This is a genomic window from Lentzea sp. NPDC102401 (assembly GCF_044765805.1).
Classification (GTDB): domain Bacteria; phylum Actinomycetota; class Actinomycetes; order Mycobacteriales; family Pseudonocardiaceae; genus Lentzea; species Lentzea sokolovensis.
In genome coordinates this window covers 377,923-434,837 of the sequence record NZ_JBIWKS010000006.1, presented here as the reverse complement: position 1 = coordinate 434,837, position 56,915 = coordinate 377,923, and the positions used below count along the sequence as shown (strand labels likewise).

Genomic DNA, 56,915 nt, shown 5'->3' with positions numbered 1-56,915 from the left:
TGGAGAGACGTTGAAGGAGTAGTACTCCTTCGTCGACTCCGAACGGTTGCCCGGCTCGGGCGGGAAGATCGCGTCGATGAACAGCCCGCCGCCGCAGTTGGGCTCGGAGAACATGTTCAGCACCGAGTTCTTCGTCCTGTTGGCCAGGTAGGTGGCCTTCTCCCCGAGCAGGCCGTGCACGTTGTAGCACTTGCGCGGTTTCAGGTTGTGGATGGTCACGGGCACCGGCACGCTCGGCGCGGACCACACGGCGCGGTCACCGGGCGGGCAGTCGGCCGCCGCCACGCCAGAGGTGGCCAGCACGAGTGCGATGGACGCGCCGAACACGCCGGCGCCAGACAGGATCTTCATCAGCGAATCCCCCAACAGTTTCTGCCGATCTCGGTTCGGATGCTGCCAGAACGGCTGTCGCAGGGTGGGCGAAATCAGTTGACCGGGAACTTTCGCACCCGCCTTGGCCACGGCTCGGCACCTGCGGTTCGCGCGGGTCTGGGCCACGTTCTCGTCGGCGGCCACACCGGCGGGCGCAGCCAGGCACGAGGTGGTCGACACCTTCCGCGACGCCGTCAGACCCGCTCAGCGAGCACTCCGAGCAGGTCGGCGTCAACCCCGCCGACGTTCGTTCCGGTACGCGTCGACCTTCGCGGGATCACTCGATCCAGCTATTTCACGCCCTGCCAGGCGCGTCGACTCGTCCGATGTGGACACAACCGGCAGGTTGGCACAGCGTTGCGACCGAAACACGGGGAAGGAACGACGAGCGGATGATTCGAATCGTGCCCGCCAAGGACCAGCAGGTGCGGGTGACCTGGGCGCTGCCCCGGCACGAGCCGCCAGGGCCGGTGAGCGTGGTCGGTGATTTCAACGGCTGGACACCGGGAGCGACCGAACTCCGCGCCCGCTCGAACGGCAACCGCACCGCGGTGGTCGTCGTTCCGCGCGGCACGACGCTGCGCTTCCGCTACCTCGGCTCGAACGGCCACTGGTTCGACGACTCTGACGCGGCGGCACAGGACGACCACGGCTGCGTGATCACCGTCTGACGGCGCCCCAGGTCAGCCGGCGAGCGCCGGCGACCCCGGTTCAGCACGTCGTGTTGTCGCTCTTCGCCTCAGCGTCGCGGCGATCGGGCTCACCGCATGGTCATCTCGGCCCGTGTGGACGACGCCACATCCGGACCTGGCAGCGCGGTCCTGTGTGGACAGCATCGTCGTCGCCGGCGTGAACCCGCTGCTACACCTCCTTTTCCCGGACAGTGGTCAGCGAGGTGAGCCCGGACATCTCGAGGATCGGCGCGAGCAACGGGTTCGCGATCAGCTCGGCCCGTTCGGCGTGCGTGAACAGCACGCTCATCCCGGCGCTGTCGATGTACTGCACCTCGGTCAGGTCGACGACCAGGGGACCGGTCGTGTCCGCGAACGCGGCCGCGAAGGCCTCGGCGTTGCTCAGGTCGATCTCACCGACCGCCTTGATGGCCGAGCGGCCCTGCGGATCGACGGTCTTGGTCAGCGTCAGCGGCGTCGTCATCGAGAATCCTCACCTGCATCGTCACTGTGGTGCCGGATGGATCGGGAAGAATGGTGACCTCGTCCATCATCGTCCTCATGATCGAGGTACCCCGGCCACGCTGGGCCGCGGGGTCGCTGGCCTGTGGTTTCCAGGTGCCGGTGTCGGCCACGGTCGCGAGCAACCCGGAGTCACCCGCCGTCTCCACCCTGACCCGGACGTCCTTGCGGGCGGTGTCCAGGTAGGCGTGTTCGACGGCGTTGGTGCACGCCTCCCCGACGGCCAGCAGGACGCTCTGGGCGCGTTTCGCGGAGAGCCCGCACTGCCGCAGCCAGGTGCGCAGCGCGTGACGGGCGCCGCCGAGCTGGCCGGGCTCCGCGGGGAAGGTCATGTCCAGCGGCGCCGGATGCCGGTACAGGAGCATGGCCACGTCGTCGTCGTAGCCTCCCTCCGGTGCCAGCGCGGCCATGATCTGGCCGGCGAGGTCCTCCAGCTCGCTCGCACGGCCCTCTTGGACGGCACGCGCGGCCTTGTCCATGCCCTCGGTCAGCGAGGTGCGACGGCGTTCCACGAGTCCGTCGGTGTAGGTGAGCAGGGTGGAACGGGGCGGCAGGTGGCACTCGGCCTCCGTGCGCGGCACGCCCACCTTGACCGCGAGCGGGATGGACCGCCCGCCTTCGAGCAGGTGCGTGGTGCCGTCTGCCAGCGCCAGGATCGCGGGCGGGTGCCCGGCGCTCGAGTAGACGAGCCGTCCGGTGGAGGGGTCGAGGACTCCGCAGAACACCGTGGTGCACAAGGCGCCGGGTACGCCGTCGGCGAAGTGGTCGAGCGCCATGAGGGCGCGTGCGGGCCCGGTCTCCTGCAGCATCAGCGCACGGCAGGCGCTGCGCAGCTGACCCATCACGGCCGCGGCGCTGAGCCCGCGGCCGACGCAGTCCCCGACGACGATGCCGATGCGCTTGTCCGGCAACGGGAACGTGTCGTACCAGTCACCGCCGACCTCGAGCGGCCGCGCCGCCGGTTCGTAGCGCACGACGAACCCGCCGGGCAGGTGCGACGGACCCAGGATGGCCCGTTGCAGCGCCAGCGCCGTCTCCCGCTGCTGGTCGATCTGGCGTGCCCGGGACAGGCCCTGCGTGAGATGACCGGCCAGCAACGACAGCAGCAGCTCGTCCTGCTCGGTGAAGCCGTGGTGCGAGTGGAGGCGCAGCCACAGCACCATCGGCCCGTCGGGGTGCTCGACGGTGACGGCGGCGCTGCCCTGCTCCGGGGAGGCGGGGGTGAGCGCCCGGTGGTCCTTCACCTCGTCGAGCGTCGAGCGCAGGTCCGCAGGGAGGTCGTCCCAGGCGAGGTGCCCGGCGACGGTGGTGACCCGCGGCGTCTCGTGGCGACCGAAGACGACGGCCAGCACCTGCTCGGCCCGCCACAGGGTCTCCAGGTGCTCGAGCGCGCCGGACAGCGCCTCGGTCGCGCTCGTCGCCCGCGACAACCGCACGCTGAGCTCCGCGAGTGCGGCCTCACGCCTGCGCGCGTGGTGCTCGGCGGTGACGTCGCGGAAGGTGCCGACCGTCATCGTCCGGCCGCTGTCCGGGTCGCGGGCGGGGTTCATGAGGGCGCTGACCCACAGCCTCCTGCCGTCGCGATGGGTGACCGGGACGGTGTGGCTGCGCTGGTCGCGCCCGGACCTGGCCGCGAACGCGCCGGCGAACTGGTTGTGCGCCTCGGGATCGGTCCGCTCGGCCGGCCACCACGGGTGCGGGACGGCGTAGGGCAGGCCCTCCGGTCCGTAGCCGAGGATGTCGGTGAACGCGGCGTTGACCTCGACGACGGTGCCGTCGTCGTCGCAGACGAAGAACGCCTCCTGCAGGGAGTCGATCAGCGCGTCACGCCAGCGCGCGTGCCGGCCGCGCAGACGGGAGAGGTCCACGTTCGCCCGCACTCGCGCCAGGAGGTCCGCGGCGGCGAACGGCTTGACGAGGTAGTCGTCCGCGCCGGCCAGCAGCCCCTCACCGGACGCCTCCTGCCCGGCCCTGGCGGACAGCAGCAGCACCGGCACGGCCATGGTCCTCGGGTCCGCCCGCAGGGCCGCGACGAGCGAAAGACCGTCCATGCGCGGCATCATCACGTCGCTGACCACCAGGTCCGGCGGATGAGCGCGCGCGGTCTCCAGCGCCGCCTGGCCGTCGTTCACGGCACGGACCTCGTACCCCGCCCTGAACAGCAACCGGGTGAGGTACTCCCTCATGTCCGCGTTGTCGTCGACGACCAGCACGGTCGCGGGCACCTGCGGCGCGGCGCCGGCCGCCGGGCTGGGCAACAGCTCCTCGACGGCGGGACCGGAATCCGGCAGCCACCGCAACGCCTCCTGCACGTAGGGGGCGGCGATGTCCGACACCGTCGGCGGCACGGGCTCCCGCGACACCGCCTCGGCGGGCAGGTGGTCCGTGCCGAACGGCAGCTCGACGGTGAAGCTGGTGCCCTCTCCCTCGACGCTGTCGGCGCGGACGGTGCCGCCGTGCAGATGGACGAGTTCCTGCACGAGCGCGAGCCCGATACCGCTGCCCTCTCTCGACCGCGACCAGCTGTTCTCGATGCGGTGGAAGCGTTCGAACAGCCTGGGGATCTCGTGCCGCGGCACACCGACCCCGGTGTCGCTGACCGTCACGACCGCGTTGCCCGCCCCGGCTCGCACGGTGATGCCGACCGAGCCCTCGACGGTGAACTTGAGCGCGTTGCTCAGCAGGTTGAGCACGACCTTCTCCCACAGGCCCAGGTCGACGTGCACCGGCTCGGGCAAGGGGGAGCAGTCGATCTCGAAGTCCAGCCCCGCCTTCTCCACGGCCGAGCGGAAGACGCCGGCCAGTTCCGCGGTGATCGTCGCGAGCTCGACGGGCTGGAAGCGCGCCTGCATGCGGCCCGCTTCGAGCCGGGAGACGTCCAGCAGCGTGTTGACCAGCTTGCCGAGCCGCAGGCCGTTGCGGTGAATGAACTCCAGCTCCTGACCTGACTGCGGGTCCGCCTCCGCCAGCCGGTTCCGCAGGTCCTGCACCGGGCCCATGATGAGCGTGAGCGGGGTGCGGAACTCGTGGCTGATGTTGGAGAAGAACGTGGTCTTGGCGCGGTCGAGCTCGGCGAGTTCCTCGGCACGTCGTTGCTGTGCCTGGAAGTCGTGGGCTCCCGCGATGCCGGAGGCGATGTGTCCCGCGACCAGGTCGACGAACCCGCGGTAGCCGTCGTCGAGCGGCCGGTGCCTGTTCAGACCGGCGACCAGGAACCCGTGCGGTGCGCCGCCCGGCCGTTGCAACGGCACCACCAGGGCGCTGGCGGGCGGTCTGTGCCAGTCGCCGCTGGGAAGATCGGTGAACCGTTCGAGCTCGACCTCGACGGAGCCTCCGCCCATCGCGGTCGCCACCGGCCACGGCGGTGACTCGTCCGAGGGCGTGAGGATCACCGGAGCGACCGGATGCCCCGGCGTGATCCCCGTTGCCCCGGCCAGCCGGGCGCGGCCGTGGTCGGCGAGGTAGATCAGGGTGAACGGCAGGTCCCGCCGGTTCCGCTCGAGCTGCGCGCAGTCGAACGCCAGCACCTCTCCTTCCGCCCGCGCGACGGTGGGGTCCGAGCCGAGGTCCCGCAGCGTCGCCATCCGCCGCTCACCGATGACGCGCTCGGTCTCCTCGCTGACCACGCACAACATTCCCGCCACTGCACCGTGGTCATCACGCAGCGGGCTGTAGGAGAAGGTGTGGTAGGTCTCCTCCGAATACCCGGAGCGCTCCAGGAACAACAACAACGCCTCGTCCCAGGTCGCATGCCCGGTGCTGAGCACGCTGTCCACCCTGGTCTCGAGGTCCTCCCAGATCTCCGCCCACACCTCGGCGGCCGGCTTGCCCAACGCCCACGGGTACTTGCGTCCCAGCGTGTTGCGCCGATAGGCGTTGTTGCAGAAGAAGGTCAGCTCCGGTCCCCACGCCAGCCACATCGAGAACCGGGACGACAGCAGGACGCTGACAGCGGTCAGCAAACTCTGCGGCCAGCCGGACGGCGGACCGAGCGAGGTGGCGGCCCAGTTCACCGCGGCGAGGTCGCGGCCGATCTCCGGGTCCTCGGCGAACACGTCGGTGAGCGCGGAACGGCCGTGTTCGTGTCCGACGTCGTCAAAGCGCCCCACCGACCGTTCCCTTCGCCTCACCTCGACTGGCTTGTCCGTCCAGGGTGCGGACACCCGGCCGAGGGTGCACGACGAGTGGCGGCGAATGTGCGGTGGACCACTCGGCGTTGATCACCCGGACCGTGCCTGGCCGGTTCCGTTCACGGCCTGACCGACTCTCCTGATCACCTGGCGCAGCCACGCGTGTCCCGCGTCCTGGGCGTGCACGGGATGCCACCACATGGCCTCCTGGAGCGGCACGGACGGAAACGGGGAGGGCAGCACGCGGATGCCAGGGGTCGTGGAGAGTCCGACCAGCCGTTTCTGCACGAGGGCGACGCGCCTGGTGCCGGCGACCAGCATCGGCAGCAGGTGGAACGAGGGAACCGAGACGTCCACGCGGGGGCTGATGCCGAGCATGCTCAGCTGCCGGGTCACGGGTGCGTCGTAGGCGCGTTGGTAGACCGCCCACGGCATGTCCGCGAGCTGGTCCAGGGTGAGTTCGTCGCCGACCTCGGGATTGTCGTCGGCGACGAGGCACACCCACTGGTCGCTGAACAGTTCCACCGCGGGGTAGCCGTCGATGACGCCGTGCGGGAGCAGGAGACCGTCCACCGTGCTCAGCAGCGTGCCGAGGTTCTCCAGCAACGTCGGCGACGTCTGGTGGAACGTCAGGTGGACTCCGGGAGCCTCGTCGTGCAGCACGCGGGCCAGCGGTACGCCGAGCACCGTCGCGCCGTAGTCGGAGGTGACGAGCGTGAACTCGCGGGTGTCGGTGGTGGGGTCGAACGTGGCCTGGCTGGTGAACACGCGCTCCAGCACGTCGCAGGCGGTGGCGGCGCGGTCGCGGAGCACGGCGCCGAGCGGGGTGAGGCTGTAGAGCGAGCCGGTGCGGGACAGCAGCGGGTCGTCGAAGTGACGGCGCAGGCGCGCCAGGGCCGCGCTCATGGCCGGCTGTGTCAGGCCGATGCGCTGGCCCGCCCTGGTGACGTTGCGTTCCTCCAGCAGGGCGCGAAGCGCCACGACCAGGTTGAGGTCGAGATTCGACAGGTTCACCGCACCTCCAGTCATCCATGGCGTGGATGGAGAGCATCAAGAACATTCATTTCCGTGATCCTCTGGTGGCGGCCACAGTAGTCCTCACGACACGGGAGGACACCTCATGGCAACACCGCCGCAACCCGTCCGGTTCGCGCTCGGCACCTTCTCCTGGGCGGACGGCCCGTCGTTCCCCGGGCTGGTGGTGGACGACCGCGTGGCCGACCTCGGCCAGACCCTGGAGTGGCGGCCGGCCTCGACGCTCGACGTCCTCGAGCGATGGCCGGAGGCACTGCCCTCGTTGCGCCACCTGGCGAGCGAGGCACAGGAATGGCTGCCGCTGGACGGGTTGCGCGTGCACGCGCCGGTCACGCCGCGGCAGGTGTTCCAGTCAGGGGCCAACTACCGCCAGCACGTCATCGATCTGGTGGTCGCGCACCGCCCCGCGGACTCCGCCGAGAGTGAGGAGCAGGCACGGGCGCGAGCGGCGGAGCTGATGGACCGTCGCGCACGCGAGGACCAGCCGTACGTGTTCATCGGTCTGCCTTCGGCGATCACCGGCCCCTACGACGACGTCGTGCTCCCGTCGTGGTGCGAGCAGCCGGACTGGGAGCTGGAGCTGACCGCGGTCATCGGCACTCCGGCTCACCGCGTGTCGCCGGAGGAGGCGTTGCGGCACGTCGCCGGTTACACGATCGCCAACGACCTCACGGCCCGCGATCTGGTGTTCCGCAACGACATGCGGGAGATCGGCACCGACTGGCTGCGCTCGAAGAACGCGCCCGGCTTCACCCCGCTCGGCCCGTACGTCGTGCCGGCGGAGTTCGTGCCGGACCCGGCGGATCTGCGGCTGACCCTCAAGCTCAACGGGGACACCATGCAAGATGAGTCCACAAAGGACATGATCTTCGACGTCGCCCGCATGGTCTCCTACGTCTCGCAGACCACCACGCTGCTGCCGGGCGATCTCGTCCTCACCGGTTCCCCCGCCGGCAACGGCATGCACCACGGGCGACTGCTGCGCGACGGCGACGTCATGGAGAGCACCATCACCGGCCTGGGCGTCCAGCGCACCCGTTGCGTCGCGCAGGAGCGGGCATGAACCGCGCCGACCCCGAGTCCGCGATCGCCGAGGCCGCCGCGACGTGCTCGAACTGGGGCCGCTGGGGCGCTGACGACGTCCTCGGCACGCTGAACTTCCTCACCGAGGACGAGCGCCGGGCGGCCGCCGCGCTGATCCGCAAGGGCGCGAGTTTCTCGCTGTCGCAGCGGTTCGACATGGACGGCCCGCAGAAGGGCTGGCGTCGCCGCACGAACCCGGTGCACACGATGCTGGACACCGGGACCGACGCGGTCGCCGGGCTGCAGGGCTTCCCGCACGGCATCGGCGGCGCGGACGACGTGATCTCCATGCCGTTGCAGTGCTCGACCCAGTGGGACGGCCTCGGCCACATCTTCGACCACGGCATGGCGTGGAACGGCCGTGACGCCGCCACCACCGTGACTTCCGCGGGTGACCTGGTCACCGGCATCGAGCACATGGCCGCTCACGTCGCCGGGCGCGGCGTGCTGCTCGACGTCGGCGGAGTCATCGGTGGCGGCGAACTGCCCGACGGCTTCGCCATCACCGAAGCCCACCTCGTCACCACCGCCGAGGCACACGGCGTCGGCGTCGGCCGCGGCGACATCGTGCTCGTCCGGACCGGGCAACTGGCCCGCGCCAGGCGGGACGGCTGGGGTGACTACGCGGGCGGACCGGCGCCGGGCCTGTCGTTCACCACCGCGCCGTGGCTGCACCGCACCGAGATCGCCGCGATCGCCACCGACACGTGGGGTTTCGAGGTGCGTCCCAACGAGTTCGACGACGCCTTCCAGCCGTTGCACCAGGTCGTCATCCCGCACATCGGTTTGCTGGTGGGGGAGATGTGGGACCTGGACGCGCTCGCCGCCGACTGCGCCGCCGACGGCGTGCACGAGTTCTGGCTGACCGCCGCGCCGTTGCCGATCACGGGAGCCGTCGGCTCGCCGGTGAACCCCGTCGCCGTGAAGTGACCGAGGAGCCTTGATGACCCGCACCGTGCTCGTTCTCGGCGGTGGCACCGCCGGCAACGCCCTGACCGTCCTGCTGCGCCGCGCGGGACACGCCGTCGACCTGGTGGAGGCCAGACCCGACTGGAACGCCACCGCCGGATCCGGCATCACCCTGCAGGGCAACGCCCTGCGGGTCCTGCGCGAGGTCGGCGTTCTCGACCAGGTGCTCGGCGACGGGTTCCCGTTCGACGAGCTGGGCATCCTCGCGCCGGACGGTGCGGTGCTGACCGTGCGGCCGACCGCTCGCATCGGCGGCGACGACCTGCCGGGCACCCTCGGCATGCAACGCCCGCGTCTCCAGCAGATCCTCATCGACGCCGTCCGCGCGTCCGGCGCCTCGGTGCGCCTCGGCCTCACCGCCACCGGCATCGACCAGGACGACGACGGCGTCGACGTCACCTTCAGCGACGGCACGACCGGTCGCTACGACCTCGTCGCCGGCGCGGACGGCCTCCACTCCGCGACCCGCGGCCTGATCGGCGTCGCGGAACGGCCCGTGCCCACCGGCATGGCCATCTGGCGCGCTGCGGTGCCCCGCCCGACCGGTCTCGAACACACCCAGATGATCTACGGCGGGCAGTGCTTCATCGCCGGCTGCTGCCCGACCGGCCAGGGCACCGCCTACGCCTACCTGGTCGAGCGCAACCGCGACCGCGACACCATCGACCCGTCCGCCCACGCCGAGGAGATGCTGAGGCTGGCCCAGGGCTACGGCGGACCGTGGCGGGAGATCCAGGCCGCGCTGACCGACGCGGCGGAGGTCAACTACACCTGGTTCGACCGGTTGCTGGTCGACGGTCCGTGGCACCGCGGCCGGGGCGTGCTCGTCGGCGACGCCGCACACGCCTGCCCGCCGACCCTCGCCCAAGGGGCCGCGATGTCGTTGGAGGACGCACTCGTCCTCGCGGAACTGCTGTCCACAACGGACACTTGGGGCGACGCGGTGCTCACCGAGTACCGCGACCGCCGCTATCCGCGCGTGCGCGAGGTCGTCGACGCTTCCGTTCAGATAGGACAGTGGCTGCTCGACGGCGTACGTGATGCCGACGTACCAGGGCTGATGGGCCGCACGACGGCGATGCTGGCGCGGTGCCCGTGACCGCCCCGACCGTGGACGTGCACGCCCACGTCCTGCTGCCCGAGGTGGAACGACTCGTCGCCGGCGATCCCGCTCTGGCTGCGGCCCGCGACCTGGACACTCGCCGCAACGGCCCCGAAGCACTGGCCGTCAGCGGCGAGATGGTCCGCGACCGGCTCGGGTTGCTGACCGACGTCGCGCAACGACTGTCCGCCATGGACAGTGCCGGGGTGGACGTGCAACTCGTGAGCCCTTCACCGTCGCACTACCACTACTGGGCAGACCGCGACCTCGCCCGGACGGTGTGGGAAACGGCCAACACCGCGACCGCCGAGCACTGCGCCCACGCGCCGGACCGGCTTCGCGGCCTGGGACTGGCACCCCTGCAGCACCCGGACCTGGCCGTGCGGGCCCTCGACCACGCGCTGGCAGAAGGACTGGCAGGGGTGGAGATCGGCAGCCACGCACCCGGACGCGAGCTCTCCGACCCGGCGTACGAGCCGTTCTGGGAACGGGCCGCCGAAACCGGCGCGGTCGTGTTCCTGCACCCTTTCGGCTGCACCCTGGACGAGCGCCTGGACCGCTGGTACCTGTCCAACAGCGTCGGCCAGCCGACGGAGAACGCCGTCGCGCTGTCCCATCTGATCTTCTCCGGCGTGCTGGACCGCCACCCGCGGCTGCGGATCGTGGCAGCGCACGGCGGCGGCTACCTGCCCACCCACCTCGGCCGCGCGGACCACGCGTGGCGGGTTCGCCCCGACGCCAGGAGCTGCGCGCACCCGCCGAGCCACTACGTCCGGCGGTTGTGGTTCGACTCGCTGGTCCACGATCCCGCGGTGCTGCGCGAACTGGTCCGCGTCGCCGGACCGGACCGGGTGCTGCTCGGTTCGGACTTCCCGTTCGACATGGGCACCGGCGATCCGGTCGCCGCGCTGCGCGCCGCCTGCCTGAACGAGCTCGACCTCCACGCCGTCCGCGGCGGCAACGCCGCCACCCTGCTCAACCCGAAGGAGACCCGGTGACCAGGCGATTGCTCACCCACCTGAGGCACGTCGACCTCGCCGTGCCCGACTACGACAAGCAACTGGAGTTCTACGCCGGCGTGTGGGGCCTGACCGAGGTCGCGAACGACTCGGGCCTGAGCTTCCTGGCCGCGGAGGGCTCACCCGAGCAGTACGTCGTGCGGCTGCGCAAGGCCGACGAGAAGCGCCTGGACCTCGTCGCGTTCGGCGCCGAGACCGCGGCGGACGTGGACGCGCTCGCCGACCAGCTCATCGCCGCCGGCGTCACGCTCATCAGCACGCCCGACAAGCTCGGCACGCTCGGTGGCGGCTACGGCTTCCGGTTCTTCGACGTCGACGGCCGCACCGTCGAAGTCTCCGCCGACGTGGCGACCCGGCAGCACCGCCGCGTCGAGGAGAAGGAAGCCATCCCCGTCCGGCTCTCCCACGTCGTGCTCAACTCTCCCGACCTGAACCGGTCCAAGGCCTGGTACGAGCGGCACCTGTCGTTCGCGTTGTCCGACAGTCTGAGCTCGCCGCACATGGGCGATGTCATGCACTTCATGCGCATCAATCCCCAGCACCACAGCCTCGCACTGGCCAAAGGGCCGCACACCGCGCTGCACCACATCTCGTTCGAGCTGCGCGGCGTGGACGAGTACATGCGCGGCACCGGCCGGCTGATGCGCGCCGGCGTGCGCAAGATCTGGGGACCGGGCCGACACCTGGCGGGCGACAACACGTTCTCCTACTTCCTCGACCCCCACGGCAACACGGTCGAGTACACGACCGAGCTCGAGCTGCTGGACGAGGACACCTGGCACCCCAGCGTGTACGACTTCTCGCAGCCCGAGGTCACCGACCAGTGGGGCACCGCCAACCCGATGAACGAGCTGGTCGCCAAGGAGTCCTTCAACGACCCCGACCGCGGCTGCTTCGTCGCTCCTCCGGTGTGACATGCGGTTCGCCACCTACGTCCACGCAGGCCGGCAGCAGGTCGGCGTGCTGGACGACGACGAGCGGCTGCGTCCGGTCGGCACGGCCTCGCTGACCGACGTGCTCGGCGACCTGCCCGGTGCCGAGGCCCTCGCCGGTCCGGCGGGCCCGCACGTGTCGGAGGTGCGGCTGCTCGCGCCGCTCCAGCCACCGACCGTGCGCGACTTCGTCACCTTCGAGGAACACGTCGAGGGCATGCGCGCGGGTGCCGGTGTGCCCGAGCAGTGGTACGCCGCGCCGACGTTCTACTTCGGTAACCCCTACGCCGTGATAGGTCCGCACGACGACGTGCCCGTTCCACCCGGCGCGGAACTGCTGGACTTCGAACTGGAGGTCGCGGCCGTCATCGGACGCGAAGGCCGCGACCTCACCCCGGAGCAGGCCCGGGACCACATCGCCGGGTACACGATCTTCAACGACTGGTCCGCGCGCGACCTCCAGACCGCGGAGATGGCGGTCGGACTCGGCCCGTGCAAGGGCAAGGACACCGCCACGACCCTCGGCCCCTGGCTCGTCACGCCCGACGAACTGGAGCACCACCGCGACGCCGGCGGCCTGCTGCGCCTGGCGCTGACCGCCGAGGTCAACGGCCGGGTGGTGGGCTCGGACCTGCTGTCCAACATGAGCTGGACGTTCGAGGAGATGGTGGCCTACGCGTCCAGGGGCACCGCCGTGCGCCCCGGTGACGTGCTCGGCTCCGGCACCTGCGGCAACGGCGGCTGCCTGGCCGAGCTGTGGGGCAGGGGAGCCGAGCGGCACCCGTTGCGTCCAGGCGACACCGTCACCCTCACCGTCGAGGCCATCGGCCGCATCGGCACCACCGTGGTCGCCGGAGCGGAGGTCAAGCCGCTGCCGCGCGCCCGCCACCGGTCCCGGACCAGGCCGTGACCGCCTTACGACGCGTGTTCCACCGAGCTTGGGTTCGAACACATCGGGGGCCGCGGCGTTGATCGCGTCGAGCACCGACTGCCGCGGCCTCGCCACGACCGCCGGAGATCACCCATCGGCCAGCACCGGTTTGGCGTCGGTCGACCTCACCGCTCTGGTGAGCACGGAGAGCAGGAACGAGAGCGCCCCGATCGCCAGGAGTGCGGACGAAAGGCCGCTGATCGCCGCCGACAGGGCCAGAACCACCAGAGGGCACACGAACTGCCCGACGAACAGCGCCGCCGTCCACATCCCCGACGCGCGGGGGCGTTGGGCGAAGGTGAGCCGCCCGAGCGCCCAGGTGACCAGCGCGGGCAGCAGCAGGCCGTTCCCGAGCCCGGTGACGGCGGCGCCGACGATGACCAGGGGAGTGCTCGGCGCGAGCGCGAGCACCGCCAGCCCGATGCCGGACAACAGGAACGCGAGGGTCACGGTGACCCCAGGTCCCCGATGTGCCAGCGGAGTGAACAGGAACGCCCCGGCGGCGGTGGCGAGGGAAGCCAGCGCACTGATCATGCCGATCGTGGCCGAGGACTCGACGCCGACACCGCCCAGCACGTACGGCAACTCGACGATCAGCGTGTAGAAGACCAGGCCTCCCACCAGAGTGACCCCGATGGGAGCCGCCAGCAGCCGCCACGCGAGCGCGACCCTCCCGGCACGTTCCTGACGGCCGGCGGGCTCCCAGAGGTACCGGACCGCCATCAGGGCGAGAGGCAGACTCGCGGCGTAGAGCCAGAACGGCGTCCTCCAGCCCTGGTTTCCGAGCAGTCCGCCCAAAGCGAAGAACAGCGTGGCGGCGACAGTCGTGCACACGGTCTGGAGACCGAAGTACCGCTGCCGTTGCCTGCCGTGGAAGTAGTCGGCGAGCAACGTCGTGCAGCAGGTCATGATGGCGGCCTCCGCGACCCCGACGAGGACCCGGCTGGCCACGACCAGCTCCAGCGTGGGCAGCCACAGCGGCGCGGTGCCGAAGATCCCGTACGCGACGAGCCCGAAGACCAGCAACCTCTTGCGCCCGGTCCGTTCCACGACACGACCCGCGAAAGGAGCCGTCAGCCCGATCAGGAGCGCTGGCGCGGTCAGGACGATCGGCGCGAGCACCGAAGCTCCGGGGGTTGAGGCGAACGCCTCCTGGATCGCCGGGAGCACTGGTGCGAGCAGCACCGACCCGAGCACAGGAAGACAGCTCGCGAGTAGCAGTACAAGAGCTTGGGAACGTCCCGCAGGGCGCCCCGTGTCCAGGACGAGGCCGGCGACTGCCGAGTGCCCGTCTGCCGGACCTCTGACTGGCTCTTCGGGATGTGAGGCTCGTTGCGACACAGGCGTCTCCGGTGAGGTGCACCTGCCGATCTCCGGTGATCGGCAACCGTGGTCTCACAGTTTTGGTGCCGCCGGTCCTCGTGCGGAAATCACTATTGCTGACCGCAGGTATCGACCGCGTGGATGACCGGACCGATGACGTCGCCCGCGACCAGGAGAGGCCGCGCCATCGGCGTGGTCGAGCGCACTGCCACGCCACGACGCGACCACCTCCGCGTGCCCGGCCACATGTTCACGTCGTTGAAACCAACGCGGTGCCCGCGCCCACATAGTGTCTCGTCATCCTCGACGAGATTGATCCATTCATCGGAACGGCTGCCACCTCACTGCCCGCGGCGCAGGGGCTGGCGGCCACCTGGTGGTGGCCGAAAGCGCAGGTCGGCAACACCCACCCCGGCGCGACGTCCCCGCTCGGCATGGTGTCCGCCTGCGCCTACTCCGGTGCCTATCCGACCGGATACGGCCTCTACGCGAAGAACACCGAGGGGCAGCCGGAGGAGCTGTTCGACCGGCCGCAGGCCTCCGGTTTCACCCATTTCCAGCAGTCCGGCACCGGCGCGATCCGCAAGTACTACAACTACGTGCGGGTCACCCCGATGGTGCAGCAGCTGGACGTCCTCGGCCAGGCCTGGCCGCTGCACGACGAGACCGCTGAAGCCGGGTACTACGCGGCCGCTCTCGACACCGGCATTCGATGTGAGGTCACCGTCGGCGCCAAGGTCGCCGTCCACCGGTACACCTTTCCCGAGCATCGCAGCGCACGGATCGTCGTCGACCTTTCCTGCGGAGGGCTGGCCATCGACCTCGGCCGCACAGTGCCGCTGCGGGGACATGTGGAAAGCCTCGGCAACGGCCGCGCCCAGGGAACGGTGGTCGTCGAAGGCGTGCCGCTGTCGGTGTACATCAAGGTCGACAGTCCGGGCTGGCGGCAGATGCTGTGGCACGACCGCCGGCTGATCGAGGGTGGCACTCGGCTCGACTTCGACCGCATCAGGCAGACCACGCTGCGCCCGTTCGGAATGCTCTACATGGGCCCCACCACCGCCGGGCAGAGCGTCGAGATCCAGATCGGATTCTCCCTGCGCGGCTGTGAACAGGCACGGGAGAACCTGTATCGCGAATGCGGTGACGGGGCGCCGGCGTTCGACGTCGTCCGGGCGCGGACCAAGGCCCGGTGGCGCGACCACGTGGGCCGGGTGGAGGTCGAGGGCGGGTCACCCGCCAGGCGGCAGGTGTTCGCGACGGCCCTGTACCACTCCCTGATCAAGCCGTGCTTCGCCGACGACGAGAGCCCGTTCTGGCCGTCCGCCGGGCCCTTCGTGTTCGACATCTGCACGATGTGGGACATCTACAAGACCCAGCTGCCGCTGCTCATGGCCATCTGCCCGGACCAGGCGGTCGACCTTCTGGAGTCACTGATCCGGGTCTGCGAGGAGGAAGGCAACTTCCCCATCGGATATCGGATGGCTCGCGGCGCGGACAGGTTCTTCCGGCAGGCGAGCGCGTTGGTCCACACCGCGCTGGCGGACGTGCACGCCCTCGGTCTCGGCGACCTGGACTGGACCTGGGCGCTGGTGCACATGTACGACGACCTGCGCCGGATGTACGGCGAGGACTTCTACGAGCACGGCGTCGTGCACCCGATCTCGCACACGCTCGACCTCGCCTACGCCTGCCACTGCACCTCCGGCGTCGCCAGGGCCCTGAACGACGTCCAGCTCGCCGACGACCTCGACGCGCGAAGCCGCCTGTGGGCCAACGCGTTCGACCCGGACACCGGCCTGCTTCTCGACTCGTCGTTCTACGAAGGCGGCAAGTGGAACTACTCGTTCCGGCTGCTGCACGACATGGCCGCGAGAATCGCGATGGTCGGTGGGAACGAAGCTTTCGTCGGCATGCTCGACGCGTTCTTCGGCTACGGCGCGCCGCGTGTGGTGCAGCCCGGTAGGCGGCCCGGCCCGGCGGAGATGGCGGCCGGCTACCTGCTGAACCGGTTCGAGGGACTGAACAACGAGCCGGACATGGAAGCGCCGTGGTCCTACCACTACGCGGCACGGCCGGACCGCACGGCCGAGATCGTGCACGCCGCGTTGACCTGGCAGTTCGGCACCGGTCCCGGCGGCCTGCCGGGCAACGACGACTCGGGCGGGCTGAGTTCCTGGTACGTGTGGGCCTCGCTCGGCCTGTTCCCGGTCGCCGGGCAGAACCTGTTCCTCGTCAACGCGCCCGCCTTCAGCCACGCCACTCTGCACCTCGGGGACCGCGACTTCGTCATCGAGACGCGTGGACACCGCGAGACGTCCATCAGTTCCGACGGGTTGGAAGCGGACCCGCCGCCGCAGTACGTGCAGTCCGCCCGGCTGAACGGCACACCACTGGACGCGGCGCACCTGCGCGCATCCGACGTCCACGCCGGTGGCCGGCTGGTGCTCGAACTCGGCCCGCACCCCTCGGAGTGGGGACGCAAGATCCTGCCGCCATCAGCGTCCGACCCGCTCGGAAAGGGGGCTCGCACATGAGCAGGCCAAGCCGACGTCTCGTCATCGTGGTCCGGGCCGACCCGGTCATCTGCGGTCACTCCGGAGAAGCCCGCAACCTGGCCGAGGTCGCGCTCACCCGCGGCTTCGACGACGTCCGGCTGCTGACCTGGCCGATACCCGTGCTGCAGGCGGCAGGCCTGCCGCTCAAACCGCTGGATCGGATCATGCCCTACAGCGAGGGCATCACCGTGGAGCGGCCCGAACCGGTCGGCGACTACCGGGTACCCGATGGCCGATACCTGGCAGGGCTGACGGGACGCCTGGTCGAACTGCTCGCCGAGCCGGTCCCGACCACCTGCGTGTCGATGTACCTCGCGCCCCACGACGCCGTGGTGCGCGACGCCGTCGACGCGGCCCGCGCGGCCGGCTACGCACCTGACGTCCACACCATCGCGAAGGCGGTCGGCTCGGACGTCACCAACGTGATTCGCTCGTGCCTGCGCGAGAGGCGATTCGGGGCAGCCGTGATCCTGTTCACCCGGTTCCTCGCCAACGACCAGGTGATCGCCGTGTCGGAGTACACCAGGCAGGAGATCATCGCCTGCGCGGAGGCCGTCGACGCGCACTGCGGCACCCGGTTCGCCCGCCAGTGCGTGCGCAGGCTGTCGGTCAGCTACCCGCCGATCGACACCTCGGCGTACCTCGACCTCGACCCGGCGCTCGTGGACGCCGCCCTGAAACGACGCGGCCTGGAACGCGACGGGTACGTGTTGTTCCTGTCCCGGGTGACCAAGGCCAAAGGCATCTACGACCTGGTGGACGCGTTCGCCCGGTGCCAGGCGCGGTCCCGGCTGAAGCTCGTGATCGCCGGCAACGGCCCCGAACTGGAGCACCTCCAGGCGATCACCCGGCACGACGACCGGATCCTCTTCCTCACCGACGTGGAGGACGAGGAAAAGCCGCTGCTGATGAACGGCTGCGCCGTGTACGCGCTGCCGACCAAGCCCGAACCGGACTTCGTCGAGACCTTCGGCATCGCGCTGACCGAGAAGATGCTCGCGGGCGGCGGACCGGTGATCACGACCACCACCGGAGGCGTCGGCGAAGCGGTGGGAGGGACGGCCATCCTGGTCGAGGCCGGGAACACCACCCACATCGCCGCCGCGATCGACCGGGTGGTGTTCGACTTGTCGGCCGAGGAGCGGCAACTCATGGCGGACCGGGCACGCGAGCACGCCCTGTCCTTCGACCGTGTCCGGGTGTTCGACAGCCTCTTCGCCACGTCCGACCCAGCTGTCGTCCTGACGGGATGAACTCCGTACCGCTCGAAACACTCCAAGCGCGGAGCCGAAGGGGGCATGCGCCCGGTCGAGGAAGTGTCGAGCGGATGGTCGGGCTTGCCCATGCGTTCACCGCTCAGCGGTGCCAGGCGGCCCGTACGTCTGCCCTGTGTTCACAATTGTTTCAGTGTTGACCAAATTCGATGCAGATTCTCGCGCACGTCACCGCTGACCTGCTGCCAAAAACAACACTTCCACTACGCCGAGAAGGGCGAGTCATTCGTATGCGAAAGGTGGCTTCCCGGGAGAGCACCTCACAACGCCATGGTGCTGGATCATCCGCATTCGCTGGGGATGGTGAAAGCTCCGCGATCACCGGCTGACACAATGGACGAATGGCACTGGGTTACGTCCTCGCTGTGCTGGCGACCCTGGCGTCCGGCAGCGGTTCGATCCTGGAGGCCATGGGTGTCCGGCGCGCGGGCGCGTACGGCGGCAGATCTCTGGATCTCATCGCTCTGCGGCGGCAGTGGCTTTACTTCCTCGGTCTCGGCGTGGACATGCTGGGATTCGCCTTCGCGGCTGCCGCGTTGCACCGGCTGCCGTTGTTCCTCGTGCAGTCGATGCTCGCGTTCAGCGTCGGTGTCACCGCCACGATCAGCGCGTTCATGGGCGCCCGCCTCCGCGCGTCGGGATGGGGCGCGCTGGGTGTCGGCGCGATCGGCCTGATTCTGCTGGGGGTGTCCGCCGAGCCGGGTCCCGCACAGGCCCTGCCGCCGCAGTGGCGCTGGGTCCTCGTGGGCATGACGATTCCGGTGGCCGCCATCGCCGTCTACGCCAGGCGCCACCACCACGTCTGGGCGACGGTCGCACTGGCGTTCGGCGCCGGTGTCTCGTACAGCGTCGTCGGCATCGCGGCGCGCACGCTCGAGCTTCCGGACGCCGCGTGGCGACTCGTCCTGGACCCGGTGGCCTGGGCCATCGTCCTCAACGGATTCACCGCGGCGGTGCTGTTCGCGATGGCGCTGCAGAAGGGCGGCCCGACCGGGGTCACCGCGATCATGTTCACCACCAACACGGCACTGTCGTCGTTCGTCGGACTGGTCTACCTCGACGATCACGTCCGCGACGGTTACGTGACCGCCGCGGTCATCGGGTTCGTCCTGGCGATCGCCGGAGCGATCGCCGTCGCCCATTACGCGGCCGACACCCGGCAGAAAGATCTCGCGGCGACGCCCGCCGGCACGCGGGTGTGAGCTGGACGGCGATGACGCCCGCCGAGGCGTGCGACCTCGTGGACTTCGGGGAGGCTGCGCCCTGGCCGTTCACCCGTGACCAGGTGCGGCAGCCGGCCGTCGAGCGACTTGGAACGATTCCTCTCAACCTGGCCGGATACCGGTGAACCCGAACATCGACCGCCTTTCAGAACCCGGACGATTCGTTCGGTACCACGACGTCGACTACCGGCTGCGGCACTCGTCCGGAAAATGGTGGATCGCGTCGGACCACGCGGTCGACGAGTCGTTCACCAAGGCGGGGCGCCGCTATTTCGTGAGGCAACTCGCGCACGACGACGTGCTGGAGTGTTACGACCTTTCCCGCCCCGGCACCTACCGCGGCATGCCCGTGGAGGTCGGTAGTGGCGCACCGAGCGGCTACCGGGTGACCGCGCGCGACCCGAGGGCGGCCGCCGAGGGATTCGAGCGGGACGATCACCGGGGACCGTTGCAGAAGCTGATCGCGTTCGACGACCCGGAGCTGCGGTTCACCGTCACGGTCACACCTGTTCCGATGCCGTGGAAGAACGCGTACGACTGGGAGCAGTTCACCGAGCGCCTCGCGGACACGTTCCGCGACGTGACCGATCGGGTTTTCCTCATCGTCCACGCGGCGGCAGACCCGAGGCGATACGTGCAGTTCGCCGGCTCGTCCGACCGGCTCTACGCGGAAGCGCCGGCGAAGGACGTCGTGGCGGACGCCGACGAGTTCCAGCTGCGCAGGTTCGACTGGGTCGCGCCTGACGTCGCGCAACCCAACTGGACGTCCTCGCTTCGGCGTCCTGCGCGCACGGACGAGTTCGCGCGGCTCGCGCGGCGCTGCGTTGCGGCGCTTCGGCAGGCGTACGGAATCGTCGGCCCGGATGAACTCCGGTACCGCGCGTGGTGCGAACCGGCGGGCGCAGAGGCCACTGCGGTGGAGTTGCCCGGTCTCGGGCTCGGCTGATCCGCCGTCGAGATCATCCGGCTGCTCCTGGCCTGACGTCAGGCGATACGCGGACGGCGGCGAAGGTGGCTGAGGGCCGCGGTCACCGCCGTGAACGCCACGGCCGCCTTCGCGACGATCGGGAGAAGTCCGAACAGGATGGCCGCGGCCAGCGACGAGCCCCGCGGCAGCAGATCGTTGATCGGCTGGACCGTGCAGGCGGTCGCGGTCGCGATCAGCAGTGCGGTGAGCAGGCCACGGCTTCTCGCGCGGTGCAGGACCGCGACGATGGCGACGACGAGCGCGACGAGCATGCCGATCGGGAGGGACTGCGAGTCGAGTTCCACCGGGAAGGGCTGCCTGCTGTAGGCGGGCACCTGCGTCGCGGAGGTGGCGGCCGCGAAGGCCGCGCAGACCGGTGTGACGAGCGCGGCGACGCGTCCGGCGGCCAGACGCTCGCTCCGGCCAGGTCGGAGTGCGGGCGCGAGCGAGGCGCCGATGACGATGGTCGTGTGGGCGCCCGAGCCTTCGCCCGCGTCAGGCGCGAACAACGCGGTGAGGGCCGCCGTGGCCGCGAAGACCCTGGCTGATCGGGTGTGGCCCAGCAGCACCGACACCACGATGCCGAACCAGAACGTCGTGGTGACCACGTGCGTCCGACGCCGGCGAGCGACGGGAGGGCGATGTCGTGCGAGCCGGACTCACTCCGACCGTCCTGATCCAGGTGTCCGTCGCTCACCTTGCCGCTGTCAGCACGTCGGCGGTCTTCTCCAGCACGTCGGCGATCTCGTCGACACGGAGCCGCACCACTCCTTCGCGGTCGCCGACGCCGTCGATCCGCGAACGCAGCCGGTACCGGACCGTGCCGTCCGGGTGCGACTGCGCGGCCAGGTCGTCGGTGGTGGGACCCCAGTGCGCGAAGTCCGGCGACTGCCCCGCCCGGTAGCGGGCGGCGTCCAGCCGCAGCGAGTTCGCGAACTGCGGCACGTACGCCGTGTTGTCGAACGGTGTGGCGATGGCGCCGTCCAGCCACAGCGTGCAGGTGCGCAGTTGTGGCGCGTCCGGGTCGGCCGGCCCGATCTCGAACGCGAGGCGTGACCGGTCTCCGATCACCAGGTCCGTTGCGCACCAACGCGACACGTCGATGTCGAAGTCGAGCGCCGTGGTCACGGCGTCCAACGTGGCCGCGGTCGCGTTCTCCTGGAGCGGGACCGACTCCGGCAGATCGGCGAAGCCCAGGTGTTCCAGCGCGGCGCGCAGGTTCTGGTAGTCGGGATGCGTGGTGTGCGCGCCGATGTTGCGCAGCGCCGACACGTGCAGCCGGTCCGCGCCGGGCAGCCGGGTGCCGGCCAGGTACACCCGCGCGGCTCTGCGGTGCGGCGCGGAGTAGTCGGCGGCACCCAGTTCGACGGCGAAGCTCTCCCGGTCGCCCCGGACCCCGGCGGTACGGACGGCGAACGCGCCGAGCAGCTCGTCGGCTGCGGCACGCCACTTCGCGGGATCCTCGCTGGTGATCCTGGCGAATCCGCTGCGGTTCGCGATGTCGGCCTTCTTCCCGGCCAGGCCGAGCAGGGCGTTCGCGCTGTGGTGGCGCACCAGCGACTCCTCGTCGAGCATCCCGCGGTGCGCCGCCGCCACCGAGCGCGGGGTGATCGGCAGCGACGGGAGCGCCATGGCCGCGTCGATCCTGTCGCCCCAATGGCCGAAGCCTTCGAGCACCGCGGCGACCTCGGACACGTACTCGTCGACGCCGGTCACCTCGCACAACACCTGCGCGGTGCGCACCCGGAACACGCCGTGAGCCGAGGGGAGGACGGACCGCAGCAACGCGGCCGCGTCCGACGGCGCACGGCCGAGGCGGGCCAGGGCGCCCAGCGACTCGACCGCGACGTGATCGTGCACGGCGACGCCGGCGCGCACCATCCGTTCCGTCCGTTCCGGCCCGCGCTCGTGCTCGGCGATCAGCGCGTCGACGTCGGCGCCTTCGTGCCACACCAGGTACGGATCTCCGAACACCTCTCGACGGAACTCGTGCCACGCATCGCCCACCCGCGTGAGGCTAGCGGCGGGCCTGCTCTCAGGTGGCGGAACCGCGATCACCTCGAAGGCGAACGACAGGACGCGAGTTCTCGTGGAGGTGGCGGCCACGGCGACCAGGAGGTCCCGGACCGTCACGACCTGGGTCTCACCGATGCCTGCCTCGGCTGGCGCCGCCGCGCGCTGCTGCTGCAGGAGCCGGTGCGGGCGGACGGGCCGTGGTGGAAGGCGCACGTGCCCGCCTACGCGGGTGCGGACCTGGCGGCGGCGCTGCACGTCTGGTACGGCGTGACCGTCGAGGTCCGGTGAGCTGAGCAGGGCGGTGGCATCCGGTCCAGCCAACGCCGGGGTGAGCGCGAGCCTGCATCCCGTGTCACCGCGGGCCCGTTCTTGACCAACGGTGACGTGCGCGGCAATGTGCAGTTCGGAGTACCGATCGAGCTGTTCCGAGACCGGATGTGCGGTGAGCGGTCCCCAGGGGGTGGGTGTGGCACGGCCTAAGGCACTGGTGGTCCGCGGTGGGTGGGAAGGCCATCAGCCGGTGAAGGCCACCGAGTTGTTCCTCCCGTTCCTGGAGCACGGCGGCTATGCCGTGCGGGTCGAGGAGTCGACCGAGGTGTACGCCGACGCTGCCGAGATGGCGCGCACCGACCTGATCGTGCAGTGCGTGACGATGTCGCAGATCACCACCGGGCAACTGGCCGGGCTGCGCGCGGCGGTCGAGGCCGGCACCGGTTTCACCGGCTGGCACGGTGGCATCGCGGACTCGTTCCGCGCGTCGTCGGACTACCTGCACCTGGTGGGCGGCCAGTTCGTCACGCACCCCGGCAAGGAGCCGTGCGAGCGCCAGGGCGGGCAGGAGGACAACTACCTGCCGCACACGGTGAACATCACCGCGCTCGGCCGGGAGCATCCGATCACCGCGGGCATCGAGGACTTCGAACTGGTCACCGAGCAGTACTGGGTGCTGCACGACGACCTCGTCGACGTGCTGGCCACCACGACCCACCCGGTCAGGCCGTGGCATCCGTGGCACCGGCCGGTCACCTGCCCGGCGATCTGGACCCGCCGGTGGGGCGCCGGGAGGATCGTGGTGACGACGCCGGGGCACAGCCTGGACGTGCTGGAGCATCCGAGCGTCCGCGCCGTCATCACGAGGGGGATGTCTTGGGCGACCCGCACCGCGTCGGCATCGTAGGTCTCGGGGTCATCTCCCGCGCATACCTGGACACGCTCGCCGACCACCCTGCGGTGCGCGTCACCGCGGTCGCCGACCTCGACGCCACCCGCGCGGCCGAGGTCGCGGTCGAGCTCCCGGGCACCGAGGCGGTCAGCGTCGAACGCCTGCTCGGCAGGGCGGACGTCGACACGGTGCTCAACCTCACCGTCCCCGCGGCCCATGCCGAGATCTCGCTCCGCGCGATCGACGCCGGCAAGAACGTCTTCGTCGAGAAACCGCTCGCCGTCACGTTCCCGGACGGCCGAGTGATCATCGACCGGGCCGCCGCGGCCGGTGTCCGGGTCGGTTGCGCACCGGACACCGTTCTCGGCACGGGTACGCAGACCGCGCGGGCGGCGATCGACAGCGGGCTCATCGGACGCCCGCTCTTCGCATCGGCCGTGATGGTCACGCCGGGGCACGAACGCTGGCACCCCAACCCCGACTTCTACTACACCGCGGGTGGCGGTCCGTTGCTGGACATGGGGCCGTACTACATCACCGCGCTGATCCACCTGCTCGGCCCGGTGCGCGCGGTGCTCGGCGCAGCCAGTCGCCTGCGCACCGAGCGCGTCATCGGTTCTGGAGCGCGGACGGGCCACCGAATCCCGGTCGAGGTCGACAGCCACGTCTCCGGCGTGCTCGAACACGCCAACGGCGCGCTCTCCACCATCACGACCAGTTTCGACGGGGTGGCCACCACCGCCGCGCCGATCGAGGTCCACGGCGAGATCGGCACGCTCGCGGTCCCGGACCCGAACCACTTCGACGGCGAGAGCCGTCTCTTCCCGCTCGGCGGCACCGGATGGCGAACCCTTCCCCCCAGTGCGGGCTACACGGGCGCGGGGCGGGGGACCGGCCTGCTCGACCTCGTCACGGCCGGCGTGCGGCGGGCCCCGCGCGCCGGCGGTGAGCTCGCGCTGCACGTGCTCGAGACGATGACCGCCCTGCTCCGGGCGGCGGACGAGGGACGGCGGATCGAGCTGACGACCACGGCAGAGCGGCCGTCGCCGGTGCCCCTCACGCCTGTGGACGAGTCCCTCGGCCGTTCACCTGAAGATCCGGCAGGCCGCCCAGGCGACCATCGATCTTGACGTGGACCTGCTCGTCCGGTGCCGGGGACTCACGGCCGATTCATGCAGTCCACCCAGGACTCGGTGGTGACGACGATGTCGGTGGGGAGGGTTTCGGTCACCGTTCCGTCCGACACCCAGATGTGGGCGTGGTAGGTCGCCATCGGCACCGACGCGGGTCCTTGCACGCCGACGAACCCGTTGACGGTGATCGAGCCGTCGGGGCGATGGAAGTTGGAGCCCGGTGGGAGGTAGTGCTCGGTCGCGGTCCAGCCGGGAGGCAGGTCGCGCATCCCGAACTTGAGGTCGGTGGTCCACTTCCCGCTCACCACGAAGATGAAGTAGGAGGCGTGGGTCCTCCCGTCGGGACCTTGCTGGACGCACATCCGGCTGGTCCTGTCGAACTGCTCCAGATGCCACGCCTGGGTCTGCGACGGCACCTGCGCCGATGCGAGGACGGACGTGCCGACCAGGGACAGCAGGAGCACGGAGGCCAGGACGAGCACCGATCTGGCGATCCGAGAAATCACATTCATCGAACCCCTCCTGAAACTGACGCGAACACTTCAATTCACGCTAGCGACCGGATCTCAGAGCCCTCTGAGAGTGGCGGTGTCACCGCCGCGGATACGGTGCGGGCATGAGCCAGCCGATTCCGTTCGCCGACGCCAACTTCAAGCTCGCCGTCGTTCAAGAGCTGATGTACGACCAGGACCTCCTGCCGAGGTTCGACCTGCGCGCGTATGCCGCCGAGCAGGGCTTCACCTACGACGACGGGAGTGTCGCGGCGGTGCCTGAGGCTCTGGCCTACTTCGAGGCGCTCGAGGTTCCCGAGGAACTCGCGGAGAAGATCACCGAGATCGAGATGGACGGCGGCAACGAGATCTACCTCGAGATCGCGCCGAACTGGGACGGCGAGGACGGGCTGTTCGACGTCGACGAGTTCGCCGACCTGCGGCACTTTCCCAACCTGAAGTCGATGACGCTGTTCTACACGGGCAACGAGGAGGCGCTGGAAACGCTGCGCGCCCGTGGAATCGAAGCAGACTGGCTCTGAGCCGGCCGCACGGTTCCGGGTCAGCGGGCTGACGACCGCTCGTCGTACTCGTGTTGCGCGGCGACGACCTCTCCGCTGTGCTCGATCGTCGGCCAGGTGGCGCGGAAGATCGCCGCGCTCTCGCCGGAACTCATCGCCGCTGTGAAGCGGCTGGTCCCGCCGACGGATCTGGCTGACGGCCTGAAGGCGGAACACGGCGCGTGGGCCGATCTGGTGAGCGGAAGCCTGCCCGCGCGGTTGATGACGCGCGCGTTGGAGCACGGCGTGCAGACACCGGAGGGCGAGCGCGATCTCGAGTCGCTCATGCGCGACGTCGCCGCCACGCTCTGGCGTCCGCAGGCCTACTCGGCAGGTGTGGCGTCCACGGATTCGAGCACGACCACCGGGATCTCCCGCTCTGTGTAGGTCGCATAGGCCGCATAGGGCTTGTAGACCGCCACTGCCCGCTCCCACAGGCGGGCTCGCTCCGCGCCCTCGGCGACCCGCGGACGGACTCGCCGGCGTTCGCCACCGGGCAGCTCCACCTCGGTGGTCGCCATCGCCATCAAGTTGTGGAACCACGCCGGATGCGCGTCCACGCCGCCCTTCGACGCGATGACGACCAGCCGCGGCGAGTCGTCGACGTAGATCAGCGGGCTGGTCCGGGACTGACCCGACCTGCGGCCGACGTGGTTGAGGAGGAGCACGGGTGCGCCGCCGAAGAACGACCCGCCCACCTTGCCGCCGGTCTTGCGGAACAGGAACGTGTTGAAGCGCGCCAGCTGTCGTTGCAACTTCCAGAAGGGCGACGTCGGCACGGGAGGTTTCGGCATGCCAAAATACTGTCACTCACTGACAAGTGTCGTCAACTGACAAAAGTCGGCGCGTGACGTGATTGTCGTACGCTGGTCGGCATGGAGAAGCGCGGTCTGCGGGAGCGGAAGAAGGAGCGGACGCGGGAGGCGTTGATCGACGCAGCCCATGTGTTGTTCTGCGCCAACGGTTTCGAGGCCACGACCATCGACCAGATCGCGGAGGCGGTGGAGGTCTCGTCGCGGACGTTCTTCCGGTACTTCACCTCGAAGGAGGACGTCGCCCTGTCGCTCGCGGATGACCAGATCACGGCGGTGCTCAAGGCGTTCGCCGCGCAGCCCGGTGACATGCCGGTGTTGACCGCGATGCGGACGGCCGCTGTCGACGTGGTGCGGGTCCACGAGGCCGAGACGCGCTACAACAGCCTGCAGAACCTGATCTCGGTGAGCCCGGCGCTGACGGCCGCGCGTGTCGAACGGGCCGCCGCCCGGTTCGACGAGGTGGTGCGTCTGATCAGCGCCCGGATGGGGGTGGACCCGGACGTGGACCCCCGGCCGTGCCTGGTGGCCTCGGTGGTGCTGTGCGCCGTGCCGACGGCCGTCGTCGCATGGCGAGCCGCCGGCCACCGGACGCCGGAATCCGAACTGACCGGGCAGGCGTTCGACCTGCTGGCCGCCGGTCTCGACTACCCCGCGCAGCCGGCCGTGCCCGGCGAGAGCTGAGCAGGCTCAGGCACGCCGGCGACCGTGCGGCAGCGTGTCCGAAGTGGACCTGAACACGTCCTTCCCGGACGGCACGCACCGGTGGTCGTGACGTGCGTCCGCGACGGAAATGGTGGCCACCGGACGGTTCCGGGCAAGATGGCGGGATGAGCGTGTCGAGAAGAGGCAGGCCCGCGGGCCCCACCGGGCCGGTGATCGGCCGTGCGCTGCGGCTCCTCGACGCGTTCGACGCCGACCGCCGCGAGCTGACGTTGAGCGATCTCGCCCGGCGTGCGGACATGCCGTTGTCGACCACGCACCGGCTGATGCAGGAGCTTTGCGCGTGGGGCGCCGTCGAACGAGGCACGGACGGGCTGTACCGGATCGGGCTGCGGCTGTGGGAACTCGGCTCCCTCGCGCCGCGTGGTCCGGGGCTGCGCGAGGCCGCGTTGCCGTTCCTCGAGGACCTCTCCCGGATCACCAGGGAGAACGTGCAGCTCGCCGTCAGGGAGGGCACGGAGGTCGTCTTCGTCGAACGGATCGCCAGTTCCGGCGCGGTGCCGGTGCTCACCCGCGTCGGCGACAGGTTCGCCCTCACCGTCACCGGTGTCGGCCTGGTCCTGCTCGCGCACGCCCCCGTCGAGGTGCAGGAGGAAGTGCTCAGCGAGCCGATCACCCGCTACACCGCGAAGACCGTCACCGATCCGGCGCAGGTGCGCCGGATGCTCGCCGACGTCCGGTCGAACGGCTTTTCGATCAGTGACCGCCAGGTCACGATGGACGCCCTGTCGGTCGGCGCGCCGATCCGCGACCGGCAGGGCGAGGTCGTCGCCGCGGTGTCGCTGGTCGTGCGGCACGGCAGCACCACTTCGCACGCACTGGCGCCGCTCGTGCGCACCAGCGCCCAGGCGATCTCCCGCGCACTGTCGAATTAGGATCGACTTCCATTTTTCGGAAAGTGCTCTACGGCACGGGCTGTGGCCTCCACCACTCTGTGGTTCCCACCACGGATGAGGAGCGTCGATGACCGGCTTCCCGCGCGACCAGTGGTACGTCGCGGCTTACGGTTCCGAGATCGAGCACGACCTGTTCAACCGCACCATCTGCGGCGAGCCGATACTGTTCTGGCGCACTCGCGACGGCGCGGTGACAGCCATGCCGGACCGCTGTGTGCACCGCCGTTTCCCGTTGTCGCAAAAGCCTTCCCGGCTCGTCGACGACCAGGTGGTCTGCGGGTACCACGGCTTCACCTACGACGTGACCGGCAAGTGCGTCGCCGTACCCGGCCAGACCCGCATCCCGCGCACCGCACGGCTCCTGCCGTATCCCGTCGTCGAGCAGGACTCGTTCGTGTGGGTCTTCATCGGCGACCCGGCGAACGCCGACGCGTCGCGGATCCCGCGTGCGCCGTGGCTCGTCGCGCCGGACTACACGACCGTGGCCGGCATGGAACCGTTGAACGCCAGGTACGAGCTGCTCGTCGACAACCTGCTGGACCTCTCGCACGAGACCTACCTGCACGGCGGCTACATCGGCACACCGGAGGTCGCCTCCACCCCGATCACGACCGAGGTCGACGAGGACGCCGGCATCGTCTACGTGTCGCGGCACATGGACGACGCGGAATGCCCGCCGTTCTACGCCAAGTCCACCGGCCTGCAGGGCAGGATCGCGCGCTGGCAGGACATCGAGTACACGCCACCGTGCCTGTACAAACTGCACAGTCGCATCGCGCCGGTCGGCTCCGTGCCCAACCCGGACGGCACCGACCCGGACGCGTTCCACGTCGAGGTCGTGTACGCGATCACGCCGGAGACCGAGTCCTCGACGCACGACTTCTGGTGCGTGGCACGGGATTTCGCACTCGGGGACGAGGAGGTCTCCGCGTTCCTCGCCGAGAACAACCGCACCGTCGTCATGCAGGACGTAGTGGCGTTGAACGTGCTGGAGCAGGTCATCGCGAACGAGCCGGACGGCTACCAGGAGCTGTCGATCAACATCGACACCGGTGGACTCGCTGCACGGCGGATGCTCAAGCGCCTGTGCGAGAAGGCATGAACGCGCTCACCGGAGACCGCGTGTTCCGCGTCCACTGGGTGCTGGGCACGGACCGGCTCCGCGCGGTGTGCCACTGCTCCGCCGAACGCGAGTTCGAAGATCCCGTCGAGCTGTGGGAGTGGCTGCTCGATCATCCCAACGGGCACGCGTCATGAAGCTCCTGCTGGACGACAAGGAACCGATCGCCGACGGTGTGGTGCTCCTGACGTTGCGGCATCCGGACGGCGACCCGCTGCCGGGCTGGACACCGGGTGCCCACGTCGACCTCGTGCTCGCCGACGACCTGGTGCGCCAGTACTCGCTGTGCGGCGACCCGAACGACACGTCGATCATGCAGGTCGCCGTCCTTCGCGAACCGGATGGGCGCGGCGGCTCGCGGCACGTGCACGACGTTCTCGCCGTGGGGCAGCAAATCGAGGTGCGAGGGCCGCGCAACCACTTCGAGCTCGTCGAGGCGAAGCGCTACCTGTTCATCGCCGGTGGCATCGGCATCACCCCGATCCTGCCGATGATCGCCCAGGTCGAGGCGACAGGTCACGACTGGCGGTTGCTCTACGGCGGCAGAACGCGGTCCTCCATGGCGTTCCGCGACGAGCTCGAGCGCCACGGCCAGGTCGAGATCCGTCCGGAGGACGAGCACGGCCTGTTGGACCTGCGGGCGGTGCTCGGCGGGCCGGAAGAGGACACCACCGTCTACTGCTGCGGTCCGGAAGGCCTGCTGACCGCCGTCGAGCGGCGTTGTGCGGACTGGCGGGAAGGCGCACTCCACGTCGAACGGTTCGCGCCGAAAACCGGTGCGGCACAAGGACCCCGGCACGATTTCGAGATCGAGCTGGCACGGACCGGCGCGGTGCTGCGGGTGCCGGCCGGGCAGTCCGTCCTCGAGGTCGTCGAACGAGCGGGCGTGGCCGTGCTGTCGTCCTGTCAGGAAGGCACCTGCGGCACCTGCGAGACGACCGTGCTCGCCGGGACGCCCGATCATCGCGACTCCGTGCTCACCGACCAGGAACGGGCGGTGGGCGACGCGATGATGATCTGCGTGTCCCGGTCGCGTTCGCCCCGCCTGGTGCTGGACCTCTGAGGTAGACCCAAGAGCTTCTTGACAGTCAACAAGGCGGGCGCGTGATCCCCGCGCTCGTCGACCTCGTCGCCGCCGGCAGCCCGCCGATCGTCGGGCTTCACCGCGACGGCGATGTGGCGGCGGAGACCGGGGCGGTGAGCATGCCGACGATCAGGTCGACCAGTTCAGCGGCCGAGTGCGGGTCGTCCGGCGGCAGGTCGCCCGCGCACACGGCCCGCTCACGGTCGGCGAGCAGGGCGAACAGCACGGTGGGAAGGACGCGCAGCCGACGGCGTCTGAGTGCGGGCGAAAGGTCCCGCAGCGCGCGGTCGAGGCGAATGATGATCAGCCGGACGGCGGCCCGCCCGGCTCGGTCGAGGTTGGTGTCCGCCGCCAGCGCGGAGTGAGTGCGGACCTGTTCGAGAAACCGCGCGTAGTGGGTGGCGCCGTGTTCATAGGGGACGGTCAGCATCGGCATCACCAGCGCCGAGACCAGAACGCGGACGTCCTGTGCGACGCCTGCCGCCTCGCTCTCGGCGAGCAGTTCGAGGCGATGCTGCTCGAGGTCGGCGATGCGGTGCTCGGCGACGGCGTCGATCAGCCCGTCCCTGGAGCCGAAGTGGTACTGGACGGCCGAGTTGTTGCGCTGGCCCGCGGCCGTCGCGATGTCGCGCAACGGCACCTCCGGGCCGTGCTCGGCGATCAACCGCTCGGCGGCGACGATGATCCGTTCCTTGGCGTCCGCGCTGGCCACGGCACTACGTTAACACGCGCATCTTGACTTTTAAGCACAAGAGCTTAAGAGTGGCCGGGTGGTGACGGACATGTTCAGGTTGCCCGGCGCGGTGGCCGTGGTGACCGGCGCGGGCCGCGGCATCGGTGCGGCATCGGCGATAGCGCTGGCAGAGGCCGGCGCGGACGTGGTGATCAGCGCGCGCACCGCGGAGCAGTTGGCAGAGGTCGCGGGCAAGATCACGGCACTGGGGCGGAGCGCCGTCGTCGTGCCGGCAGATCTGTCCGATGTGGACGCCGTGGCCGCGCTGGCGCACACGGCCGCCGAGCGGTTCGGGCGGCTGGACGTGGTGGTGAACAACGTGGGCGGCACCATGCCGAACACGTTCCTGACGACGACGCCGGACTTCCTGGAAGACGCCTTCCACTTCAACGTCACCACCGCGCACGCGCTGACCTGTGCGGCGGTCCCGCTCATGCTCGACGGAGGTGGCGGGTCGGTGGTCAACATCGCCTCCGTCATGGGCCGGCTCGCCGGTCGGGGGTTCCTCGCCTACGGCACCGCGAAGGCGGCCCTGACCCACTACACGCGCCTGGCCGCCACGGACCTCGCGCCGCGGATCAGGGTGAACGCGATCGACGTGGGCTCGGTCCACACCTCGGCGCTGGACGTGGTGGCCCGCGACGAGAAGATCAGGACCTCGATGGAGCAGGCGACGCCGCTGCGCCGGCTGGGACACCCCGACGAGGTCGCGGCCGCGGTGCTGTTCCTGGCGTCGCGTGCCTCCGGCTACACCACGGGATCAGTGCTGCGCGTCGACGGCGGGATCGGCGCGCCCAACCTGGACTTCACCCTGCCTGATCTCTGAGGAGGCTCGGATGCGCGTGGTGCAGTGGAGCACCGGCAACGTCGGCAGGTGGGCGTTGCGCGGCATCATCGACCACCCCGCTCTGGAACTGGCGGGCGTGTGGGTGTCCGACCCCGCCAAGAACGGCCGCGACGCCGGGGAACTGGCCGGGGTGGACCCGATCGGGATCCGGGCGACCACGGACGCCGCCCAGCTGATCGCGGCGGAGCCGGACTGCGTCGTCTACACGGCGATGGCCGACAACCGGTTGACCGAGGCGATCGACGACCTGTGCCTGTTGCTGCGAGCGGGCATCAACGTGGTGGCCAGTGGTCCGGTGTTCCTGTCCTACCCGGAGGGCACGGTGCCACCCGAGCTGATCGAGCCCGTTCGCCGGGCCGCGGCAGAGGGCGGAAGTTCGCTGTGGGTCAACGGAATCGACCCCGGCTGGGCCAACGACTGGCTACCCCTGCTGTTGTCCGGCACCTGTCAGCGCATCGACCTCATCCGCTGTTCGGAGATCACGGACTACTCCACCTACGACAACCCGCTGGTGCTGTTCGACATCATGGGCTTCGGCACACCGCCCGACCACACTCCGCTCCTGCTGCAGCCCGGCGTGCTCTCGCTCGCCTGGGGCAGCGTGGTCCGCCAGCTGGCCGCGGCCCTGGACGTCGGGCTGGACTCGGTCGTCGAACACCACGAGCGGTACCCGGCGCCGGCCCCCTTCACGGCCGCGGGCCGCACGATCGCCGAAGGCACCATGGCGGCATTGCGGTTCACCGTCAGCGGCATGATCGCGGATCAACCCGTGCTCGTGCTCGAACACGTCACCCGGCTGCACCCGGACCTGGCACCGGACTGGCCACAGCCGGTCGGCACCGGCTGCTACCGCGTCGAGATCACCGGCGAACCCAACTACGTGCTGGACCTGCGACTGACCGGCGGCGACGGCGACCACAACACCGCGGGCGTGGCGTCCACCGCCATGCGTCTGGTCAACGCCGTTCCCGCGGTCGTCGACGCACCACCCGGCCTGCTCACCGCACTCGACCTGCCCCTGACCACCGGACGCGGACTGGTGTCGGTTCCCGGACGCACGGCGGCGCGGAATCGCTGATGCGCCACCACTCCCGCCAGGAAGACACCGAGGTCACTCGTCGGATTCGGGTGGCGTTTCCGGCTCCTCGGGCCGAGCGGTCAGAACCGCATGCGCCAGGAACGCGGCCGTGCTCAGGTAGTGGTCCCAGTCGCGTGTGTCGAGGCCTGCCATCGCGGCCAGGTACACGAAGAAGAGCGCGATGACGAACAGGATCCGCCGATTCGCGGGCTCCTGGCTGTCGGCAGGGAGGATCTCGGTGAGCATCTGCGCGATGGCGGGGTTGTGGGAGACCGCGTTCGCTCCCTTGATCACCAGCGTGATCTGCCCGTCGGGCACGGGGGTGGAGTGCGATGCCAGCGCGCTCTCCCAGGTCCTTCGCAGTTCTGCCGCCTGACGATCGTCGAGGGTGGCCCTGATGGTGTCCGCGGCGGCGGACACCTTGTCCGTCTTGAGGATCTTCTGGCGGTGATTCCTGAGTGCGCGATGGGTGGAGTAGCTCCTGGCGAGGTTCTGCGCGCCGTAAGTCACGAAAGTCCTGCGTGAGGGATCTGCGAGGATCCACGTGATCCCCTTGCCGAGGAGTCTCAGTGCTTCGCCGAACGGTCCGGTCATCCAGCCTTCACTTCGGGTCGAGGCGCCGGATCCAGGGCCGCCGGGCGGTAGCTGTCGAGCGCGAATGGTGCCGTCGCATCGAAGGATCGTCGAGCGACGGACCACTGAGGTGTGGCTCGCGACCGGCGACCACCAGGCGACACAGAGCATCCCGCCGGGGGCGGGGTGACACGCTCGACCGGTTCCGGACGTGATCAGACCGCTTGGTCGAGCAGCCTGCGGACCACGTCCAGCAGCTCGGTCTCCGCGTACGGCTTGGCGAGCAGAACCGCCGTGTCGTCCAGCTCGTCCGCGGTCGTGCAGCCGGACACGTACAGCACGGGGAGATCAGGCTGGATCCGCCGCACCGTGTCCGCGAGCTCGGGTCCGCCCATCTTCGGCATGACGACATCGGTCACGATGAGGTCGATGTCGTCATGGGTGTCGACGAGTTTCAGCGCATGCAGACCGTTGCGTGCCTCGATCACCGCGTACCCGGACCGCTCCAGCGAGTGGCGTGCGGCGGCGCGGACCTGGCTGTCGTCCTCCACCAGCAGGATGGTTTCCGAGCCCTGGTGAGGTGACGTCGGGGGCGTGGCGCGGGGGAGCGGTGCGGCGGGTGTCTGCGCACGGGGCAGGTACACGGAGACCGTCGTGCCCGCGCCGGGCGAGCTCGTCAGGTCGATCTGACCGCCGCTCTGCTGCACGATGCCGAACACCGTGGCCAGGCCGAGGCCGGTGCCCTTGCCCACGGGTTTCGTGGTGAAGTACGGCTCGAAGATCTGCGTCTGGACCGACTCGTCCATGCCGGTGCCGGTGTCGCTCACGCTGAGCACCACGTAGTCGCCGGGGCGCACGCCGACGATGCGGCCGGGGTGGCCGGCGTCGAGGACCACGTCCTCCGTGCCGATGCCGAGCACGCCGCCGCCGGGCATCGCGTCACGGGCGTTCGCGGCCAGGTTGAACAGGATCTGCTCGACCTGGCCGGCGTCCGCCCAGACCGGCGACACGTGCGCGGGCAGGTCCAGCGTCAGCTCCACGTCCTCACCGATCAGGGTCGCCAGCATGGCCCGCACCTTGGTGATCGTCGCGTTGAGGTCCACCAGTTCGGGGTTCAGCACCTGCTGGCGGGTGAAGGCGAGCAGCTGGTGCGTGAGGTTCGCCGCGCGCTCACCGGCGTGCCGGATGTCCTCGATCTCCGGACGCCGTGGGTCCTCCGGCGAACAGCGCCGGAGGAACGCCTCGCTGTTGCCGTTGATGACGGTCAGGATGTTGTTGAAGTCGTGTGCGATGCCACCGGTGAGGCGGCCGATCGCCTCCATCTTCTGCGCGTGCCGCAGCTGTGCCTCCAGCCGCTCGCGTTCGGCGATCTCGTCGACCAGTGCCGCGGTGCGCTCCCGCACCCGGTCCTCCAGTTCGGCGTGGGCCAGTTCCAGCGAGCGCCGCGCCTGCTCGGCCTCGGTGAGAGCCTGCCGTTCCCGCTCGAGCATCCTGATGCCTCGCAAGGCACTGCTGAGCTGCTGCTGGATCGCCTCGTAGACCCATCCCGGCATCGCGCCCACCTCGAACAGCGCGAACCCCAGCTGCTCCTCGAGCCCGAAGAGCGCGGCGGCCACGAAGTTGCCCGGCGCCGGCCGGTCGATGCGGTCGGGCGTGAGCTGGGTGGACCGGAACGTCAGCGCCGTGCGCTCCGGCCGGAGTTCGCCGTTCTCGTACGACATCAGGGGGCGCGCCCACTCACGGGTCGACTCGAACGTCATCACGTGACAGCCGGGAATTCCCATCCTGGGCAGCTCGGCCACCAGCGCGTCGGTGAGCTCGGCGACATCTCGCGAGACGATCAGCCGCTGGCCCGCCTCGCGCACGGTCTGGTCCTGCCGTTCGTGCAGGAGGTACTCGAACGTCCTCTCCCGCTCGACCACGTCGGACACCATCAGCTGCACCCGCAGCCACAGGTCCTCGATCGCGCCCCCGTCGGCGCCGCGCGCGAGGGCGAACCGGCGCAGGTAGAACAACGGCGCCCACCACGACTGCGCCGCGCACCCGGCGCGGGCGCTGTCGCGCAGGTACTCCGCGAACACGCCGAGGAAACCCTCTGGCCGCCCGGCGTCCAGGAACAGGCGGATCAGGTGTTCGGCCCATCCGTCCGGCAGCACGGCCGACTTCGGACCGAGCCCCTGGCGCAGGTTCGCGGCGACCGCCTCGGCGGTGTCGTGCTCCGGTACGGCGAGCTCACCGTGCGCGGGTGCGGAGATCCCGTTGCCGGAAGGGATGCAGCCGCACGAGCGGCGGACGACGAGCTCGGTGGGAACGATCTCCAGCGCGGGCGCGGGTTCGCCCCGGACCAACGCACACGCGAGTTCGGCGGCCCGGCGCCCCATCTCGTAGAACGGAGCGCGCACCGTGGTCAGCGCGGGCGTCCCCGCGTCGATGTTCACCCGGCGGTGCACGCTGCCCGAAGCCGGCAGTGCGGACGCCTGGTAGCCGAGATCGTTCGAGCGGATGCACGTGTGGTTGTCGTACCCGACGACCGCCACGTCCTCCGGCGTGCGCAGACCTGCCTCCTGCACCGCGGTCACCACCCCGAGCGCGAACTCGTCGTTGGCGGCCGCGAAGGCGTCCGGCGGTTCCGCTGACTCGTCCAGCAGCCGGGCGACCGCGTCCGCCGCGGCGGCGGGATCCCAGGACGGGGCCGGCGCGGTCACGAGCGCCGGCTCGACCGGCAGACCGTGGCGGACGAGCGCGTCCACGTAGCCCTGGTAGCGGGCCTGCGCACCGACATGTGCCAGCGGACCGCGCACGAAGCCGATCCGCCGATGGCCGTGCACCTCGATCAGGTGGCTGACCGCCTGGTCCATGCCGGCGCGGTTGTCCATCAGCACCGTCGGCCAGTCCGCCAGGTGCGCCTCGACGCTGACGATCGGGATGGGCGCGTAGCGGCCGGCGAACTCGCGCATCGCGGCCTCACCGATCTGCTGGCTGATCCGCGTCGTCCAGATGACGAGCCCGTCGATCCGGCCGGGCGCGATGAGGTCGTAGACCGCGTTGGCCTGCCGTTTGTGGCGGTCCGGGTGTGCCAGCTCGGTGCCGGCGAAGCAGACGAGGTCGCAGCCACCGGCGGCCGCGCCGTCGCTGACGCCTTGCCACTGCTCGCCGGCGAGCTCGATGAGCGGGCCTGCCGTGATCATGCCGATGGTGGGCCGCACCATCGCGCCGTCTCCCACGAAACCTCACACCTGGCTCGTCGTGTGGTCGAAGCCAGCGTCAGATGATACGCGCGGTGTGGAATACCTGACACCCCGTCACGGTCAGCCGTCCGTCGCCACGTGCTCGTCGACGAGCGGATTCTGGCGACGAGTTCGACGCGTCCTACCCGAACCTCGCCGATCCGGCCGTTGTCGGCGCACTGTCGACGGGTTGTCGGCGGGCCTTGCCATCGTGCGTGACGACCCATCGTGTTCCACCTCAGGCGACCCGGGGTTCGGCGCCTGAGCTCAGGGGAGGTTGCTCACATGAGAAAACGGATCGCCACCACAGCGCTCGCGATGACCGCCGCCGTGGTCGGTTTGCTCGGCACCGCCGCTCCGGCCATGGCCGACGACCACTTCGACGTGACCGTCCGGAGCGCCGTCAGCGGCAAGTGCCTGGCGCCGCAGGGCGAGTCGACGGCGGACGGCGTGCCGATCGTCCAGGTCTCCTGCAACGGCAGCGCGTTCCAGCGCTGGGACTTCGTCGACCACGACGACCACATCTTCCAGATCCGCAACGCGGTCACCCTGAAGTGCATGGACGTGCTGGGCAGGAACAACAACGGGACGCCGGTCGTCCAGTGGCCCTGTGCGAACATCAGCAACCAGCGGTTCCAGGCCAGCCGGAACCTGCCCGACTTCGTGACCCTCAAGTCGCGGGTCGCCGGCACGAGCAGCCACTGCCTCGACGTGCCGGGAGGACTGTCCACTGAGGGCGCCGCGCTGCAGATCTACGTCTGCAACGGCACCGCCGCGCAGTCGTTCGGCGTCTTCCCCGTCTGACGGCGGATCGGCCGCGGCGACCTGTGGTCGTCGCGGCCGTGCCTCGTCCGGACAGCGGGAGATGATCAGCTTCACTAGGCTTCAGCACGTGGGAGGAACGGAGAAGCGCGCTGGGCTGCCCCGCTGGGCAGGCCCGTTCTACCTGGCCGCCGGCGTGATCACGCTGATCTGGGCGGGTGTGCTGTTCAACGACTTCCTGAACGCGTCCAGCCGCTGCCCGGACACCAAGGTGCGCTGCGGCGCGTTCCTGACCACCTCGCTTCGCCAGTACACGCTCTCCTGGGTGGTCTTCGACGTCGCGCTCGCGACGATGCTGGTCGTCACCGGCTGGCTGGCCCTGCGGCGGCGCGACCACGTGCAGCTGCCCGCCGCGGTGACCGGCGCGCTGCTGTTCGTGGACGCCTGGTTCGACACGATGTCCAGCCCGCGCCGCGACCGTCCGCTCGCCTGGGCCCAAGCGCTGTTCGTCGAGCTGCCGCTCGGCGTGCTCTGCCTGTGGATCGCGTCGCGTGCGGAGCGCGTCCGCAGGCAACGGCTCGCCGACGCGTTGCGCCGGCTGGGGGAGAAGGACGAGCTGGGAGTGTGACCGGCAAGGGCCTGAGATGTCACGTGCGGCGCCAACGGACTCAGGTTCGGCGACGTCACGGCGCTGGCGGAGCCCGCGATGCCGTAGGTCTCGGTCACGGCGTGCGTCTGCAGTGCGTGGTTCATGCGCTGGCCATCACCGTCTGCTGGGCAGCGGCGTTGTAGCCGAGCCTGCCGCGGGTGGTGGCGATCACGACGGCGGAGAGCAGGCCGAGGCCGAGCGCGGGACCCCAGAGCCAGCGGGGGTCGTCTCCCGGGAAGACCTCGGCGAACACGACCGACTGGAAGTTGTTGATGGAGCAGTGCAGGAGCATGACCAGCGGCAGGCTCTGCCGTCCCTTGTTGTAGACCAGCGTGATCAGAACGCTCATCTCCAGCGCCACCACGAAGAACAACGCGATCGTCTCGGCGCTGGTGTCGGGCCCGCTCCACGGGGTGAGGAACAGCGGCAGGTGCCAGCCGGCCCACAGGACGCTGAGGATGAGGGTCGCCATCAGCGGGTGGTGCCGGTCCTGCAGACGGGTCAGCGCGAAGTCGCGCCAGCCGGGCTCCTCGGCGAGACCGGTGGTCAGGAGCTGCACCACGAGCGCGGGAACGTAGACGGCCAGCACCATCAGGGACGGCAGCCGCACGGCCTCCTCCGCGCCTTCCATCGCCAGCGTGCCGAGCAGGACCGCGATCGGGACCGCGAGCAACGCGAACGCGTACCACCGCACGCCGGCGCGGAACTGGAACAGCCGCTTGCGCCAGCGGCGCAACCCTTCCCGCCCCTCGGTGATCGCGGTGACCGTGAACGCCGCGGTCAGCGGCCCGAGGTACGCGCCGGGCATGATCGCCGTCAGCTGGTTGCCGACGAGGAAGTCCGGGTAGCGGAAGTGCAGCACGCCGAGTCCGTCCAGCGACAGGACGTACGGCGTCCAGGCGAGCCAGCTGATGCCGTAGGCGAGTGTGAAGAACGTGATCAGCGGGTGGCGGAGGACCAGTGCCCGTGCACCGGCGGTGTCCGTTGAAGTCATGGCACAAAGCTAGAAACCGCAGGTCCGCGAGTCAGTCGAGGCAAGGGGCCTCTTGATGGTGGAGCACACTCCACCATGCTCGTTCCTGGATCGCCACGCGGGCAGGTGCGCGGCTTCGGCTGTCTGGTCCGTCCCGCACGACTGGGCCGTTCGAGTGGTTCGTGTTTTGCGTCGTGCGGACGGGGAAGTCAATCTTCGCATCAAGATCGCCGAGGCCATTGGGGGACTCGGTGGTTCTGCCGGGCACTGGGGGTGCCTGGTGTGAATTGGGGGATTCGATGAGACGCCACGTCTTACGTGGATCAATGCTGTCCTTGTTCGCCGCCACGGCATTGCTCGCCGGCGGCGTCGTTCCGATGGTGTCTGCGGACGCGCCACGGGAATGGGTTCCGTCCGCGGACGTCAACCGCACCGCGGTCGGAGGCCCGCCGCCCGCACGTTCGGCGGGGGAGCTCGGGCCCAGGACGCTCACCTGCACGTCGTTCGACCAGCCGGGATCCCTGCCGTCGTACCCGATGGAACGGCACCGGATCAGTGACCGGATCGAGCTCGCGGTCAACCTCTCCAGCGGCAACCTCATGGTCACCGCGCGCGACCTGACGCTGAAGGGCACCGGACTCGACCTGTCCGTGAGCCACGTCTACAACAGCCAGGACTGGGCGCGGAACTCGTTCGGCAACTGGCAGCTCAACAGCGGGCCCGCCGTCCGGCTCGTCGGGTGGAACGGCAGCATGGAGTTGTACGGCCCCAACGGTTACTGCGTGTCGTTCACCGAACGGTCCGACGGCACCTTCGCCGACGCGCCGGGACTGGGCGCCACGCTGGAGAAGATCGAGGGCGACAAGTACAACCTCGCCTTCCGCGACTCCAAGGAGACCTGGACGTTCAACGCGGACGGCTGGCTCCTCTCCCAGTCCGACCGCAACGGGCACAGCAACTCCATGCGGTACACGACTGACGGTGAGATCGCGTCGATCGTCGACTCGCAGGGCCGGGTGACGACCTTCGCGAGCGACGAGACCGGCGAGGTCAAGTCCATCACCGACCCGTCCGGGTTCACGTTCGGCGGGTTCGCCTACGACACCGACCAGCGGTTGAGCCGGTTCGCGGGCCGTGACGGCAAGCCGGTCTCCATGACCTACGACGAGGACGGCAACCTCACCTCGATCACCGACGCGCGCACCGGCAAGTACACGGTGACGTGGAAGAACTCCGTGGTCGAGTCGCTGACCGTGCCCATCGCGGGTGGCACAGCGACCACGAAGTACGACTTCGACCTCAGCGCACGCAAGACCACCGTCACCGACGCGAACGAGCACAGTTCCGTGCACGAGTTCGACAGCGAGGGCAGGCAGACCAAGGCGACCGACGCGCTCGGGCACTCGCAGTCGGCGACCTGGACGGCCAACAGCGACGTCAACTCGGCGACCAACGCACTGTCGCACTCCACGACCTACCAGTACGACACGCTGAACAACCTCATCGGCACGTCGCTGCCGACCGGTGCCAAGAACGTGGTCGGCTACACCGACGCGCAGAACCCGCACCTGCCCACCCAGGTCACCACGTCGTCGGGCGACCAGATCACCTCCGAGTACGACTCCAGCGGCAACGTGACGAAGGTGCGTTCGGTGGGGTTCAACGCCGACGTGCAGAAATTCAGTTACCGCAGCGGTTTCGGCAACCTGCTCGACTCCCGCACCGATGGCAAGGGCGCCACCACGAAGTACGAGTACGACCGCGTCGGCAACCTGACCGCCGTCGTGCCTCCCGCACCCGCCAAGCCGACCAGGTACGGCTACGACTCGCTGTCGCGCCTCACCAGCGTCACCGACGGCAACGGCGTGAAGATCGACTACGGCTACGACCAGATGGACCGCGTCATCACGATCAAGCGCGGCACCACCACGTTGCAGGCGAACACCTTCGACGCCAACGGAAACCTGACCGGTACGCAGACGTCGAACGCCACCCGGACGCTCGAGTACGACCCGTCCAACAGGCTGACCAAGGTCACGCGTGGCGGTGAGGTCGTGTCGTACACCTACGACAAGATCGGCAACCTCCGCACGCTCACCACCCCGACGGGTACCGCCACCTACAACTACGACGCGGCTAGCAGGCTCACGTCGCTGAGCGATTCCTACGGCGGCACAACGGGTTTCGGCTACGACGACGCGGACCGGCGCACCACGACGACGTTCCCGGGTGGCGCGGTGCAGACCACCGGCTACGACAACTCCGGTCGCTGGAAGTCGATCAGCGTCGCCAAGCAGGGCAACCCCGCGGTGATCACGGCGAGCTACCGCTACACCAAGACCGACGGCACGGACACCGACAAGATCCAGTCGAAGACGATCAAAGGCGTCACCACCGACTACACCTACGACGCTCTGGGACGCCTGACCCGCGCGGGCGGCGACTACGGCCTGGACCTCGCCGCCAACCTGCTCAGCGGTGAGGGACGCACCTACCAGGTCAACGCCGCGGACCAGTACACGAAGATCAACGACACCTCCGTGGTGTTCGACGGCGCCGGCAACTACGCGTCGACGACCAACCCGGACTCGAGCTTCACCTTCAGCCCCACCAACCAGGTGCTCACCGGCAACCTCGGTGCGACGAAGGTGCTGGACTTCAAGTTCGACACGGCGGACCAGACCCAGCCGGGCACGATCACCGAGTCCGGCACGGGTTTCCAGACCACGCACGCGTTCACCAGGACGGCGGTCGGGGTAACCGAGACCGTGGACAACGGCAAGCGGTCCAGCTACACCCGTGATCCGGACGGTCTGCTGGTCGGGCTGAAGGACGCGGCGGGGGCCAGGTTCGGTGCCGTCACCGACCAGCAGGGCAGTGTCCTCGGGCTGGTCGACTCGTCGGGCAACCTCGCCGCCGAATACAGCTACGCCCCGTACGGCGCGGTCACCGCGACCGGCACGGCGGCCGCATCCAACCCGTTCCGCTACCTCGGGGCGTACCAGCTGCAGCGCGGTCACTACCTGCTGGGCTATCGCGTGTACGACAGCGCATACGCCCGTTTCCGCTCCCCGGACCCCACGGGCCAGGAAGCGAATGCCTACAACTACGCGCAGGGTGACCCGATCAACAAGAGCGACCCCACCGGTGCCTACGGGTGGGCCGACTTCGCGGGTGACGCCGTGGGTGGTCTGTTCGGACTGGCCGTCGGCGTGTCGTTCGGAACGGCGATCTCGCCCTACGTCAGCCCGGTCGGCGGCGCCATCGGTGGTGTGGCCGCCGGTGGGTGCGTCAAGGAGACCGTGTCCAACGTCGTGACCAACTCGATCAACGGCCAGACCACCGGGCTGGCCGAGTCCGCGGGCGCGTGCGCCGGTGGTGCGGTGCTCGGCGCGCTCTGAAACGCAGGGGAGAACGATGAATCGCAGAACGGCGTGGTTGGCCGGCGTGGCAGTGCTCGCACTGGTCCTGCTGGGTGTTCTGCTGCCCAGCCTGCGAGCGGGTGAGTTCACCCTCAGCATCCCGACGCTGATCACGGTCGCGGTGGCGGCCGTCATCGCCGGCACCGTGCTGAGCGTCGGAACGCGCAGGCAGTAGAGGAACCTCGGGGGTGGGCGGCACGCCCACCCCCGAGGTCTACATCGGACTGTCAGCTGGACGGGAGGCCTCGGCCGGCGTCACCAGATCCCTGTACGTCGTCGATCCCGACGTCGTGAGCACGCTCGACTCGGCCGCCCACGACCGTCGGATGGTAAAAATGGGATCATGCTGGTCGGCGCGCATGAGGTCCAGGTGTTCGAGACGGCCAGGGCGCGGTTGGAGGCGATCGCCTACCGCCTGCTCGGGTCGGCCAACGATGCCGAGGACGCGGTGCAGGACACGTTCCTGCGCTGGCAGTCCGCCGACAGGACGCTCATCGAGACGCATGAGGCGTGGCTGACGAAGGTGCTCACCAACATCTGCCTGAACCGGCTCACTTCGGCGCGGGCCAGGCGGGAGACCTATGTGGGCCAGTGGCTTCCTGAGCCGGTCTTCGCCGGGGACCGGATGCTTGGCCCGTCGGACACCGTCGAGCAGCGTGAATCGGTCTCGATCGCGATGCTCACGCTGATGGAGCGCCTCTCAGCGAAGGAGCGCGTGGTGTACGTGCTGCGCGAGGCGTTCGGATACTCGCACGGCGAGATCGCCGAGGTGCTCGACCTCACCGAGTCGAACTGTCAGCAGGTCTACCGGCGCGCCAAGCAGCACCTGACCGCCGACCGGCCCAGGGTGGAGGTCGACGCGACGGCGGCTCGCAGGATCGTCGAGGAGTTCCTCGCCGCGGCACTCAGCGGCAAGACCGAGTCGCTGGTGAGGATGCTGACCGACGACGCGATCAGCGCCGGCGACGGCGGCGGCGTGGTCCTGTCGGCGCCTCGGCCGATCACCGGTGCCCTGCGGGTGGCGAGGTTCCTCCGCACGCTGTTCAAGCCCAGCGAGGCCAAGTGGGAGATGATCGGCGGTCGCCCCGACCTGTTCGCCGCGGTCGCCAACGGCGTACCCGCGCTGGTGATGGTGGTCGGTGACCGGGTCGCCGGAGTCTTCTCGCTGGACGTGACCGCGGACGGCATCGCGGCGGTCCACGCCCAGGCGAACCCGGGCAAGCTCGACCGCGCGACGCGCCAGTGGGCCGCGTCCGGACATGGGGAGCCGCTCGCCGGAGACTGGTGACGCAGGTCACTCCTCGCTGCTGTCAGGTTTCGCGCCGCTGCCCGGTTCAGGAAGCGAACACCGACCGGACAGGAGCAGAACCATGAAGCACCGCATCGTCGTTCTCGGGGCTGGATACGCCGGAGCCAACGCCGCCGGGCGCCTGGCCAAGCGGCTGCACCCCACCGACACCGAGATCACCCTCGTCAACGCCGACCCCGAGTTCGTCGAGCGCATCCGCCTGCACCAGCTCGCGGCCGGCCAGGACCTGTTGCCCCGCGCACTGACCGATGTCTTCGCGGGCACGGGTGTGCACGTGCGGCTGGCGCGGGTCACCGCCGTCGACGCCGAACGCAGGATCGTCGGCGTCGTCGAGGCCGGCGGTCCTGGGGAGATCTCCTACGACACGCTCGTCTACGCACTCGGCAGCACCGCCGGCGACTGCGGCGTACCCGGCGTCGCCGAGCACGCCCACAACATCGCCGGCAAGCAGGCCGCGCTGCGGTTGCGCGCGTCTCTGGCCGACCTCGCAGAGGGCGGCACCGTGCTCGTCGTCGGTGGCGGCCTCACCGGCATCGAGGCCGTCACCGAGATCGCCGAGGCCCGGCCGGACCTCGAGGTCTCACTCGCCGCCCGCGGTGGCCTCGGCGACTGGCTGGGGGAGAAGGCCCAGGGCCATCTCCGCAGGGCGTTCGACCGGCTCCGCATCACCCTGCACGAGCACACCGACATCGCGAGCGTCGAGCCGACCGGCGTGGTCACCGCCGACGGCCGCGCGGTCCCGGCCCAGGTGACCGTCTGGACGGCCGGCTTCGCCGTCCATCCCGTCGCCGCGGCCACGACCTTGCAGGTGTCCGCGACGGGACAGATCGTCGTCGACGACACGATGCGGTCGGTGTCGCACCCGGACGTCTACGCCGTCGGCGATGCCGCGCTCGCTCCGGGCGCGAGCGGCTCGCCATTGCGGATGTCCTGCGCCTCGGGAGTTCCCACGGCCTACCTGGCGGCCGACGCCATCGCAGCGCGCCTGACCGGACGCCAGATCCCCCCGAACAAGATCGGCTACAACGCCCAGTGCTTCAGCCTCGGCCGCCGCGACGCCATCCTGCAGTGGGTGACCCCGGACGATCAGCCCAAACCGTCCGCGATCACCGGCAAGATGGCCGTACGCCTCAAGGAACTGATCTGCAAGGCCGCCGCCTGGAGCATCTCCCACCAGACGACGATGTTCCCAGCCCGTCGCCGCCACGCCATCCCGGCAGAAGAGGCCCTCGCGATCGCCGCGTGACATCCCACCACCGCAAGGAGGAACGACCGTCATGATGTTGATCACTGGCGCCGGTGGCGTCGTGGGACGTCAGGTGATGAACCTGCTCCTGCGCGAAGGCACCGCCGTCACCGCGGTCACTCGCGGCCTCGGCAAGCCCCTGTCTCCCGGCAACGCGAAAGTCGTCAGCGGCGACCTGTTTCGTCCACAGTGGATCGAGTCGGCGCTGCGAGGAGTCGAAGCGGTTCAGATCAGCCCGCGCGCCACCGGCCCCGGCCTCGCCGAGCTGCTGAAGCTGGCCGTCGAGCAGGGCGTCCAGCGCGTGGTGCTGCTGTCGGCCACCACCGTGGAGTACCCGGCAGGGGAAGCCCGTTTCGCCGCCCAGTTCAAGTCAGCCGAGGATCTCGTCACCAGCTCCGGTCTGAAGTGGACGATCCTGCGCCTGGCCGACTTCGCGGCCAACGCGCTGGCATGGGCGCCACAGATCATGGCAGGGGATGTGGTGCGCGGCGCGTACGGCAAAGCCGTCACCTCCCCGATCCACGAAACAGACATCGCCGCGGTCGCCGTGGAAGCCCTTCGCGGCAACACCCCAACGGAGTCGGTGTACACACTGACCGGTCCGCAGTCCCTGGACCAGCACGAGAAGGTGCGGCTCATCGGCGCCGCCGTCGACCGGACACTGTCCTTCCAGGAGCTCCCAGCCGAGCAGGTACGGCACGGCATGCTCGCGCAGGGACTACCCGAGGAGGTCCCTTCCCGCCTGCTCGGCTCACTGGCCGACTACAGCGAACGCCCCGGCCCCACGACCCGCACCGTGGAGGACCTCCTGGGCCGTCCCGCGCTCACCTTCGCCGACTGGGCGCACGACAACGCGTCTGCCTTCAGTCCCTGATCACCGCAACGACCTGCGCGGCCAGTGCTTTGATGGGATCATGGCTCTCTCCCAGCGGTTCCAATGGCGCGGTCGTACCGTCGGCTGGGACGTCCGCGGTCAAGGCCCAGCGGTGGTGTTGTGTCATGGCACGCCGTGGTCGTCGCGCTTGTGGGAGCCGTATGCGCACGCCTTGAGCAGCGAGTTCACCGTCTATCTGTGGGACATGCCGGGATACGGCACATCCTCGAAACAGGCTGACCATCCGGTCGACCTCGCCGTCCAGGGTGAACTGTTCGCCGACCTGCTCGCACATTGGGAGCTTCGCGAACCACACGTCGTGGCTCACGACTACGGCGGAGCGGTCTCCCTGCGCGCGCACCTGTTGCACAGGGCCATGTACAGGTCGCTCGCGCTGGTGGACGTCGTCGCGTTGCGGCCGTGGGGCTCGGATTTCTTCCGGCTGGTCACAGCCAACGCCGACACGTTCGCTGAGCTACCGCCGGCGGTGCACCGCGGTGCGCTGGAGGCGTACATCCGTGGAGCCAGCTACCGCGGCCTGACCGACGAGCAGCTGGCGACGCTGACCGAGCCGTGGCTGACCGCCGAGGGACAGGCCGCGTTCTACCGCCAGATCGCCCAGGCCGACGAACGGTTCACCGACGAGTTCCACGACCTGCTGCCGACGATCACCGTGCCGACCCACGTCATCTGGGGCGACCGTGACACGTGGATCCCGCCGGATCGCGGCCGCCGGCTCGTGGACCTCATCCCGGGCGCTGACCTGGAGATCATCGAGAACGCCGGGCACCTCGTGCAGTACGACGCACCGGTGGAGCTGGCCGTCGCACTGCACCGATGGCTCAGCAGGACAGGCTGAGCCATCACCTGAAGTCAGTGCTGAACCGCTATATGTCCCACCACAACCGTCGTCGGCCACACCGAGCACGCGACCTCACTCCACCACGACCTGATTACCCGCTTGTAGAGCCGGGTTGTGTTTGACGCACCGTGACGACCGTTCGCCCCGTTTCCGCGTCTTTCACCGCATTCGTCCGAATAACAGACAACGTCAACCGTCAAGAGCGCTGAACCGCTTCACGCCAATGGCGGGCGAGTGGGCGCGACGACCTTCCTTACGTTGGGTGGCGGAACCCCGAGGTTCCATTCTTCGCACCCTGCAAGCGAGGAGAACCCATGTTCAGGAAAGTCGTCCTGTCCGTCGCGCTCGCCGCGGCCACGACCGTCGTCGCCCCCCTGACCGGCCAGGCGTCGGCCACCGAGGCTCCGATCACCGCGGCGGCGGTCACCGTCTACTACGACACCAGCAGCGCACCCACGTTCGCGAGCGCCATCCGGCAGGGCGCGGCGAACTGGAACGCGCGAGTGAGCAACGTGAAACTGGTGGAGAACCGCAGCGCGGCCTCCCTGCGCTACCGCGAGGGCAATGACCCGCGCGGTTCGTACGCCTCCACCAACGGCCACGGCAGCGGCACCATTTTCATCGATTACACGCAGGCGCGGCAGTACTACGTCACCCGTATCACCGCTCATGAGACCGGGCACGCCCTCGGCCTGCCCGACCACTACAGCGGACCGTGCTCGGAACTGATGTCGGGCGGCGGTCCGGGCACGTCGTGCACCGTCGCCTCGCCGAACGCCACCGAGGCATCCCGGGTGAACTCCCTGTGGGCCAACGGGTTCGCCGGCACCTACGAGTGGAAGGTGATCTACGAGCAGGTCCCCGTCCACTCCTGATCGCGCATGACCGCGAGGCCTGGGTCCCCCGTGGACCCGGGCCTCGTCCCCGTACGTCGTCGGCCGGCAATGCCCGGAGCGGCTCCCGTCACCCCGGCCAAGGCCGCGTGACGCGCCGCCGGCTGTGGAGCCTTGCGGTGTAACAGGATCGGGCCGTCTGGTCTTGGGTCGTGCGGCTGCTTGGCGGGAATTCGGTTGTGCGCGTAGCGCGGAGTCGGTGTGCGGCGATGCGGGGGAAGGGGGCAGGAAGTCTGCCTGGGTTCCGAGGCCTTGGGGAGAGCGGATGCGTCGCTTGTCGAGGTGGATGGCTGTTCTCGCGACAGTCAGCCTGGCCGTGTTCGGCGCGCCGGCGGCGATGGCCTCGAACGCGCCGTGGCACGTGGTCTACTCGCCATCGGTGGGTGCGAGTGCCGAAGTGGGCGAACCTGTTCTGATCACCGGGTACTCCTACGTAGGGGAGGGGACCCCGGCCCACGGCGTCGAGTTGACCTTCGATGACGGCGTGAGCTGGGCCGAGGCAGACCTTCACAGCAACGGCTCGTGGCGCTACCTGTTCACGCCCGTCCAGTCCGGCGACGTCGCCTTCCGCATGCGAGGCTGGTACAACGGCGAACTCGGCGACATCAGTCCACCGCGCACGTTCCACGTCGGCACGCCCGGCTCTCTCGCGCCGATCAGCTGCCCGTGCACCTTCCGCGAGTCCGAGTTCCCGCACGACGACATCGACCCGGTTTCGGTGGAGCTGGGTGTGCGGTTCGCGGTCGACCGGCCCGGCCGGCTGAACGGGGTCACGTTCCGCCGAGGGCCGTACCAGGGCCCGGTGACGATCCGAGTCTGGGGACCAGGCGGCACGCTGCTGCACGAGCACGTCGAGCCATCAGCGACAACCAGCTACACGTCTGCGGCGATCACCCCTCCGGTGCAGGCACAGCCAGGCGCCGACTACGTCGTCTCGTACTACACGCCCGAAGGCGGCTACCAGGCAAGCGAGGACTTCTACACCGGCACCCTGTTCCACGCGCCGTACATCGTGCGCGCCGACGCGGGCGTCTATCGCTACGGCGAAGGCGGCGGGTTCCCGACCGACACGTGGCACCACAGCAACTACACGATCTACCCGTCTTTCGTGTCCCAGCAAGGATGATCGATCCGCTGGCACGCGGGTCGTCCTGACCGGGGCGCGTCCGGCTCTTCCCGGCACTGGCCCGCTGACCGTCACGGGCACACGGTGGACGTGCTGTTGTTCAGCGTGATGTTGCGGAACGTCGTGTTGGTGCCACAGGGATTCTCCCGGATCGATGAGTTGGTGCTGCCGCTCAGCACGGCCTCCGCGCCGAACGAGCGATCGCCGCAGGCCAGGACCTTTGGGCAGGGAATTCAGGGGTTCCTCGCCGGGAACGTTATCGCTAATCTCCTCGAAGGAAACATAATCGAAGCGTTTCGATTCGAATTCGAGTGGTGAAAGCGGTCGAATGAAGTTCAGCAACGGGTACTGGCTCCTGCGCGACGGTGTGCAGGCGGCTCATCCGGTCGAGGTCCACGACATCACCCAGGCGGCAGGGGAGTTGGTGGTCCACGCGCCGACGCGCCCGATCCGCCGCCGGGGTGACCTGTTGCAGGGCCCGGTGGCGACGGTGCGGTTCTCCTCGCCGATGCCGGACGTGATCGGCGTGAGCCTGACGCACTTCGAGGGCGGGCGGCCCAGGCACCCGGAGTTCGTCATCGCCGGGACGCACTCCCGCGTGCACCTCGCCGAGGAGTCCCTCACCGCCGGCGCGCTGGAGGTGAGGGTGAGCCGTGACTGGCAGGTCGAGTTCGTCGCGGACGGCAACGTGCTGACCTCCAGTTCCGCCAAGGGCATGGGTTTCATGACCGTGGACGGCAGGCACCACGTCCGCGACCGGCTTGGACTCGGCGTCGGTGAGGTGGTGTACGGCCTCGGTGAACGCTTCGGTCCGTTGGTCCGCAACGGTCAGGTGGTGGACATCTGGAACGCCGACGGTGGCACCAGCAGTGAGCAGGCCTACAAGAACGTGCCGTTCTACCTGACCAACGCGGGCTACGGCGTGTTCGTCAACGATCCGGGGCACGTGTCGTTCGAGGTCGGCTCGGAGAAGGTGTCCTGCGTGCAGTTCAGCGTCGGGGGACAGACGCTGGAGTACTTCGTGATCTACGGCCCGAGCCCCAAGGAGATCCTGCGCAAGTACACCGCGCTGACCGGCAAGCCGGCGATGCCGCCGTTGTGGTCGTTCGGTCTGTGGCTGTCCACGTCCTTCACGACGTCGTACGACGAGAAGACGGTCTCCGGCTTCATCGACGGCATGATCGAGCGCGACCTGCCGCTGAGCGTGTTCCACTTCGACTGCTTCTGGATGCGCGAGTACCACTGGTGCGACTTCGAATGGGACCCGCGCATGTTCCCCGACCCCGAGGGGATGTTGGGGCGGCTGAAATCCAAGGACCTGCGGATCTCCGTGTGGATCAATCCCTATGTGGCACAACGTTCTCCGCTGTTCGCTGAAGGTCTCGAAGGCGGCTATCTGTTGCGCCGGACGAACGGTGACGTGTGGCAGTGGGATCTGTGGCAACCGGGCATGGCGCTGGTGGACTTCACCAACCCGGCCGCCCGCGAGTGGTACGCGGCCAAGCTGGAAGCCCTGCTGGACCAGGGCGTGGACTGCTTCAAGACCGACTTCGGCGAGCGGATTCCCACCGACGTCGTGTACTTCGACGGCTCCGATCCCGAGCGGATGCACAACTACTACTCCTACCTCTACAACAAGACGGTCTTCGACGTGTTGCGAAAGCGGCGCGGCGACGGCGAGGCCGTGGTGTTCGCCCGTGCCGCCACCGCCGGCTCGCAGCAGTTCCCGGTGCACTGGGGCGGTGACTGCGAGTCGACCTACGAGGCCATGGCCGAGAGCCTGCGCGGTGGGCTTTCCCTGGGACTGTCCGGTTTCGGGTACTGGAGCCACGACATCGGCGGTTTCGAGGGCACCCCGGACCCCGCCTTGTTCAAACGGTGGATCGCCTTCGGCCTGCTGTCCTCGCACAGCCGCCTGCACGGCAGCTCGTCGTACCGGGTGCCGTGGCTGTTCGACGAGGAGTCCGTCGACGTGCTGCGGGTCTTCGCGAAGCTCAAGGCACGGCTGATGCCGTACCTGCACCACGCGGCGCTGCAGGCCGCCACCGAGGGAACGCCGATGATGCGGGCGATGGTGCTGGAGTTCCCGGACGATCCGGCGTGCACCCATCTCGAACGGCAGTACATGCTCGGCGACAGCCTGCTGGTGGCGCCGGTGTTCTCCGACGGCGGCGAGGTGTCGTTCTACGTGCCGGACGGCGTCTGGACCGACTTCTTCACCGGCGAACCGGTGGACGGCGGCAGGTGGACAACGATGTCGTGCGACTTCCTCACGGTGCCGTTGCTGGTGCGGCCGAACACCGTCCTGCCGTTGGGGGCCGTCGACGACCGCCCGGACTACGACTACGCCGAGGGCGTCACGTTGCGGATCCACCATCTCGACGACGGTGCCTCGATCACGACCGAGGTCGCCGGTTCCACGTTCCGCACGCGCCGCGACGGCAACCGGATCGACGTCCGGGTCGAGTCGCCGCCGGCGGCGTGGCAGGTCCAGTTCCCGGGCGGGGAACCGATTGCGGGCGACGGAGGCGCACTCACCGTCGAGGACCGGTGAGCGGTGGGTGGTCCGGCCGCCGCGGCGACCGGACCACCCACCCCTTCTCATTTGAGGTAGCTGGAAAGGGGAATCCGTTGGTCACGCAGTGCCTTCGCGACGACGCCGGCGATCTGCCTGGCCCCGGCCGCCTCGAAGTGGGTGTGGTCGTTGCAGAAGAACGCGCCGACCGGGCCCTGGGTGTAGTCGCCGTTGTTGGGGCACAGCTTGAGCGTGTTGTAGAGCGTGTAGCTCAGCTTGTGCAGGTCGATGACGGTCGCCCCGGCGGCCCGGCCCGCGTCGGACGTCTCGGTGAGGAAGCCGCGGGTGCCGACGGCCGCGCTGCCGCTGCACCTGATCGCCGAGACGGGCGTCAGGAAGATCGGGGTGACGCCCCGGTCCTTGGCGGCCTTGGCCATCAGGGCGAGGAGTTCCTTGTACCGTGCGGAACCCACGTGGCGGGGGCAGTTGCCGTCACCGTCGTTGATCCCGAACTGGATCATCAGGTAGTCGCCGGCCTTCATCCCGTTGGCGGGATCCAGCATGGTCAGCCAGCGCTGGTGGAACGTCCGCGGGCTCACCACGCACTCGCCGGCGGAGTCCTTGGTGCTCTTCACGTTGGACTCGTACAGCCAGGTCTGGATGCTCCGGCCGGCCACCGCGCTGTTCACCACGGTGACGTCGCCGGTGAACAGCGGGTCGAACTGGCTGCCCCAGCCCACGGGGCAGCTGGACTGCGGGTTGGACATCGTCGAATCGCCGGCGAGCCAGACCTTCACGCTCGCGGCGGCGGTGGACGACTCGGTGGCGGGGGCGCAGTCGGGCTGATCCGCCGAGGCAGGACTGGCATTGGCGATGAAAGGGAGGACGGCCAGCGCCACCAGTGACAGAAAACGTTTCCGCACAATAGTCTCCAGACGGCAGGATTGTCTGATGTGGACGGCAGGGAGGAATGACCTCGACAGGTCGGCCGCGGTCGCGACGAGAAGGCCGTCCCGACGCCCTCAGGCCGCGGTTCTCGGCCAGACGATCGCGCCGGGCGGGACCGCGCCGGTGAGCTGCCGGAACGAGCCGGATGGCAGTGTTCCCCGGTCGCGCAGCGCGGTGGCGACGAGCCGGGCGACCTCGATCGCGCCGGTCGCCTGGAAGTGCGTGTTGTCCTCTGCACCGTCGGGATAGTTGGGGTGCTGCCCGGCCTTGAGGTGCAGGAAGTACTTCTTCGTGCCCTCGACGCCTGCGCGGTTGAACAGCGTCGTGCTGGCCGCGGTGAGGTCCACCAGCGGCACGCCCTTGGCTGCCGCCAGCTGGCGCATCGCCGCCGGGTACGCGCCGTGGGTCGGGGAGATGGTGCCCGCGCCGGTGAAGCGGCGACGTTCGACGGACGTGACCAGGACCGGCTTCGCGCCCTTGGCCCGGCTCTTGTCGACGTACTGCGAGAGATAGGACTTGTAGGTCGTCGACGGTTCGGTGTAGCGCGCCGGATCCTCCTCCTTCTCGTCGTTGTGGCCGAACGAGATCAGAAGAACGTCGCCGCGCTGGAGCTGGGCCAGGACGCTGTCGAGGCGGCCCTGGTCAGCGAAGCTCTTGGAGCTGGCTCCGGACAGGGCGGCGTTCACCGCCACGGCGCTGGAGGTGAGGAACACCGGCAACGCCTGTCCCCACCCGGTTCGGGGGGCCAGTGCGGACACGTAGGTCGACGCGGTGGAGTCCCCGGCGACGAAGACGCGGACGGGGGTCGCCGCCGACGCGCTCGTCCCCGTGGCGGCCAGCGCGGCCACGAGGACGCCGACGAAAGTCGTGTGTTTCAGGTGCACAGGCGGTCTCCCTTGTGGGCCAGGGCGAAGGAGGACACTCTCACCGCGGGTTCCAGCCGTCGGTGCCCGCGAGGTACTTCTGCGGGGTGTGGTCACCGGCCAGTGAGTCCGGCAGCTGGGGCCGGTTCGAGTTCTGGGTGGCGCCTGGGCCGGTGTTGCGGTACTCGGAGAACCGGGCCTTCTTCCACGAGTTGTCGCTCATGTCGATCCACGGCTGGGAGTTCCTGAGCGTGGCGGTGAGAGTGGACTCGCGGTAGAGGACCTGGCCGTCGGGACGCCACGGCCTGCCCAGCTGGGTGGTGTCGCCGGTCGTGCCGGTGATCGTGCAGCGGTAGAAGAGCAGGCCGTACTTCTTGGCGGCCGGAGTGCTGGCGGCCGTGATCGGGCCGCCGACGGTGCGCTTCTCGTGCACGGTGGTGCGCTCGAAGACCATGGTGCCGCCGCCGAAGACGAAGTCGACGGTGCCTTCGACGTACGAGTCGGCCATGTAGGCGCGGGTCTTCTCGTTGACCAGGAACGTGTCCTGGTCGCCGAGCAGGCGGACGTCGCGGAACACGGCGCGGTCGGCGTTGAGATGCAGCGCCACCGCCTGGTTCCCCTCGGTGCCGGGCTTCTCGGCGTAGTCGTTGGAAATGGTGAGGTTCGTGGCGGCGAAGTCGCGGCCGTCGACGAACATGCTGGCGCTGTTGAACGTGCTGCTGTTGCTCGCGCTGTTGTTGAACACGAGCACGGTCTGTGCGGGCGTGGACCCCAGTCCCTGCAACGTGATGGCTGTTCTGTTCGACGGCACCCGCACGATCTCGCGGTAGGTGCCCGCCTTGATCGTGATGGTGGTCCGCGCGGAGCTGTCGGCCGGCGCCGCGTTGATCGCGGCCTGCACGGTCCGGTACTGGGCGCTGCCATCGGCCGCCACCGTCAGCGTGGCCGCGGGCCCGGCGGAGGCAGGGGCCGCCGCACCGGTGCTCACCAGCGCGGCGACGGCCAAGGCGGCGGTACCCGCCACTCTCGGATTCATCGTTCCTCTTCTCCCGCCTCTTGCGCAGGGGATGGGTAAGCGCTTTCCTGGAGTGGTCGAGTATGGCGTTCCGGAGCGCGAAAATCGCTACAGGGTGGTGGGTTTTGGCTATTCGACGGTCGAATCGATGGTCGAACGGGTTCTGGGCACCCGTGCTCGGCCTCGTGGTCGTGGCCGGTCTGTGCGCCGCCCACCCGGTGGCACGAGCCGAGCAGGTTCGACCGGCTGGAAGATCTGTCGACTTCACCGGAGGGTGGCAGTTCGCGCTGGTCAACACCAATGGTGAGGACGCGCCGCAACCCGGTGAACACGATCCGGCGTGGCGGGAGACGCGGTTGCCGCACGACTGGAGCATCGGGCTCGACCCGGTGGAAGGTCCGCACACGGGCGCTGGGACAGGCTTTCTGCCCGGCGGACTCGGCTGGTACCGCAAAGCGTTCACGCTGCCGTCTCGATTGGCCGGCAAGAAGGTGTCGATCGAATTCGACGGCGTCTACATGGACTCCGAGGTGTATCTCAACGGCGTGTTGCTCGGCCGCCATCCCTATGGCTACACCGGTTTCGCCTACGACCTCGACGCGCGCACCGACGGCTCACCGAACGTGCTCGCGGTGAAGGTGCGCAATCAGGTGCCCAGCAGCCGCTGGTACTCCGGCAGCGGCATCTACCGCGACGTCCGGCTGGTCGTGACCGAGCCCGCGCACGTCACGCGCCACGGCGTGCAGGTGACGACGCCCGAACTGGCGACCACGATCAAGTCCGGCTTCGCCACGATGCGCGTGGCGACGACCGCCGTCGGCGAGAGCGGAACCCAGGCGGAGGTCGTCTCGACGGTCAGGGACCCGCGCGGCCGGATCGTCGGCAGGGGAACGGCTCGTGCGGCACTGGCCGCGGAACCGAGCACGACCACCACGGACATCAGGATCGCCGGACCGGCCCTGTGGTCGGTGGACCGGCCGAATCTGTACACGGTGGACAGCGAGGTCCGGGTGCACGGCAGGGTCGTGGACACCGTCAGCACCCGCACGGGCATCCGGTACTTCGCGTTCGATCCGGACAACGGCTTCTCGCTCAACGGCGTGGAGACGAAGCTCAAGGGTGTCAACCTCCACCACGACCTCGGCGCGCTCGGCTCGGCGGTCTCGTCCGACGCGGTCGTCCGCCAGTTGCGGATCATGAAGAGCATGGGCGTGAACGCCGTGCGCACCTCCCACAACCCGCCCTCGCCGCAGTTCATCAGGGCGTGCGAGGAACTGGGCATCCTCCTGCAGGTCGAGGCGTTCGACACCTGGCGGTCGCCGAAGGTGAAGTACGACTACGGCCGGTTCTTCGACGCCAACAGCAGCGCCGACCTCCGCGAGATGGTGCACGCGGCCAAGAACTCGCCGTCGGTGGTGATGTGGTCGATCGGCAACGAGATCCCCGACTCGAGCTCGGCCGCGGGCCCGCCGATCGCCCGGCGGCTCATCGACGACGTGCGCTCCGTCGACACCACCCGCCCGATCGTCATGGGCTCCGACCGGTACCGCCGTGTCCCCGCGATCGGCTCACCGCAGGACCAGATCCTGCGGATGCTCGACGGACTGGGCCTGAACTACAACAACGCGTCCTCGATCGACGAGTTGCACGCCCGGTACCCCGACAAGTTCTTCTTCGAGGCCGAGTCGTCGTCCTCCACGTCGACGCGCGGCCATTACCAGGATCCGGACCAGCTCAACACCGGTGAGAACCACACACCGGGCAGACGCAACACGTCTTCCTACGACAACAACCTGGAGACCTGGACCTACAGCGGCGAGTACGGCCTCAAGAAGGACCGCGACCGGAAGTGGTTCGCCGGCCAGTTCCTGTGGACCGGCATCGACTACATCGGCGAGCCCACGCCCTACAACGTGTTCCCGGTGAAGTCGTCGTTCTTCGGCGCGGTCGACACCGCCGGGTTCCAGAAGGACTTCTACCACCTGTTCCGCAGTCAGTGGAGCAGTGAACCGATGGTGCACCTGCTGCCGATGGACTGGACAGGCCACCAACCCGGTGAAGTGGTGTCGGTGTGGGCGTACAGCAACGCGGACACCGTCGAGCTGTACCTCGACGGCAAGTCGTTGGGGGAGCGGAAGTTCGACGAGAAGACCACGGTCTCCGGCTCGAAGTACCTGGAGACCACCGAGGCGACCGGGGACGACAAGAACGTCGTCACAGGCCCCTATCCCGGCAGTTACACCAGCCCCAACGGCAGCGCGGGCAAGCTGCACCTGACGTGGTCGGTGCCGTTCCAGCCCGGCCGGCTCGTCGCGGTCGCCAGGCGCGGTGGCGTGGAGGTGGCGCGAGACGAGGTCCGCACGGCGGGCGAACCGCACGCGATCAGGCTGACACCGGACCGCAGGGTGACGAAGGCCGACGACAGGTCGCTCGCGTTCGTCACGGCCGAGGTCGTCGACCGCGCGGGTGTGGTCGTGCCGCACGCGGACGACCTGATCTCGTTCCAGGTCAGGGGTGGTGGCCTCGCGGGACTGGACAACGGCCGGCAGGAGAGCGCGGAGAACTACCAGGCGAGCTCGCGCACCGCGTTCAACGGCAAAGCGCTGGCGATCGTCCGATCCGGACAGACGTCGCCCGTGATCACGGTGACAGCGCGCGCTCCCGGCCTGCGCACCGCGACCACCCTGATCGCGGCGGCCGGCGGCAGGCCAGGCCCGCTGCGGGCCACCGCCGATCCCGCACCGGTACCGGCGCCCGCACCGGAGGCGGACGCGAGCTACTCGGGTGCCGTCGACACGATCCCGGCCGCGATGCTGGACGGGGACGCCTCGACGTACTGGTCGAACTACTACCTCAAGCGCGCCACCGGTCTGCTGCCCGCGGTGAGCCGGG

53 protein-coding genes (2 of these 53 only partly in view) are annotated in these 56,915 nt (G+C 69.4%); 37 read left to right on the top strand and 16 right to left on the bottom strand.

Features of this window, described 5'->3' with window-relative positions:
• On the bottom strand, window positions 1-351 hold the 5' portion of the coding sequence (locus ACIRG5_RS23810) for a hypothetical protein (protein ID WP_402908044.1). The gene continues 15 nt to the left of window position 1, outside the view; only the first 351 of its 366 coding nucleotides appear in the window; its start codon is at window positions 349-351; its stop codon lies off the left edge, out of view.
• 413 nt (window positions 352-764) lie between these two features.
• Between ACIRG5_RS23810 and ACIRG5_RS23805 the strand changes: the two genes are divergently transcribed.
• Complete coding sequence (locus tag ACIRG5_RS23805) at window positions 765-1,043, top strand: isoamylase (protein ID WP_402908042.1); 279 nt, start codon at window positions 765-767, stop codon at window positions 1,041-1,043.
• A gap of 190 nt (window positions 1,044-1,233) precedes the next feature.
• On the opposite strand, the gene ACIRG5_RS23800 is transcribed toward ACIRG5_RS23805, so the two are convergent.
• The 3 genes from ACIRG5_RS23800 to ACIRG5_RS23790 all read right to left on the bottom strand — a co-directional run bounded on the left by ACIRG5_RS23800 (window position 1,234) and on the right by ACIRG5_RS23790 (window position 6,709).
• Window positions 1,234-1,527, bottom strand: a complete 294-nt coding sequence (locus tag ACIRG5_RS23800; protein WP_402908040.1) for an STAS domain-containing protein — start codon at window positions 1,525-1,527, stop codon at window positions 1,234-1,236.
• Window positions 1,457-5,674: a SpoIIE family protein phosphatase gene (locus ACIRG5_RS23795; RefSeq protein WP_402908038.1), complete on the bottom strand. Its 4,218-nt coding sequence runs from the start codon at window positions 5,672-5,674 to the stop codon at window positions 1,457-1,459. The genes ACIRG5_RS23800 and ACIRG5_RS23795 overlap by 71 nt, the downstream gene beginning before the upstream one ends.
• A 111-nt stretch (window positions 5,675-5,785) precedes the next feature.
• Window positions 5,786-6,709: a LysR family transcriptional regulator gene (locus ACIRG5_RS23790; protein WP_402908036.1), complete on the bottom strand. Its 924-nt coding sequence runs from the start codon at window positions 6,707-6,709 to the stop codon at window positions 5,786-5,788.
• A gap of 106 nt (window positions 6,710-6,815) precedes the next feature.
• Here ACIRG5_RS23790 and ACIRG5_RS23785 point away from each other — a divergent pair, with 106 nt between their 5' ends.
• From ACIRG5_RS23785 to ACIRG5_RS23760, 6 genes are read left to right on the top strand one after another with little or no spacing between them, the layout of a single operon-like run.
• Window positions 6,816-7,793: a fumarylacetoacetate hydrolase family protein gene (locus tag ACIRG5_RS23785; protein WP_402908034.1), complete on the top strand. Its 978-nt coding sequence runs from the start codon at window positions 6,816-6,818 to the stop codon at window positions 7,791-7,793.
• On the top strand, window positions 7,790-8,743 hold the full coding sequence (locus ACIRG5_RS23780; RefSeq protein WP_402908032.1) for a cyclase family protein: 954 nt from the start codon (window positions 7,790-7,792) through the stop codon (window positions 8,741-8,743). Before ACIRG5_RS23785 ends, ACIRG5_RS23780 begins: the two co-directional genes overlap by 4 nt.
• Window positions 8,744-8,756: 13 nt before the next feature.
• Entirely contained in the window at window positions 8,757-9,881 is a 1,125-nt protein-coding gene (locus ACIRG5_RS23775) for an FAD-dependent oxidoreductase (protein WP_402908030.1), read from the top strand.
• Window positions 9,872-10,882: an amidohydrolase family protein gene (locus tag ACIRG5_RS23770; RefSeq protein WP_402908028.1), complete on the top strand. Its 1,011-nt coding sequence runs from the start codon at window positions 9,872-9,874 to the stop codon at window positions 10,880-10,882. Before ACIRG5_RS23775 ends, ACIRG5_RS23770 begins: the two co-directional genes overlap by 10 nt.
• Window positions 10,879-11,817, top strand: a complete 939-nt coding sequence (locus tag ACIRG5_RS23765) for a VOC family protein (RefSeq protein WP_402908026.1) — start codon at window positions 10,879-10,881, stop codon at window positions 11,815-11,817. Before ACIRG5_RS23770 ends, ACIRG5_RS23765 begins: the two co-directional genes overlap by 4 nt.
• A gap of 1 nt (window position 11,818) precedes the next feature.
• Complete coding sequence (locus ACIRG5_RS23760) at window positions 11,819-12,745, top strand: fumarylacetoacetate hydrolase family protein (protein WP_402908024.1); 927 nt, start codon at window positions 11,819-11,821, stop codon at window positions 12,743-12,745.
• Between the two features lie 108 nt (window positions 12,746-12,853).
• Here ACIRG5_RS23760 and ACIRG5_RS23755 read toward each other — a convergent pair whose 3' ends face one another.
• Window positions 12,854-14,029 carry an MFS transporter gene (locus tag ACIRG5_RS23755; protein ID WP_402908184.1) on the bottom strand — a complete coding sequence of 392 codons (1,176 nt, stop codon included), beginning with the start codon at window positions 14,027-14,029 and terminating at the stop codon, window positions 12,854-12,856.
• 359 nt (window positions 14,030-14,388) lie between these two features.
• Here ACIRG5_RS23755 and ACIRG5_RS23750 point away from each other — a divergent pair, with 359 nt between their 5' ends.
• From ACIRG5_RS23750 to ACIRG5_RS23730, 5 genes are all read left to right on the top strand, one after another.
• On the top strand, window positions 14,389-16,626 hold the full coding sequence (locus tag ACIRG5_RS23750) for a glycoside hydrolase domain-containing protein (protein ID WP_402908182.1): 2,238 nt from the start codon (window positions 14,389-14,391) through the stop codon (window positions 16,624-16,626).
• The gene (locus ACIRG5_RS23745; RefSeq protein WP_402908022.1) at window positions 16,623-17,900 is read left to right on the top strand and encodes a glycosyltransferase; all 1,278 of its coding nucleotides are present in this window, start codon (window positions 16,623-16,625) and stop codon (window positions 17,898-17,900) included. Before ACIRG5_RS23750 ends, ACIRG5_RS23745 begins: the two co-directional genes overlap by 4 nt.
• A gap of 362 nt (window positions 17,901-18,262) precedes the next feature.
• Window positions 18,263-19,123 carry a hypothetical protein gene (locus ACIRG5_RS23740; protein ID WP_402908020.1) on the top strand — a complete coding sequence of 287 codons (861 nt, stop codon included), beginning with the start codon at window positions 18,263-18,265 and terminating at the stop codon, window positions 19,121-19,123.
• An 11-nt stretch (window positions 19,124-19,134) separates the two neighbouring features.
• Window positions 19,135-19,269: a hypothetical protein gene (locus ACIRG5_RS23735; RefSeq protein WP_402908018.1), complete on the top strand. Its 135-nt coding sequence runs from the start codon at window positions 19,135-19,137 to the stop codon at window positions 19,267-19,269.
• Entirely contained in the window at window positions 19,266-20,090 is an 825-nt protein-coding gene (locus ACIRG5_RS23730; protein ID WP_402908016.1) for a TY-Chap domain-containing protein, read from the top strand. The genes ACIRG5_RS23735 and ACIRG5_RS23730 overlap by 4 nt, the downstream gene beginning before the upstream one ends.
• Before the next feature lie 38 nt (window positions 20,091-20,128).
• On the opposite strand, the gene ACIRG5_RS23725 is transcribed toward ACIRG5_RS23730, so the two are convergent.
• Together ACIRG5_RS23725 and ACIRG5_RS23720 are read right to left on the bottom strand one after the other, a co-directional pair.
• Window positions 20,129-20,719 (bottom strand): hypothetical protein, encoded by a 591-nt coding sequence (locus ACIRG5_RS23725; RefSeq protein ID WP_402908014.1) that lies wholly within the window; start codon window positions 20,717-20,719, stop codon window positions 20,129-20,131.
• A gap of 85 nt (window positions 20,720-20,804) precedes the next feature.
• Window positions 20,805-22,118, bottom strand: a complete 1,314-nt coding sequence (locus ACIRG5_RS23720) for a hypothetical protein (RefSeq protein ID WP_402908012.1) — start codon at window positions 22,116-22,118, stop codon at window positions 20,805-20,807.
• Between ACIRG5_RS23720 and ACIRG5_RS23715 the strand changes: the two genes are divergently transcribed.
• The 3 genes from ACIRG5_RS23715 (at window position 22,101) to ACIRG5_RS23705 (ending at window position 24,419) form a co-directional block, all read left to right on the top strand.
• Window positions 22,101-22,415: a hypothetical protein gene (locus ACIRG5_RS23715; RefSeq protein WP_402908010.1), complete on the top strand. Its 315-nt coding sequence runs from the start codon at window positions 22,101-22,103 to the stop codon at window positions 22,413-22,415. The two genes, ACIRG5_RS23720 and ACIRG5_RS23715, sit on opposite strands and share 18 nt — an antisense overlap.
• Window positions 22,416-22,593: 178 nt before the next feature.
• A complete protein-coding gene (locus ACIRG5_RS23710; RefSeq protein WP_402908008.1) occupies window positions 22,594-23,304 on the top strand; it encodes a ThuA domain-containing protein in 711 nt (236 codons plus the stop codon).
• The gene (locus ACIRG5_RS23705) at window positions 23,274-24,419 is read left to right on the top strand and encodes a Gfo/Idh/MocA family protein (protein ID WP_402908006.1); all 1,146 of its coding nucleotides are present in this window, start codon (window positions 23,274-23,276) and stop codon (window positions 24,417-24,419) included. The genes ACIRG5_RS23710 and ACIRG5_RS23705 overlap by 31 nt, the downstream gene beginning before the upstream one ends.
• A 29-nt stretch (window positions 24,420-24,448) precedes the next feature.
• Here the strand turns inward: ACIRG5_RS23705 and ACIRG5_RS23700 are convergent, their stop codons facing one another.
• The gene (locus ACIRG5_RS23700) at window positions 24,449-24,934 is read right to left on the bottom strand and encodes a DUF5980 family protein (protein ID WP_402908004.1); all 486 of its coding nucleotides are present in this window, start codon (window positions 24,932-24,934) and stop codon (window positions 24,449-24,451) included.
• 104 nt (window positions 24,935-25,038) lie between these two features.
• On the opposite strand from ACIRG5_RS23700, the gene ACIRG5_RS23695 reads away from it, so the two are divergent.
• Together ACIRG5_RS23695 and ACIRG5_RS23690 are read left to right on the top strand one after the other, a co-directional pair.
• Window positions 25,039-25,455, top strand: coding sequence for a DUF6892 domain-containing protein (locus tag ACIRG5_RS23695; RefSeq protein ID WP_402908002.1), 417 nt, complete (start codon window positions 25,039-25,041; stop codon window positions 25,453-25,455).
• A gap of 96 nt (window positions 25,456-25,551) precedes the next feature.
• Window positions 25,552-25,860: a hypothetical protein gene (locus ACIRG5_RS23690; RefSeq protein ID WP_402908000.1), complete on the top strand. Its 309-nt coding sequence runs from the start codon at window positions 25,552-25,554 to the stop codon at window positions 25,858-25,860.
• Here the strand turns inward: ACIRG5_RS23690 and ACIRG5_RS23685 are convergent.
• Entirely contained in the window at window positions 25,797-26,267 is a 471-nt protein-coding gene (locus ACIRG5_RS23685; RefSeq protein ID WP_402907999.1) for a nitroreductase family deazaflavin-dependent oxidoreductase, read from the bottom strand. The genes ACIRG5_RS23690 and ACIRG5_RS23685 overlap by 64 nt on opposite strands.
• An 81-nt stretch (window positions 26,268-26,348) precedes the next feature.
• Here ACIRG5_RS23685 and ACIRG5_RS23680 point away from each other — a divergent pair, with 81 nt between their 5' ends.
• The 5 genes from ACIRG5_RS23680 to ACIRG5_RS23660 all read left to right on the top strand — a co-directional run bounded on the left by ACIRG5_RS23680 (window position 26,349) and on the right by ACIRG5_RS23660 (window position 30,087).
• Entirely contained in the window at window positions 26,349-26,969 is a 621-nt protein-coding gene (locus ACIRG5_RS23680) for a TetR family transcriptional regulator (RefSeq protein ID WP_402907997.1), read from the top strand.
• A 146-nt stretch (window positions 26,970-27,115) separates the two neighbouring features.
• Window positions 27,116-27,883, top strand: coding sequence for an IclR family transcriptional regulator (locus tag ACIRG5_RS23675; RefSeq protein WP_402907995.1), 768 nt, complete (start codon window positions 27,116-27,118; stop codon window positions 27,881-27,883).
• Between the two features lie 88 nt (window positions 27,884-27,971).
• The gene (locus ACIRG5_RS23670) at window positions 27,972-29,006 is read left to right on the top strand and encodes a Rieske 2Fe-2S domain-containing protein (RefSeq protein WP_402907993.1); all 1,035 of its coding nucleotides are present in this window, start codon (window positions 27,972-27,974) and stop codon (window positions 29,004-29,006) included.
• Window positions 29,003-29,161 (top strand): hypothetical protein, encoded by a 159-nt coding sequence (locus ACIRG5_RS23665; RefSeq protein ID WP_402907991.1) that lies wholly within the window; start codon window positions 29,003-29,005, stop codon window positions 29,159-29,161. Before ACIRG5_RS23670 ends, ACIRG5_RS23665 begins: the two co-directional genes overlap by 4 nt.
• Window positions 29,158-30,087 (top strand): PDR/VanB family oxidoreductase, encoded by a 930-nt coding sequence (locus ACIRG5_RS23660; RefSeq protein ID WP_402907989.1) that lies wholly within the window; start codon window positions 29,158-29,160, stop codon window positions 30,085-30,087. Before ACIRG5_RS23665 ends, ACIRG5_RS23660 begins: the two co-directional genes overlap by 4 nt.
• Window positions 30,088-30,184: 97 nt before the next feature.
• On the opposite strand, the gene ACIRG5_RS23655 is transcribed toward ACIRG5_RS23660, so the two are convergent.
• Window positions 30,185-30,820 carry a TetR family transcriptional regulator gene (locus ACIRG5_RS23655; RefSeq protein WP_402907987.1) on the bottom strand — a complete coding sequence of 212 codons (636 nt, stop codon included), beginning with the start codon at window positions 30,818-30,820 and terminating at the stop codon, window positions 30,185-30,187.
• Window positions 30,821-30,878: 58 nt separating this feature from the next.
• Between ACIRG5_RS23655 and ACIRG5_RS23650 the strand changes: the two genes are divergently transcribed.
• Both ACIRG5_RS23650 and ACIRG5_RS23645 read left to right on the top strand, forming a co-directional pair.
• A complete protein-coding gene (locus ACIRG5_RS23650) occupies window positions 30,879-31,667 on the top strand; it encodes an SDR family oxidoreductase (RefSeq protein ID WP_402907985.1) in 789 nt (262 codons plus the stop codon).
• A gap of 10 nt (window positions 31,668-31,677) precedes the next feature.
• A complete protein-coding gene (locus ACIRG5_RS23645; protein ID WP_402907983.1) occupies window positions 31,678-32,766 on the top strand; it encodes a diacylglycerol kinase in 1,089 nt (362 codons plus the stop codon).
• Between the two features lie 33 nt (window positions 32,767-32,799).
• Here the strand turns inward: ACIRG5_RS23645 and ACIRG5_RS23640 are convergent, their stop codons facing one another.
• Both ACIRG5_RS23640 and ACIRG5_RS23635 read right to left on the bottom strand, forming a co-directional pair.
• Window positions 32,800-33,360 (bottom strand): hypothetical protein, encoded by a 561-nt coding sequence (locus tag ACIRG5_RS23640; RefSeq protein WP_402907981.1) that lies wholly within the window; start codon window positions 33,358-33,360, stop codon window positions 32,800-32,802.
• A 194-nt stretch (window positions 33,361-33,554) separates the two neighbouring features.
• Entirely contained in the window at window positions 33,555-36,563 is a 3,009-nt protein-coding gene (locus ACIRG5_RS23635; protein ID WP_402907979.1) for a substrate-binding domain-containing protein, read from the bottom strand.
• A 288-nt stretch (window positions 36,564-36,851) separates the two neighbouring features.
• Here ACIRG5_RS23635 and ACIRG5_RS23630 point away from each other — a divergent pair, with 288 nt between their 5' ends.
• On the top strand, window positions 36,852-37,370 hold the full coding sequence (locus ACIRG5_RS23630) for an RICIN domain-containing protein (RefSeq protein WP_402907977.1): 519 nt from the start codon (window positions 36,852-36,854) through the stop codon (window positions 37,368-37,370).
• Window positions 37,371-37,458: 88 nt separating this feature from the next.
• Window positions 37,459-37,956 (top strand): hypothetical protein, encoded by a 498-nt coding sequence (locus tag ACIRG5_RS23625; RefSeq protein WP_402907975.1) that lies wholly within the window; start codon window positions 37,459-37,461, stop codon window positions 37,954-37,956.
• A 121-nt stretch (window positions 37,957-38,077) separates the two neighbouring features.
• Here the strand turns inward: ACIRG5_RS23625 and ACIRG5_RS23620 are convergent, their stop codons facing one another.
• On the bottom strand, window positions 38,078-38,971 hold the full coding sequence (locus tag ACIRG5_RS23620) for a CPBP family intramembrane glutamic endopeptidase (protein WP_402907973.1): 894 nt from the start codon (window positions 38,969-38,971) through the stop codon (window positions 38,078-38,080).
• 305 nt (window positions 38,972-39,276) lie between these two features.
• On the opposite strand from ACIRG5_RS23620, the gene ACIRG5_RS23615 reads away from it, so the two are divergent.
• The 10 genes from ACIRG5_RS23615 (at window position 39,277) to yicI (ending at window position 51,236) form a co-directional block, all read left to right on the top strand.
• Window positions 39,277-42,351 (top strand): RHS repeat-associated core domain-containing protein, encoded by a 3,075-nt coding sequence (locus ACIRG5_RS23615; protein WP_402907971.1) that lies wholly within the window; start codon window positions 39,277-39,279, stop codon window positions 42,349-42,351.
• Window positions 42,352-42,367: 16 nt separating this feature from the next.
• Complete coding sequence (locus ACIRG5_RS23610; RefSeq protein ID WP_402907969.1) at window positions 42,368-42,547, top strand: hypothetical protein; 180 nt, start codon at window positions 42,368-42,370, stop codon at window positions 42,545-42,547.
• A 168-nt stretch (window positions 42,548-42,715) separates the two neighbouring features.
• A complete protein-coding gene (locus ACIRG5_RS23605) occupies window positions 42,716-43,660 on the top strand; it encodes an RNA polymerase sigma-70 factor (RefSeq protein WP_402907967.1) in 945 nt (314 codons plus the stop codon).
• 82 nt (window positions 43,661-43,742) lie between these two features.
• Window positions 43,743-44,927 (top strand): NAD(P)/FAD-dependent oxidoreductase, encoded by a 1,185-nt coding sequence (locus ACIRG5_RS23600; RefSeq protein WP_402907966.1) that lies wholly within the window; start codon window positions 43,743-43,745, stop codon window positions 44,925-44,927.
• A 31-nt stretch (window positions 44,928-44,958) separates the two neighbouring features.
• A complete protein-coding gene (locus ACIRG5_RS23595; protein WP_402907964.1) occupies window positions 44,959-45,801 on the top strand; it encodes an NAD(P)H-binding protein in 843 nt (280 codons plus the stop codon).
• Window positions 45,802-45,841: 40 nt separating this feature from the next.
• The gene (locus ACIRG5_RS23590) at window positions 45,842-46,660 is read left to right on the top strand and encodes an alpha/beta fold hydrolase (RefSeq protein ID WP_402907962.1); all 819 of its coding nucleotides are present in this window, start codon (window positions 45,842-45,844) and stop codon (window positions 46,658-46,660) included.
• 317 nt (window positions 46,661-46,977) lie between these two features.
• Window positions 46,978-47,538: a snapalysin family zinc-dependent metalloprotease gene (locus tag ACIRG5_RS23585; protein ID WP_402907960.1), complete on the top strand. Its 561-nt coding sequence runs from the start codon at window positions 46,978-46,980 to the stop codon at window positions 47,536-47,538.
• Window positions 47,539-47,821: 283 nt separating this feature from the next.
• Complete coding sequence (locus ACIRG5_RS23580; RefSeq protein WP_402907958.1) at window positions 47,822-48,682, top strand: DUF4082 domain-containing protein; 861 nt, start codon at window positions 47,822-47,824, stop codon at window positions 48,680-48,682.
• 84 nt (window positions 48,683-48,766) lie between these two features.
• On the top strand, window positions 48,767-49,000 hold the full coding sequence (locus ACIRG5_RS23575; protein ID WP_402907956.1) for a hypothetical protein: 234 nt from the start codon (window positions 48,767-48,769) through the stop codon (window positions 48,998-49,000).
• A 10-nt stretch (window positions 49,001-49,010) separates the two neighbouring features.
• Complete coding sequence (yicI, locus tag ACIRG5_RS23570) at window positions 49,011-51,236, top strand: alpha-xylosidase (protein ID WP_402907954.1); 2,226 nt, start codon at window positions 49,011-49,013, stop codon at window positions 51,234-51,236.
• Between the two features lie 47 nt (window positions 51,237-51,283).
• On the opposite strand, the gene ACIRG5_RS23565 is transcribed toward yicI, so the two are convergent.
• The 3 genes from ACIRG5_RS23565 to ACIRG5_RS23555 form a co-directional block, all read right to left on the bottom strand.
• Complete coding sequence (locus tag ACIRG5_RS23565) at window positions 51,284-52,120, bottom strand: SGNH/GDSL hydrolase family protein (RefSeq protein WP_402907953.1); 837 nt, start codon at window positions 52,118-52,120, stop codon at window positions 51,284-51,286.
• A 99-nt stretch (window positions 52,121-52,219) separates the two neighbouring features.
• A complete protein-coding gene (locus ACIRG5_RS23560; RefSeq protein ID WP_402907951.1) occupies window positions 52,220-53,029 on the bottom strand; it encodes a rhamnogalacturonan acetylesterase in 810 nt (269 codons plus the stop codon).
• A 40-nt stretch (window positions 53,030-53,069) separates the two neighbouring features.
• The gene (locus tag ACIRG5_RS23555; protein ID WP_402907949.1) at window positions 53,070-54,044 is read right to left on the bottom strand and encodes a pectinesterase family protein; all 975 of its coding nucleotides are present in this window, start codon (window positions 54,042-54,044) and stop codon (window positions 53,070-53,072) included.
• Window positions 54,045-54,196: 152 nt separating this feature from the next.
• On the opposite strand from ACIRG5_RS23555, the gene ACIRG5_RS23550 reads away from it, so the two are divergent.
• On the top strand, window positions 54,197-56,915 hold the 5' portion of the coding sequence (locus ACIRG5_RS23550; protein WP_402907947.1) for a glycoside hydrolase family 2 TIM barrel-domain containing protein. Its footprint extends 299 nt past the window's final position; 2,719 of the gene's 3,018 nt are visible here — the first part of the coding sequence; it begins with the start codon at window positions 54,197-54,199; its stop codon lies off the right edge, out of view.

Coding starts and splice junctions, on each gene's coding strand:
- ACIRG5_RS23805 (WP_402908042.1), top strand. CDS start 765: ATGATTCGAATCGTGCCCGCCAAGGACCAGCAGGTGCGGGTGACCTGG.
- ACIRG5_RS23800 (WP_402908040.1), bottom strand. CDS start 1,527: ATGACGACGCCGCTGACGCTGACCAAGACCGTCGATCCGCAGGGCCGC.
- ACIRG5_RS23785 (WP_402908034.1), top strand. CDS start 6,816: ATGGCAACACCGCCGCAACCCGTCCGGTTCGCGCTCGGCACCTTCTCC.
- ACIRG5_RS23780 (WP_402908032.1), top strand. CDS start 7,790: ATGAACCGCGCCGACCCCGAGTCCGCGATCGCCGAGGCCGCCGCGACG.
- ACIRG5_RS23775 (WP_402908030.1), top strand. CDS start 8,757: ATGACCCGCACCGTGCTCGTTCTCGGCGGTGGCACCGCCGGCAACGCC.
- ACIRG5_RS23760 (WP_402908024.1), top strand. CDS start 11,819: ATGCGGTTCGCCACCTACGTCCACGCAGGCCGGCAGCAGGTCGGCGTG.
- ACIRG5_RS23745 (WP_402908022.1), top strand. CDS start 16,623: ATGAGCAGGCCAAGCCGACGTCTCGTCATCGTGGTCCGGGCCGACCCG.
- ACIRG5_RS23740 (WP_402908020.1), top strand. CDS start 18,263: ATGGCACTGGGTTACGTCCTCGCTGTGCTGGCGACCCTGGCGTCCGGC.
- ACIRG5_RS23735 (WP_402908018.1), top strand. CDS start 19,135: ATGACGCCCGCCGAGGCGTGCGACCTCGTGGACTTCGGGGAGGCTGCG.
- ACIRG5_RS23700 (WP_402908004.1), bottom strand. CDS start 24,934: ATGAATGTGATTTCTCGGATCGCCAGATCGGTGCTCGTCCTGGCCTCC.
- ACIRG5_RS23695 (WP_402908002.1), top strand. CDS start 25,039: ATGAGCCAGCCGATTCCGTTCGCCGACGCCAACTTCAAGCTCGCCGTC.
- ACIRG5_RS23685 (WP_402907999.1), bottom strand. CDS start 26,267: ATGCCGAAACCTCCCGTGCCGACGTCGCCCTTCTGGAAGTTGCAACGA.
- ACIRG5_RS23680 (WP_402907997.1), top strand. CDS start 26,349: ATGGAGAAGCGCGGTCTGCGGGAGCGGAAGAAGGAGCGGACGCGGGAG.
- ACIRG5_RS23675 (WP_402907995.1), top strand. CDS start 27,116: ATGAGCGTGTCGAGAAGAGGCAGGCCCGCGGGCCCCACCGGGCCGGTG.
- ACIRG5_RS23670 (WP_402907993.1), top strand. CDS start 27,972: ATGACCGGCTTCCCGCGCGACCAGTGGTACGTCGCGGCTTACGGTTCC.
- ACIRG5_RS23665 (WP_402907991.1), top strand. CDS start 29,003: ATGAACGCGCTCACCGGAGACCGCGTGTTCCGCGTCCACTGGGTGCTG.
- ACIRG5_RS23660 (WP_402907989.1), top strand. CDS start 29,158: ATGAAGCTCCTGCTGGACGACAAGGAACCGATCGCCGACGGTGTGGTG.
- ACIRG5_RS23645 (WP_402907983.1), top strand. CDS start 31,678: ATGCGCGTGGTGCAGTGGAGCACCGGCAACGTCGGCAGGTGGGCGTTG.
- ACIRG5_RS23640 (WP_402907981.1), bottom strand. CDS start 33,360: ATGACCGGACCGTTCGGCGAAGCACTGAGACTCCTCGGCAAGGGGATC.
- ACIRG5_RS23630 (WP_402907977.1), top strand. CDS start 36,852: ATGAGAAAACGGATCGCCACCACAGCGCTCGCGATGACCGCCGCCGTG.
- ACIRG5_RS23620 (WP_402907973.1), bottom strand. CDS start 38,971: ATGACTTCAACGGACACCGCCGGTGCACGGGCACTGGTCCTCCGCCAC.
- ACIRG5_RS23615 (WP_402907971.1), top strand. CDS start 39,277: ATGCTGTCCTTGTTCGCCGCCACGGCATTGCTCGCCGGCGGCGTCGTT.
- ACIRG5_RS23610 (WP_402907969.1), top strand. CDS start 42,368: ATGAATCGCAGAACGGCGTGGTTGGCCGGCGTGGCAGTGCTCGCACTG.
- ACIRG5_RS23605 (WP_402907967.1), top strand. CDS start 42,716: ATGCTGGTCGGCGCGCATGAGGTCCAGGTGTTCGAGACGGCCAGGGCG.
- ACIRG5_RS23600 (WP_402907966.1), top strand. CDS start 43,743: ATGAAGCACCGCATCGTCGTTCTCGGGGCTGGATACGCCGGAGCCAAC.
- ACIRG5_RS23595 (WP_402907964.1), top strand. CDS start 44,959: ATGATGTTGATCACTGGCGCCGGTGGCGTCGTGGGACGTCAGGTGATG.
- ACIRG5_RS23590 (WP_402907962.1), top strand. CDS start 45,842: ATGGCTCTCTCCCAGCGGTTCCAATGGCGCGGTCGTACCGTCGGCTGG.
- ACIRG5_RS23585 (WP_402907960.1), top strand. CDS start 46,978: ATGTTCAGGAAAGTCGTCCTGTCCGTCGCGCTCGCCGCGGCCACGACC.
- ACIRG5_RS23580 (WP_402907958.1), top strand. CDS start 47,822: ATGCGTCGCTTGTCGAGGTGGATGGCTGTTCTCGCGACAGTCAGCCTG.
- yicI (WP_402907954.1), top strand. CDS start 49,011: ATGAAGTTCAGCAACGGGTACTGGCTCCTGCGCGACGGTGTGCAGGCG.
- ACIRG5_RS23555 (WP_402907949.1), bottom strand. CDS start 54,044: ATGAATCCGAGAGTGGCGGGTACCGCCGCCTTGGCCGTCGCCGCGCTG.